The sequence below is a fragment of the Castellaniella denitrificans genome, from assembly GCF_027214045.1.
Taxonomy (GTDB): domain Bacteria; phylum Pseudomonadota; class Gammaproteobacteria; order Burkholderiales; family Burkholderiaceae_B; genus Castellaniella; species Castellaniella denitrificans_A.
The window spans coordinates 55,496-112,270 of sequence record NZ_JAPWHE010000009.1; the positions used below are offsets into that span (position 1 = coordinate 55,496).

Genomic DNA, 56,775 nt, shown 5'->3' on the forward strand with positions numbered 1-56,775 from the left:
CGGCCTGGGATGGCGGAGCCGAGGACGCCGGAGCCGGAGCCGGGGCACCGCCTTGCTGCTGCTCCAGGGCAAGTTGACGCAGTTGAGCGCAGATCCGTTCGTACACCTGCTGATCGGGCTTTTCCGAACCGCGATAGGCGGCGACTTGGTCGGTCAACACGTCCTTGGTCTCCAGAAAGAGGTCGATCATGTCCTGGCGCAAGGGCATTTCCCCATGACGGATCAGATCCAGCAGGTTTTCCAGCAAGTGCGTGGTCTTGGCCAACTCCTCGAAGCAACCGAAGGTGCCCGCCCCGCCCTTGATGGAATGCGCGGCGCGGAAGATGCCGTTGAGCACATCCGGATCCGGCTGTTCCAGATCGAGATTCAGCAACTGCTGCTCCATATTGGTCAGCAGTTCATCGGCCTCGTCGAAGAACGTATCGAAAAACTCACTCAGGTCCACGCCTGCACTCATGATCCATCCTCACCCTGGATTGCCGGACGCGCCGACCGGGGGAACCACCGGCGCACTGTTGGATTGCCCCGCTGAAGGGGATACGGTCGTCGCGCCCTGCCCTGGAACCGTACCCGCGGCGGGGGCGGAAACAGCGGGCGCCGGCGGGACGGCCGGCGCAGCGGGACTGGCCCCGGGAACCGGGGGCGGACTCGTCTGGGGCGCGGAACCGCCCCCCGCGCCGACACCTCCCCGCCCGGGAGCAGGTTGCCGGAGCAATTCCAGCCGTTCGCGGATTTTCATGCCCTCCTGGCCAGAGGCGTTCTGCTCGTCGATGCGCCGTTCGGCGCGACGATTCAGCACCAGGATGCTGATCCGGCGATTGACGGCCGCCAGGGGATCGTCCTTGACGAGATCAACGGTATCGCCCAGCCCGAGAATGCGCTTGATCTTGTTCTCGACCAAGCCGCCTGCGACCAGTTCGCGCCGCGCCGAGTTGGCGCGATCCGCCGACAGTTCCCAGTTGCTGTAATTCCGATCCCCGGTCGCGTAGCGCATCGCGTCGGTATGGCCGGAAATCGTGATCGGATTCGGCAGTTCGTTGATCAGCGGGGCGAGTTCCCGCAGGATGTCGCGCATGTACGTCTGCACCACCGCGCTGCCGGTGGTGAACATCGGCCGGTTCTGCTGGTCCAGAATCTGGATTCGCAAGCCGTCCGGCGTCATGTCCAGGAGCAGTTGGGGTCTGAATTGGCGCAGCACCGGATTGTGCTCAATCAGGTTATCGAGCTTCTGCTTCAGGTTTTCCAGGTTTTCCTGATCGATCAGGTCCTGCTGGGACTCCAGGTCGCCGTCGGGATTGGACGACGGCAAGGGATGCGGATTGGGGATCACGCTGGGGTCCCCGCCGGGGATCTGGGACTTGCTGTTGTCCATTTTTTCGCCGCCCGTGATCGCGGTCATCAACGGCATGCGGAAATATTCCGCGATGGACTGCAGATCCTTTTTCGGCACCAGCAGCAGCAGCCACATCACCAGAAAAAACGCCATCATCGCGGTCATGAAGTCCGCATAGGCGATCTTCCAGCTGCCCCCGTGATGGGATTCGCCGTATGCCCGCTTGCGACGGACGACGACGCGGCCGGTATCGTGTTTGGCCATGTCTTACGTCCCCTCGCGTCAGCGGCTGGCTGCCTGGTTCTTGGCCTGCCGCACATGAGCCTCGAGTTCGGAGAACGAGGGACGGACGGACGAGAACAAAACCTTGCGACCGAATTCGACGGCCAGCGGCGGCGGGTAACCATTCATGCTGGCCAGCAGGGTGACCTTGATGCATTCAAGCACCTTGATCGACGCCACCGACTGGCGCTCGACCGCCGAGGCGAACGGCGCGCAAAAGCCATAGGACAACAGGATGCCCAGGAAAGTCCCCACCATGGCCTTGGAAATCAGGTCGGCCAGAACAGCCGGCGGCTGATCGACGGCCGCCAGCGCCTTGACCACCCCCAGCACCGCGGCCACGATGCCGAAGGCGGGCAGCCCGTCGGCCACGGCGCGCACGGCGTTGACTGGAGAATGATGCTCGTTGTGCAACGCCTCGATCTCCTGGTCCATCAGCGTTTCGATCTCGAAGGAGTTCATGTTCCCGCTGATCATGATGCGCAGGTAATCCGTCAGGAATTCCATGATCTTGGCATCCTGCTGGACCAGCGGATACTGGGTGAAGATGGCGCTGGCCTTGGGATCCTCGATGTCGGACTCAATGGACATCAACCCATCTCGCCTGGCCTTGTTCAGCAGGACGTACAGCAGGGCCATCAGCTCCATGTAGAGCGATTTGCCATAAGGGTTGCGCTTGATCGCCTTGGGCACGGCTTCCAGCAACAGCTTGATCGAGGCGCCGTTGCTGGAAGCAATGTACGCGCCCAGCGCCGCGCCGCCGATGAGCGTGAATTCGAAGGGCTGATACAGGGCGCCCATGTGGCCGCCCATCGCGACGAAACTGACAAAAACCCCCGCCGCTACGATGAGGTACCCCAGGATGATAAACACGTGCGCACGCCTCGAGAATCAGAATACCGTGATCATCCCCTGTTTTCCTGCATTCAAAAGCACGGTTAAACAGGCCTTTTTGTCCACAAATCCCTAGTCTGCCCGACCGGGGGCTGTCGTCCTAGACCGATAGGCGCGCGGCCGATCGCCGTCGCGCGCGGGTCTTGCCTGCTCGCGGCGGCGGCTTGCAGATCGCGCAGACGAAACCGCACTCCGGGTCGTGTGCATGGGCCACGAACAGGCCCTGGCATTGCTGACAGCCGGACAATTGCACCAGTCCGCTTTCAAAGAACCTCACCAGCATCCAGGCGCGCGTGAAGCTGAGGACCGGCTCGTCCGACCCCTCTCCGGGCTGCAGCCCTACGGAGGACTGCTCAAGATACAGACGATAGGCCTCGACCAGGGCCTGCGACTTCTTCGCCGGAGTGAAGACGTCCATATAGCGGTAGATGTTGTAGAACAGGCTCGAGTGAATGTTCGGCAGCCAGGTCATGAACCAGTCCACAGAGAACGGCAGCATGCCCTTGGGCGGCGAAGCGCCCTTGACCTCGCGGTACAGGCGCGCCAGCCGGTCGTAGCTGAGGGAAGTCTCCGCCTGCAGCACCTGCAGACGGGCTCCCAGACGGATCATGTCCGTGGCGAGCAGGATATCATCGGCTTCCCTGGAAACGCTCTTGCTGGACATGGATCAAGCGGAGGCGATTTCCTGCCGGGCCATCAGGATGGTGGAGTGCGCCTGCTGCAACACCCCGCCCAGCACCTCATGCGTCAGGGAATTGAGCAGTTGGGCGTCGTTCAGCCTGAAGGCGCACAGTACGGAATTGGAACTGGCCAGCCGGACAATCTGGGCCGGCGACAGATTGAGGACGATTTCCGCGACATCGGCGTCGAAACCGAGCCGGAACATGCCAGCCGCCAGGTTTTCACGCAGCAGACGCTGGGCCAGCATCAAGTAGGACAGATTGACCTCACGGATGTCGTTCAACAGCGTGGCATCAAGAGTGGACATGGGATCCCTTTTTGGCTATTGCCGAATTCCGTCGATGGAATCCAGCGCATCACAGACAGGCCGGAGGCAATGCCTGCCCCAGAATCAATTGTCACAAATCATTGGTCACAACAATCAAATCCAGACATTGAAAATACATTTTCATGCACATTTGACATGAACGGTAGGAGTATATCCTCAACTGCCACCATTCTTGACGCTACTTAACATTTATCAAAAGAAATTTTTGTTTTTGAATGTAATTCATTCTAGGGATAACCATAAGTAGATTATGGCTTACCCCAAGAGGCGTTGTTCTGAAACCACATCAGCCTCAGCCTGCGACACGCTGAATCGTGACGCTCAGGCGTTACAGAATCAAGTCGGGACGCAACGGTACTGTTCGGCCAAGGCCAGAAAAGCGTCCAGATCGCCGTCAGAGCCTATTTCCTCGGCCAGGATGCGGGAGACCATCGGGGCGGCCTCGATCGCCCGCGCCGCATGCAAAAACAGCATCCGGTGGCGCCGGGCCAGGACATCCTCCACGGTGCGCGCATATTCTCGACGCGCGGCATGACGGACCATGGCTTCACTCAACCCCAGTCCCAGATCATTGCCGGCTCCCGGAAGCGCCTGAACGTCGACGGCCTCTGTGCCATAGACATGCAGTCCCGGCGGGTCCGTCAGGCGTGTGGCGGGCGCGTCCGGAGGCGGCGCCCCCAACAGCGGGAAGCGGGCCGTCCGGCAAGGCGGCAGGTCCGGCACCAGTCCGGCGTCCCTGCAATGGCGCAGGACATCCTCGGCCATGGAACGGTAGGTGGTCCACTTGCCTCCGGTCACGGTCACCAGTCCGGACGGACTGACCCGGACGGTGTGCTCGCGGCTGATGGCCTTGGTGCCGCCCTCGTCCTCGTGCGCGGGCCGCACCAGGGGACGCAACCCGACCCAGACGCTGAGCACGTCCTCGACCCTGGGAGCGCGCGCCAGCACATGGGCGGACTCGTTCAGGATGAAGGCGACCTCCTCGGGCAACGCCCGGGGTTCGCGGACCACGGCATCGCGCGGGGTATCGGTGGTCCCCAGAATCAGATGCCCCAGCCAGGGGACGGCGAACAGCACCCGGCCGTCCCGGGTGCGCGGGACCAGCAAGGCTTCGGTCGATGGCATGAAGGACCGATCGACCACCAGGTGTACCCCCTGACTGGGGGCCACCATGGGCGTGGTGTCCTGCCCCCGGGCCGCGTCGTCCAGGCGGCGCAGATCGTCGACCCACACCCCGGTGGCGTTGATGACGCAACGGGCCCGGACTGTGCCTTCGCGGCGTCCGCCGGTATCCAGGGCATCGCGCCAGCGCACGCCGCCGACACGGCCGTTTTCATGCAGCACATCGATGACGGGACAGTAATTCAGCACCAGTGCCCCCTGAACGGCCGCCGTGCGGGCCAGGGTCAGTCCCAACCGGGCATCGTCGAACTGCCCATCCCAATACTTGACGCCGCCGAACAGGCCGGCCGTCTGCAAGCCCGGCAGTTGGGCCGCCGTGCGGGCGCGCCCCAGCCATTCGGTGCGGCCCAGACTGGCCGAGCCTGCCAGGGCATCGTAGACTTTCAGACCGGTGCCGTAGAACGGCACTTCCCAGGGCCGATAGGCGGGCATGACAAACGCCAGCGGCTGAGCCAGGTGCGGCGCGTTGTTCAGCAGCGCCCGGCGTTCGTGCAGGGCTTCGCGCACCAGGCCGATGTTGCCCTGGGCCAGATAGCGGACCCCTCCGTGCACGAGCTTGGTTGCGCGCGACGAGGTGCCGCCAGCGAAATCGCAGGATTCCAGCAGCAGGACCGACAGCCCCCGCAAACGGGCATCCAGGGCGACGCCCAGGCCGCTGGCGCCGCCACCGATGACGATCAGATCGACCTCGGACAAGGCCTCGAGATCATGCAGCAATCGATCCCGATCCGTCGTGACGGGCGGCGGGGCAGCGGTCTGGGACATCTTTCACACTCCGATCAACGGGCGCGGCCTTCCTTCCAGGCCTGCAACAGGGAATCGTAGGACACGGTCTCCGGCTTCGGATTCTCATTGGCGAGTTTCTTCCACGGGGCGTGTTCATCGCTGAGCCACTTGGCCGGATCGCTCTTTTCATTGAGCTTGGGCGCGCAGCGCTTCATGCCGGCGCGCTGCAGCCGGGACATGACCTTGTCCATTTCATTGGCCAGGTTGTCCATGGCCTGCTGCGGCGTCTTTTCCCCGGCGATGGCCTGGGAAACGTTGCGCCACCACAGTTGCGCGAGCTTCGGATAATCGGGCACATTGGTGCCGGTCGGGGTCCAGGCCACCCGCGCCGGGCTGCGATAGAACTCGATCAGACCGCCGTACTTGCTGGCGTTCTTCGTGAAGTAATCACTGTGGATGTCGCTGTCGCGGATGAAAGTCAGGCCCTCGATGGATTTTTTCAGCGAGGTCGTCTTGGCGGTCACGAACTGGGCATACAGCCAGGCGGCGGCGACCTTGTCCGGATCATGGTCCTTGAAAAAGGTCCAGGAACCCACATCCTGGTAGCCGTTCTGCATGCCCTCCTTCCAGTAAGGGCCGTGCGGGGCCGGCGCCATGCGCCACTTGGGCGTGCCGTCCTCGTTGACCACCGGCAGGCCCTTCTTGGTCATGTCGGCCGTGAAGGCGGTGTACCAGAAAATCTGCTGGGCGATCTCACCCTGGGCAGGCACGGGGCCCGCTTCGGAGAAGGTCATGCCCAGCGCTTCCTTGGGCGCGTACTGCTTCATCCAGTCGATGTATTTGGTCAGTGCATAGACGGCGGCCGGCGAGTTGGTCGCCCCGCCGCGCGCCACGGAAGCGCCGACCGGCGTGCATTTGTCGTCGGCCACGCGGATGCCCCATTCGTCCACCGGCAGGCCGTTGGGGGTGCCCTTGTCGGCCGAGCCCGCCATCGACAGCCAGGCGTCGGTGAATCGCCAACCCAGGGACGGATCCTTCTTGCCATAGTCCATGTGACCATAGATGGGCTTGCCGTCCAGGGTCTTGATGTCCTCGGAGAAGAACTTGGCGATGTCCTCGTAGGCGGTCCAGGTGACCGGCACGCCCAGTTCGTAGCCGTACTTGGCCTTGAATTTTTCCTTCAGGTCAGGCCGGTTGAACAGGTCGTAGCGGAACCAGTACAGATTGGCGAACTGCTGGTCTGGCAACTGGTACATCTTGCCGTCCGGCGCGGTGGTGAAGGACGTGCCGATGAAGTCCTTCAGGTCCAGATCCGGATTGGTGTATTCCTTGCCGGCGCCATTCATGTAGTCGGTGAGCGACAGGACTTCGCCGTAGCGATAGTGCATGCCGATCAGGTCGGAATCGGAGATCCAGCCGTCATAGATGGATTTGCCCGACAGCATCGAGGTCTGCAGCTTCTCGACTACGTCGCCTTCCTGGATCAGATCGTGGTTGACCTTGATTCCGGTGATTTCCGCGAAGGCCTTGGCCAGGACTTTGGATTCGTATTCGTGGGTGGTGATGGTTTCGGACACCACGTTGATTTCATTGACCCCTTTGGCCTTGAGCTTGGCCGCGGCGTCGATGAACCATTGCATTTCGGCCATCTGCCGGTCCTTGCTCAGCGTGGACGGCTGGAATTCGTTGTCGACCCATTTCTGGGCCTCGGCGGTGCCGGCCCAGGCGGCCTGGCCCCCCAGGGCGCAAGCGACGGCCAGCGCCAAGGCGGTATGGCGGAATCTCATTATGTTCTCCTCTGTGTGCTCCCCTGCCCTGTCGACCGGTGCCGCCCGGGGAAATAGGCCGCACCGTCAATACATCCACGTCGCCGCTTGCAAGCGGCTCAACTCAAAACCGCGCCATCTCTCCACGTCGCCGCTTGCAAACGGCTCAACTCAAAACCGCGCCATCTCTCCACGTCGCCGCTTGCAAGCGGCTCAACTCAAAACCGCGCCATCTCTCCACGTCGCCGCTTGCAAGCGGCTCCGATTCGCCTGGCTGATGACAGTCCGCAGGGGACTGTCATCAGTCCAGGCTCATCCCTTCCTCATGATCAGTGTCAGGGTGGCCATGGACAGGATGAAGCTGATCCAGACTGAGGGTTCCTCGTCCAGGGCGAACCAGTCCATGAAGGTTTCGCCCAGGCCGAGGAAAGCCAGGTTGATGTAGGCGGCCACCAGCAGGCCGATGAACAGACGGTCGCCGCGCGTGGTCGCCATGGGCAAAAAGCCTTTGCGCAGCAGCGTGGGCGAGCGGATTTCCCAGACCGTCATGAAGGCCAGCATCAGCGCGATGCAGATGAAGAACACGGCGGTGGGCGTGGTCCAGACCATCCAGTCGAACATGGCGTATTCCTTTGAGTGCGGCCGTCTCAGACGCGTCCCATCGCGAAGCCCTTCGCGATGTAGTGACGCACGAACCAGATGACGATGGCGCCCGGCACGATAGTGAGCGTGCCGGCTGCCGCGAGGGTGGCCCAATCCATCCCCGAGGCCGAGACCGTTCGTGTCATGATCGCCACGATGGGCTTGGCGTCGACGCTGGTCAGCGTGCGTGCCAACAGCAGTTCCACCCAACTGAACATGAAGCAGAAGAAGGCCGCCACCCCCACGCCCGACTTGATCAGCGGCAGGAAGATCGTCAGGAAGAAACGTGGAAAGCTGTAGCCGTCTATATAAGCGGTCTCGTCGATTTCCCTGGGGATGCCGCTCATGAAGCCTTCCAGGATCCAGACCGCCAGCGGCACGTTGAACAGCAAGTGCGCCAGCGCCACGGCCCAGTGCGTGTCCATCAGCCCCAGGGTGGAGTAGAGCTGGAAGAACGGCAGCAGGAACACCGCGGGCGGTGTCATGCGGTTGGTCAGCAGCCAGAAGAACACATGCTTGTCGCCCAGGAATGAATAGCGCGAAAAGGCGTAGGCCGCCGGCAAGGCCACGGCGATCGCCATGATCATGTTCAGGCAGACGTAGATCAGGCTGTTGACGTAGCCCATGTACCAGGACGGATCGGTCAGGATCAGCCGGTAGTTGGCCAGCGTGAATTCGCGCGGAAAAAGGGAGAACTCGGCCAGAATGCCCTGGTTGGTCTTGAAGCTCATGACCACCATCCAGTAAATGGGGATCAGGGCGAACGCCAGGTACAGGATCAGGAAGATGGTGCGCTTGCGCGGCAGGAACGAGCGGTCAGTCATGAGCGGCTTCCGAATCCCGGGTGCCGACGCGCAGCATCCAGTTGTACAGGACGAAACAGAACATCAGGATGATGAGGAAATAGACCAGGGAAAAAGCGGCCGCCGGCCCCATGTCGAACTGACCGATGGCCTTCTGGGTCAGATACTGACTGAGGAACGTCGTGGAATTGCCCGGTCCGCCGCCCGTCAGCACGAAGGGTTCGGTGTAGATCATGAAGCTGTCCATGAAACGCAGCAGCACGGCAATCATCAGCACACCGCGCATCTTGGGCAACTGGATATAGCGGAACACGGCCCATTTGCTGGCGCCGTCGATGCTGGCGGCCTGATAGTAGGCCTCGGGAATGGACTGCAGGCCGGCGTAGGCCAGCAGCGCCACCAGCGGCGTCCAGTGCCAGATGTCCATCAGCAGCACGGTCAGCCAGGCGTGAAGGGGGTTGCCGACGTAGCTGTAGTCCAGCCCCAGGCGGGCCAGGGTCCAGCCGAAGAGGCCGATGTCGGTCCGGCCGAAGATCTGCCAGATCGTGCCCACCACATTCCAGGGGATCAGCAGCGACAGGGATACGATCACCAGGACGGCCGAGGCCCGCCAACTGCGCGCCGGCATGGACAGGGCCAGCGCCACCCCGAGAGGGATCTCGATGGCCAGTACAGCGCCGGAAAACAACAGTTGCCGCCACAGCGCTGCATGCAGGTCCTCGTCGCGCATGATGCTGGCGAACCACTCGGTGCCGACGAACACCGCATTGTCCGGCGAAATAATATCCTGTACCGAATAATTGACCACGGTCATCAGCGGGATGATGGCGGAGAACGCCACGCACAGGATGACAGGCAGGATCAGCCACCAGGCTTTCTGGTTGACGGGTTTGACGGTCGCACTCATCCCACGAGCTCCTCGTTGCGGTAATAGCGGGTATGGGGGCCGACCAGCGCCAGATGCACGACCTCGCCCTCGGCGGGCGGCTCGGCGTCGGCCGGCAAGTGGATCTTCACCTCCCGATCATCGACACGGACGCCCAGCAACTGGCTGGTGCCGATGTGCCGCACCTGGGTCACGGTGGCCGGCACGGTCCCCGCGTCATCACCGGACGCAAGACCCAGGTATTCGGGCCGGATGCCCAGGGTCAGCGGCCCGGCCGGCAAGGACAGAGCCTCCGGTTGGCCGAGGCGCCGCTCGCCCAGCCAGAGCGCGCCGTCGGCGCGCACGTCGACCGGCAACAGATTCATGCCGGGCGAGCCGATGAAATGCCCCACGAAGGTGTGGCGCGGCCGCTCGAAGAGGTCCGCCGGAGTGCCCTGCTGAACCACCCGGCCGCGCGCCATCACCAGGACCTGGTCGGCGAAAGTCATGGCCTCGACCTGGTCGTGGGTGACGTAGATCAGCGTCAGGCCCAGTTCATGATGGATCTGCTTGAGCTTGCGGCGCAGCGCCCATTTCAGATGGGGATCGATCACCGTCAGGGGCTCGTCGAACAGCACCGCCGAAACGTCCGGGCGCACCAGTCCCCGCCCCAGGGAGATCTTCTGCTTGGCGTCGGCCGCCAGATTGGCCGCGCGCTGATCGAGCTGGCCGGACAGATCGAGCATTTCCGCGATGCGCCCGACGCGTTCGCGGATCCGGTCGGCCGGCACCTTGCGGTTGCGCAGGGGAAAGGCCAGGTTTTCTCCGACCGTCATGGTGTCGTAGATGACGGGAAACTGGAACACCTGGGCAATGTTGCGTTCCTGGGGCGTGGCGCGGGTGCGGTCCACGCCATCGAAACGGATGGCGCCGTGCGATGGCGTGACCAGGCCCGAGATGATGTTGAGCATGGTGGTCTTGCCGCAGCCGGACGGCCCCAGCAAGGCATAGGCTCCGCCGTCTTCGAAAGTGATGTCCAGCGGCAGCAGCGCATAGTCGGCGTCGGAGCGGACGGTGTGCACGTAGCTGTGGGCCAGTTGAAGCTCGATGCGCGCCATATCAGGCCTCCCGCGCCCGGGGCGACCGCAGCAGGGATTCGTCCGGACCGAACACATAGGCCCGGCGGCTGGAAAAATGCAGGGTCACGGGATCTCCCAGGCTGTAATGCTGGACGCCCGGCATCTGGGCCACCAGATTCCCGACCGGCGTCTCGGCATGAACATAAGTGGCGGACCCGGAGATTTCAGCGAGCTGGACTCGCCCGGGAATTCTGCAGTCTGCGCCCATGTCGGTGAGCGACAGGTCGGCCGCGCGCAGGCCGACAGTCACGTCGCCATCGGGCACATCCTGGCCGGACGGGAGGCTCACGTCGGCCAGTGCCCGCAGGCTGACCGCCGCGCGGCCGGCGCGGGCCGCCAGGAAGTTCATGGGCGGATCGCTGAACGCGCGCGCCACCCGGATCGATGCGGGCCGCCGGAACACTTCCAGCGTCGGGCCGTACTGCAGCAGCTCGCCCTGATCCAGCACGGCCGTATAACCGCCGAGCAACAGCGCCTCGCCAGGCTCGGTCGTGGCGTAGACGACAGTGGAACGGCCCTGGTCGAACAGGGCGCCGAGTTCTTCACGCAATTCCTCGCGCAGCTTGTAGTCCAGGTTGACGAGCGGTTCGTCCAGCAGCATCAAAGGCGCGTCTTTGGCCAGGGCGCGCGCCAGGGCGACCCGCTGCTGCTGACCGCCGGACAGTTCGGACGGCAGGCGGTCCAGAAACTCTTCGATATGCAGCGCGCGGGCAATCTCGCGCACCCGGGGCATGAAGTCCGCCTCGCCGCGCAGCCGCAGCGGCGAGGCGATATTGGCGGCGACCGTCATGGACGGGTAATTGATGAACTGCTGGTACACCATGGCGACGTTACGGTGACGCACCGGAAGGCCGGTGACGTCGACGTCGTCGACCAGAACCCGGCCGGTGGTGGGCACGTCCAGACCGGCCATCAACCGCATCAGACTGGTCTTTCCCGCGCGGGTCACCCCCAGCAGGACCGTAACGGCGGATTCCCGCAGCGCCAGATCCAGAGGGTGAAGCCAGGTTTCGGCGCCGACTTTCTTGCCGACGCGAGCCAGCTTGAGCTGCATGGGCCCTTACTCCATAAGTTCCTTTTTGTGAATTATTGTTCGTTTTCACTCTTTTTTCTGTCCATATAAACCCTAAGATTCTTTCCTTTCCTTTCGCTGTACAGTGTGCCGGTCATGACGAAGGCCGATTCCATGCACCCCAACCCCCGCCAGATCAAGCTGCTCAACCGCCTGCAGAGCTCGGGCTCCTGCAGCCTGGAAACACTGGCCGGCGACCTGGACGTCACGGTCCAGACGGTTCGCCGCGACGTCCAGCGTCTCGCCGAAGCGAACCTGCTGGTCCGTTTCCACGGCGGGGTCCGGCTGCCCAACTCGACCATCGAGAACATCGCCTATCGCCAGCGCGCCCAGCTGCATGCCGCCGAAAAAGAACGCATCGCCCAGGCCATCGCGCGCGAAATTCCCAACGACTGCTCGCTGCTGATCAACATCGGCACCACCACGGAAGCGATCGCACGCGCGCTGTCCAGCCATACTGGGCTGCGGATCATCACCAACAACGTCAACGTGGCCTACACCCTGGGCCGGCAACCCGGCTGCGAGGTCATTCTGGCCGGAGGCAACGTGCGCGCCCGCGACCTGGGCATCGTGGGGGAAGCCACGGTGGAATTCATCCGCCAGTTCCGCGCCGACATCGCACTGATGGGCATATCCGGCATCGAGGCCGACGGAACGCTGCGCGACTACGACTTCCGCGAGGTCAAGGTGTCCCAGGCCATCATGCAGTCGGCCCGGGAGGTCTGGATGGCCGCGGATACCAGCAAATTCCACCGGCCGGCCATGGTCAGGCTGGGTGAACTGTCCCAGATCGGCCGCCTGTTCACCAACGCGCGCCCCCCGGAACCTTTCCCCGGCCTGCTCAAGGCCGCCGGCGTGGACTGCGTCATCGCCCCCTGAGGACATCCAGACATGACTTACCTGCTCGCCCTGGACCAGGGTACCTCCAGCACCCGCAGCATCGTCTTCGACAGCCAGGGCCGCATCGTGGGCCTGGCACAGCGGGAATTCGCCCAACACTATCCGCAGCCAGGCTGGGTCGAGCACGACCCGCTGGAAATCTGGCAGACACAACGCGACACGATCGGCGAGGCCATTCACCGGGCGGGCGTGGCCGCGCGCGACATCCGCGCCATCGGCATCACCAACCAGCGCGAGACCACCGTGGTCTGGGACCGCCGCACGGGGGAGCCCATCCACCGGGCCATCGTCTGGCAGGACCGCCGGGCCGAACCGACCTGCGCCGAACTGCGCGAACAAGGCCTGGAACCGGAGATACGAAAACGCACCGGCCTGCGCGTCGACGCCTATTTTTCCGCCACCAAACTGAAATGGATCCTGGACCATGTCCCCGGCGTGCGCGCCCGCGCCCAGGCCGGGGACCTGTTGTTCGGCACCGTCGACAGCTGGCTGATCTGGAAGCTGACCGGCGGCAGACACCACCTGACCGATGTCAGCAACGCGGCTCGCACCATGCTGATGGACGTGCACACCAACGCCTGGGATCCGGAGCTGCTCGACTGGCTGGACGTGCCGGCGCGCATGATGCCGGGCATCCTGCCTTCATCGGCCGATTTCGGCGCCACGGACCCGGATCTGCTGGGCCACGCCGTCCCGATCTGCGGCGTGGCTGGCGACCAGCAGAGCGCCTTGTTCGGCCAGGCATGCTTTCGCCCCGGCATGGCGAAGAACACCTATGGCACCGGTTGCTTCATGTTGATGCACACGGGCGACCGCTTCCAGATATCCGGCAACGGCCTGGTGACGACCAGCGCGGCACAACCCGACGCCCGCCCCGCTTACGCCTTGGAGGGTAGCGTGTTCGTGGGCGGCGCCGTGGTCCAGTGGCTGCGCGATGGCCTGCGCGCTTTCGTGCGCAGCAGCGACATCGAAGAGCTGGCCCGCAGCGTGCCGGACTCGGGCGGGGTGATGTTCGTGCCCGCCTTCACCGGCCTGGGCGCGCCCTGGTGGGATCCCGAGGCACGCGGTACCATCACCGGCCTGACGCGTGGCACCTCGATGGCCCATATCGCCCGGGCCGCCCTGGAAAGCATCGCCTACCAGAGCGCCGCCCTGCTGCAGGCCATGAGTCGCGACGCCCAGGCGGCCGGCGCGGCCCCGTTGCGGGAACTGCGTGTGGACGGCGGCGCCTGCGTCAATGATCTGCTGATGCAGTTCCAGGCGGACCTCCTGGGCATTCCCGTGCTGCGTCCCACCATGGTGGAAACCACGGCCTTGGGAGCGGCTTTCCTGGCCGGCCTGCAGGCGGGTGTCTACGCCGACCTCCGGGAGCTGGAATCGCTCTGGCGGGTCGAACGCCGCTTCGAGCCTGCCATGCCGCGCGACGAAGCGTCCGGACGGCTGGCTGAATGGGACCACGCGATCCGACAGGCCTGCGCGCGCTGAACCAGCTCGCCCGCAATCCCGATAAAATAAGGTCTTGCACCCGCCAGGTCGGGCGCATGCCCGGCGTCCGGCCGGGCCTCACATGCACAGGACCCCCATGCTGAAGAAACTGATCCTGGTCGTGGCGATCTTCCTCGTCATCCTGCTCGCCCTGAGCTTCGGGGAAACCGTCTTTCGCGAAGTCTTCGCCTGGATCTCGTCCCTGACGGGCGTGCTGATCCGCAACTTCGGCGACCTGTACCACGCCGCAGCGGGCTATCTGCACGCCCACACCGGCAAGGTCCTGCTGGCACTGGCCCTGACCGTTCCCGCCAGCCTGTGGATTCTGCGCTCGCGCGGCGAAACCCTGGGCCAGCCGGCCAGCCAGCGCAAGATCGCCATCGTGCTGGCGGTTTTCCTGGGCTGGCTCGGCGCGCACCGCTTTTACCTGGGCCAGATCGGCTGGGGACTGGGCCTGCTGATCCTCTGCTGGCTCTTCTTGCCCCTGGCCGTCGTGGTGGGGCTGATCGACGCGATCCGCTATCTCTTCATGGACGACGACACTTTCGCGACGACCCAACTGTCCCGGTAAGACTCACGCCCATGTCGGCCCCGCATTCCGGCTACCGCTTGCTGGACATTCCTTTCGGCGCCGGCCCGCTGGCCGACGAAGTCCTGCTGACCCCCGCCATCCAGGAACCGGTCGCCTGCCTCTGGCGGACGGCCCCGGGGCTGGTGGTGCCGCGCACCTATGCGGCCCGTCCGGAGTTCGCGGCGGTCCGGGCCGACTTCGCCGCCCGCGGGTGTCCCATCCACGTGCGGCAATCGGGCGGCGGCGTGGTGCCTCAGGGGCCGGGCATCTTGAACCTGAGCCTGGCGCAAGTGTTCGCCGGCCGTCCGCTCGATCACGCCGAAGCCCTCTACCGGCACCTGTGCGCACTGATCAGCGACGCGCTGGCCGTCTTCGGCATCGAAGCCCGGGCACAGCCGGTCGAGGGCTCGTTCTGCGACGGCAGGTACAATCTGGCCGTGCCGTCCCCGGACCGCAAGATCGCCGGTACCGCGCAGGTCTGGCGGCGCATCCCGGGACACGCGCCCGACCGCCACGTGGGGCTCGTACACGCCCTGATCCTGGCGCAAGGCGATCCCGCCGAACTGACGGCACGCGCCAACGCACTGGAAGCCGCGCTAGGATCCAGCCGCCGCTACGATGCGGACCGGATCACGACGCTGGACCGGCTGCTGCCGCCTGACGAGCACCCGGACTTTCCATCGGCCCTGGAAGCGCGGCTGCAAGAAACCCTGCGGGCCCGGTCGCCGTTGCCGACGACCGCACCGGCCCGACCGAGACCCGAACCATGAGCCCGACCCCGCTGGAAAACAAGACCGCCCGCTTGACCGTTCTGATCGATCCGAACAAGAAAAAAGCCTTCGAGCAGCTCTGCGCCCGTCAGGACCTGACGCCCTCGCAAGTGGTACGGCAACTGATCCGGGAATATCTGGCCCGCCACGACGTGGACTGGACTCCCAGCAAACCGCATCCCCGGTCGTAGCGCCGACGGATCAGGTCCGCGCCGAGGCCAGCGCCGCGGCGAGATCCGGCTGGAAATCGTTCGCACCCAGCCTGGACAAGGTGCCCATGCGACTCAGTTTGGCGCGGATCCGGGCTTCGGCGCCGCACAGGATCACGCGCACCCCACGGGCCTGCGCGGCCGAGATCTCGTCATCGAGCGCCTGCAGCGCCGTGGCGTCGGCGAAAGGCGACTGGTCCAGGCACAGGATCAGTACGGGCGCACGCGCATCCCGGAACGCGGCCCGCAAAGGCTCGACCGCGGCGAAGAACAATGGCCCCCGGACCCTCAGCGCACGGATTCGCGGCTCCTCTTCGCCGGAGGTTGCGTCCGGGATCTCCACCGGCGCCACGTCAACGCTGGACGCCATGCGGCGCAGAAAATGCAGGACGGACAGCACGATCCCGATGTTGACCGCCACGACGAGGTCGGCGAAGACCGTCAGCAGCAAGGTGAGACACAGAATGACGGCATCCGCGCGCGGCGCGTGCCGGACCAGACGCGCCACACGGTGCGCCTCGCTCATGTTCCAGGCGACCACGAACAGGATCGCGGCCAGCGTGGCCAGGGGAATGTTGCGCGCCAGCGGCGCGAACGCCAGCAGCACCAGCGCCAGCACCAGGGCGTGGACCACCCCGGCCAGCGGCGCGATGCCGCCGCTGCGGATGTTGGTGGCCGTCCGAGCGATGGCGCCCGTGGCCGCGATCCCGCCAAACAAGGGGCTGATCACATTGGCAAGGCCCTGACCGAACAGTTCGGCGTTCGAATCGTGCCGCGTCCCGGCCATGCCGTCGGCAACGACGGCCGACAGCAGCGATTCGATGGCCCCGAGCAACGCGATCGTGAACGCCGGGCCGATCAGCGGCACGATCCGGTCCAGCCCGCCCTCGGGCCAATGTGGCATCGGCAACCCGCGCGGCAATTCACCGAAAGTGCTGCCGATGGTGGCCAGTTGAGGGAACTGGGCGATCCCCTGCAGGATCGTCGCCACGACCAGGGCCAGCAGAGGGCCGGGGATCCGCCGCAGGAGGGACACCCGCCGGGGCAGCAGCACCAGCGCCAGCGAACCGAGACCGAAAGCGGTGGTCACCGGATCCAGCTCGGGCAGATGCCGCACCAGGAACCAGAGCTTTTCATGGAAGAAATGACCTGGCACGGCCGGCAGGCCGAAAAAGGCCTGCCACTGGCCAACCCAGATGATGATGCCGATGCCGGCCGTAAACCCCAGAATCACCGGCAGGGGAATGTACCGGATCACGCCGCCCAGGCGTGCCAGGCCGAAGGCGCACAGGATCAGACCCGCCATCAAGGTGGCGAGCTGCAGGCCCGCGACCCCGTGCTCCGCGACGATCCCCGACAGGATAACGATGAAGGCCCCCGTGGGGCCGGCGATCTGCACCCGGCTGCCGCCGAACAGGGACACCACCACGCCCGCCACGATGGCGGTGTACAGACCCTGTTCGGGCTTGACCCCGGAGGCGATCGCGAAGGCCATGGCAAGCGGCAACGCCACCACGCCGACAATCACCCCCGCCACGATATTCCCCGCCCAATGCCTGGGTGACCACAGCCCTGCTTTCCAGGCTTCCTGCGCAGCAAACATGATGTTCCGTCCGATGATCCGCATGTCCGAATCCGGCGCTCATGCCGCCCATGCGAAACATGACCGCATTCGATACACATTTAATTATAATGACATGCGCATACCCGGGTAGGCTTTGTGGGCGGGGACTGATGCTGCAATGCAACGCGCTAAAATGCCGGCTGCTCAATTTTCCCCTCCGGATTTCAAGTGAGAAAAATCGTCCGCGCCAAACTGCATGGTATTCGCGTCACCGGGGCCGACCTGGACTACCACGGCTCCATCACCCTGGACCCCGACCATTGCGAGGCCGCCGGCATCCTGCCCATGGAATTCGTGGACATCTGGAACAAGAATTCCGGCGCCCGCATCAGCACCTACGTGATCTACGGCGAGCGCGGATCACGTTGCTGCATTCTGAACGGCGCGGCGGCACGCACCTGCCAGCGCGGCGACGAGGTCATCATCGCCAACTCGGAATACATCCAGGCATCCGAACTGGAGCACATCAAGCCAGTGGTACTGACGTTCAACCCCGACAACAGTGTGCGCGAACACCTGGGCTATTCCGTCGGTCGCGACGATCAGGGCCGGCTCAGTTTCGAGATCGTGCGTTTCGATTAGGCTCAGGCCTGGCTTGCCCCCGGATCGGGGCAATCCTACAATCGAACCCGATACGCCTTTTATCGAGCCTCGCTAGGGGTGCCGCCACGGCGGCTGAGACAGTCCCTTCGAACCTGATTGAGATCATCCTCGCGCAGGAAAGCAGCTCGCTCCGGCGGCTGCCCGCCCGCCGCCCGCGTCTGCTTCCCGCCTTATTCCGACAGGCACGCCATGCAGACATCCGCTTCCCACCCTTTCCCCGCACCCGAACGCGTCTTCGGCTGGCGTGACCACACCGCCTTATGGTTCAGCCTGGGCGTGGGCCTGCTGGTCATGCAGGTCGGCGCCTATCTGGTGCCGGCGCTGGGCACACGCGACGCCCTGGCGGCCGTGATCGCCGGCTCGATCCTCGGGGCCGGGCTGCTGGCCTGGGTAGCCCGCCTGGGCTGCGACAGCGGCCTCTCCAGCGCCGGCCTGATCCACACTGTCTATGGCCGGCGATTCGCCCGCCTGCCCGTGCTGCTGAACATCGCGCAGCTGCTCGGCTGGGCGACCTTCGAACTGGTCGTGATGCGCGACGGCACCGCCGCCATCGCCCGCCAGGCCCTGGGCCTGGACGTGGGCCTGGCGCTGCCCACGCTGTTCTGGGGGCTGATCGTCCTGGCATTGCTGCGCGGCTCCATGATCACCCTGGTGCGGCGCATCGTCAGTCGTATCGGCCTGCCCCTGGTGGTCCTGTCGCTGATCTGGCTGACCGTCCAGTTCGCCCTCAAGCTGGACGGCGAAGGGCTGCGCGCCCTGTGGCTGCGCACCGGGGACGGCAGCATGAATGCCTTCCAGGCGCTGGATCTGGTGATCGCCATGCCGGTTTCCTGGTTGCCGCTGGTCGCGGACTACGCCCGGCATGGCCGCAGCGGCCGGGGCGCGCTTGCGGGCACCTGGCTGGGCTATACGGTCGCCAACATCTGGTGCTATGCGCTGGGCGTGCTGGTGATCACCGTCACCGGTCCGGATCTGGACATGGTGAGCGCCCTGCTGCTGGCGCAGGGCGGCCTGGTTGCCCTGGGCCTGATCCTGATCGACGAGCTGGACAACACCTACGGCGACCTGTATTCAGGTTCGGTATCCGCCCAGAGCCTGCGGGGCGACGTGAGCCTGACGACCTGGGGCACGCTGCTGGCCGCGGTCTCCATCGGGCTGGCGATGGTGCTGCCCATGCACACGCTGGAACCGTTCCTGCTGACGCTCAGCTCGGTCTTCGTGCCGTTGTTCGGCACCATCCTGGGACGCCTGGGGACGCAAACCGCCCGCCTCGCCGAGGCGCCTCGCGCCCTGCACTCCGCCCCGGCCCTGATCTGGGTGCTGGGGATCGGGGTCTACCACGCCCTGGCCCAATGGGCGCCGCAATACGGCAGCGCCCTGCCGACACTGCTGCTGACCTTCGCGCTGGGGGCGCTCAGCGCGCGCGCCGGCGCGAGGGCCGCTCAGGCCGCCTGAGTCGCGTCGGGAACGGCCGGGGGCCGGCCGCCTCGTGCCGTCCCCGGATTCCCCGGGACGCGCCGCGCCCTTATCATGGCAGGCATCGGAAACTTTCCAGGAGACAGAGCCATGAAAGACCCCTTCATGCAGGCGGCCATCGAGGAAGCCCGCCAGGGACTGGCCGAAGGCGGCATCCCCATCGGCTCGGTGATCGCCTATCGCGGCGAAATCATCGGCCGGGGCCACAACCAGCGGGTACAGAAAGGCAGTGCCATCCTCCATGGCGAGATGGACGCCCTCGAGAACGCAGGCCGGCGGACGGCCGACGTCTACCGCGAATCCACGCTCTACACCACGCTTTCGCCGTGCCCGATGTGCAGCGGCACGATCCTGCTGTACGGCATCCCGCGGGTGGTCATCGGCGAAAACCGGACATTCATGGGCGAAGAAGCGCTGCTGCGCGCGCGCGGCGTCGAGATCGAGGTCCTTCAGGATCCGGAATGCCTGGATCTGATGCGCCGTTTCATCGAAGCCAACCCGCGCCTCTGGAACGAGGACATCGGGGTCTGAACGCCACGGGCACAAGACCGGGCCGGCCCATGAAAAAAGCCCGCCTCTTCCGAGGCGGGCCGGGCCGGGGACCCGTTTCGGGCACCCCTTTGCAAGAAGATGAAGCGGCTTATGTCCGCTGCGCGGCCAGACCGGCATCGGAGGCGGGCAAGGCCGCCTTGCCGTCGAACAGGGCGGTGACGACTTGCCACATGACGCCCAGGCCGCCGACGATGAAGACCACGTCGCCGAACGTACGGGTCCAGCGCAGCGTCTGCAGGATGTCCTGCTGCATGAAGGTCTCGCTGCGCGCCCACCAGGTGCCCACGCTCACGCTGGCGTGGAACTGCATCAGGCCGATCGGCAGCAGGCTGAGCGTGATCATCATCACCAGGCCGATGTTCATGCACCAGAAGGCCGTATTCATCAGACCGTCGTTGAAGCGCATGTTCGGACGCACGTAGCGCAGCACGAACAGGGTGAAACCCAGGGCCAGGAAGCCGTACACACCGAACAGGGCCGCGTGCGCATGCACCGCCGTGGTGTTCAGACCCTGCACGTAGTAGAGTGCGATCGGCGGATTGACCATGAAGCCGAACACCCCGGCGCCGAGCATGTTCCAGAAGGCCACGGCGACGAAGAACTTCAACGGCCAGCGCAGGTTTTCCATCCACGGCGCGCGTTCCTTCAGGCGCCAGTTTTCCCAGGCTTCGTAGCCCAGCACGACCAGCGGCACGACTTCGAGGGCGCTGAACGAGGCACCGATGGCCATGATCGGCGTCGTGGTCCCGGAGAAGTACAGATGGTGCATGGTGCCCGGGGTGCCGCCCAGCATGAACAGCACAGCCGAACTCAGGCTGGCGATCGTGGCGCCGCGCTTGGACACCAGGCCCATGGTCGAGAAGATGAAGGCCAGCGCCGTGGTGGCGAACACTTCGAAGAAGCCCTCGACCCACAGGTGCACCACCCACCAGCGCCAGTACTCCATGATGGTGATGTTGGTCTTTTCGCCGTAGGCCAGACCGGCCCCGTAGAACAAGCCGATGCAGATCACCGAGGCGCTGAACAGGGCCAGCAGGTTCTTGTCGCCCTTTTGCTTGAGCGCCGGCACGATCCCGCGCAGCATCAGGAACAGCCAGAACACGACGCCCAGGAACTTGCCGATCTGCCACAAGCGGCCGAGTTCGACATACTCATAGCCCTGATGGCCCAGCCAGAAGCTCCATTCGGCCGGGATCAGATGAGCGATGGCGGCGAAATTGCCGGTGAACGAGCCCACGACCACCAGGATCAGCGCCCAGAACAGAACATCCACACCCAGCTTCTGATGTTTGGGATCCTTGCCGCCATTGAGGATCGGCACCAGGAACAGGCCCGCAGCCAGGAAACCGGTGGCGATCCAGAACAAGGCGGCCTGGATGTGCCAGGTGCGCACCAGGGAATACGGCAGCCATTTGGACATGTTGATGCCGTAGAAGGTCTGCCCTTCGACCGTGTAGTGCGCGGTGAAGCCGCCGATGAAAATCTGCGTGACGAACAGGGCCACGACCAGGAACAGATACTTGCCCAGGGCGCGCTGCGAGGCCGTCAGCGGGATCTGCAGGATCGGATCGCGGGCCGGCGCGGGGCCGTCGTCGTGCTCCTTGTGCGTGAACGCCCAGGCCCAGACCAGCAGGCCCACGCCCGCGATCAGGATGATCACGCTCATGATCGACCAGATCACGTTTTCCGCCGTCGGCACGTTGTCGATCAGCGGCTCATGCGGCCAGTTGTTGGTGTAGGTGGCGACGCTGTCGGGCCGGTCGGTCGAGGCGGCCCAGGCGGTCCAGAAGAAAAAGTCCGCCAGGCGGGCGCGGGCTTCCGGCGAAGGCAGCGTGCCTTCCTTCATGGCGAAATGCTTGCGCGATTCGTGCATGGAGGCATCGTCGCCGAACAGCTTGTCGTAGTAGACGGCCGTCTGCGCGATCGCCTGGGCACGCCGGTCGGACACCGTGACGACGCCCGTGGCGGCATCATAAGTGTTCTTCCGGTATTCGTCCTTCAGGCGGCGCTGCAGAGAAGCCTGCGCGTCCGCGTCCAATTGGTCGAACTTCATGCCGTACTGTTCCTGGGCGGCCAGATCCAGCCAGGCCGTCAGTTCACGGTGCAGCCAGTCGGCGGTCCAGTCCGGCGCCTGATAGGCGCCATGCCCCAGGATCGAGCCGACCGTCATGCCGCCCGCGGACTGCCAGGCGCTTTGTCCATCCAGGATCTGGGTCTCGGTGGTCACGACCTTGCCGGCGGCCGTGACCACCTGCGCCGGAATGGGAGGTGCGTTGTTATAGACTTCCTTGCCCATCCACCCAAGGATGGCAAAAGCCACCAAAAGAACGCCGATCAGCGTCCACCATAACTTCTTGTACTCACCCATTCTGCGCTCCTTCTGCAGCCACGAGAGGTTCCGGTTACGACGCCTGGATGGCGCCACTTGTTTTGCTTCACCCACTACCAAGCAATAAGCGTGCCAACTCCGCCACCTAGGGAAACTACTGATATAGATCAAAAACGGTATTTTTTACCCTATTCAAAAAGGTAAAAAATACCTTTTGATGGTATAAAACACCCTATGGAAAAGACGCTTCTCAACGATCTGACCGCCGATCTGCCCGATGGCGTGCGTCTGCAGCGCGCCGCCACGGCCATCCGCCAGGCCTTCGCCTGCGACGCCGTCGGCCTGCTGATGCTGGATGCCGCCGATACCCTGCACCTGGTCGCGGCCGCCGGACTGGCCCACGAGGCCTTGGGGCGGCGCTTCGTCGTCGCCCAGCATCCGCGCTTCGCCACCATCCTGTCGCGCCGCGAACCCACCTGGTTCGATCCGGAAAGCGTCCTGCCGGACCCCTACGATGGCCTGCTCGACGACCGCAAGGGCTCGCCCCTGCCGGTGCACGACTGCATGGGCATGACGCTCTACCGCCAGGACCGACCCTGGGGCATCATGACCCTGGATGCGCTCGCCACCGGCGCCTTCGACGAGGCCGCGCGCGCGCGGCTGATGCAGCTTGGCCTGATCCTGCAGGCCGCTGTGCGTGTCACCGAGCTGGAACGCGAGAACCGCCAGCTACGTCAACTGGGCAGCTCCCAGCAAGGACTGGAACGCATCGGCGAGGCCACCGAGATCCTGGGGCACAGCGAGGCCATCCAGTCGCTGCTCCACGAGCTGGACCTGGTAGCCGACTCGGACCTGCCCATCCTGCTGCTGGGCGAAACCGGCGTGGGCAAGGATCTGTTCGCGCGCCGTCTGCACCGGCACTCGCGCCGCAGCGAGCAACCCATGATCCAGGTGAACTGCGCGGCGCTGCCAGAATCCCTGGCCGAGAGCGAGCTGTTCGGCCACGTGAAAGGCGCCTTTTCTGGGGCGACGTCCGACCGCCCCGGACGCTTCGAGGCCGCCCAGGGCGGCACCCTGTTCCTGGACGAGGTGGGCGAATTGCCGCTCAGCCTGCAGGCCAAACTGCTGCGCGTACTGCAAAACGGAGAAATCCAGCGGCTCGGCACGGACCAGGTCATCAAGACGGATGTGCGCATCATCGCCGCCACCAACCGCGACCTGAAGGCGAATACCCAGGCGGGGCTGTTCCGCACCGACCTGTACCATCGCCTCTCGGTCTATCCCATTCCGATCCCCCCGCTGCGCGAGCGTGACCGGGATGTCCTGATCCTGGCCGGTCATTTCCTGGAATTCAGCCGCGCCCGCCTGGGACTGCGCGGCGTGCGCCTTTCCTACGAGGCAGAGCGCGCCCTGCGCCGCTACCCCTGGCCCGGCAACGTCCGCGAACTGGAGCACGTCATCAGCCGCGCCGCGCTGAAGATGCTCAGCCGCGGCGCCTCGCGCGACCAGGTGCTGACCATCGGCCCGGAGTTGCTGGACCTGGACATCGACCCGCCCGAGCCTTCGGCTGACGAACGTTCACGGGTCTCCACCGTCGATCCCGTCCCGCCGTCGTCCCCGCCCATCGAAACCATCCCGGCACTGCGCGACAGCGTCGAGATCTGCCAGCGTCGCGCCATCGGCGAGGCCCTGGCCGCCACACGCGGCAATTGGGCCCAGGCCGCGCGTGCGCTGGGACTCGACCCCAGCAATCTGCACAAGCTTGCCCGCCGCCTCGGCATGAAGCACGAACCCGGCTCCCTGCCCTGAATCCGCGCCGGCCCAGGCGCGTCGCCACCTCGCCGGAACTATTCCGCATCCCTGCGCCTCCAACTACAATCCCTTCGCCCGGCCGTTTCGGCGGGCGCCACCGATCGAACATCAAGGAACCGCACTCCCATGCAATGGCAAGACGTCCTGATCGAAAGCGGCCTGTGGCTCGCCAAGGCTTACGCGCTCACCCTGCTGATCGGCGCCGCCGTCGCCTGGGGCCTGACCCGCTTCACCCGCTGGGGGCGGCAGTTCCGGCGTCTGAGCGCCGGCTATTTCTCCCTGCGCCGCAGCTGGAAACCGCTGGCCGGCGTCGCCCTGATCCTGTTGCTGACGCTCGCGGCCGTGCGCCTGGACGTGCTGTTTTCCAATTGGTACAACACCATGTACAGCGCGCTTCAAGCGCTGGACGAGCCGGGTTTCTGGGCGGCCATGCTGCTGTTCTCGCTGCTGGCGGCCGTGCATGTCATCCGCTCCCTGTTCGACTTCTACGTCCAGCAGGCCTTTGTCGTGCATTGGCGCGAATGGCTCAACGAACAGTTGCTGGGCCGCTGGATGCAAAGGCAGGCCTACTACCGTTCGCAATCGCTCAGCCACCTGGCCGACAACCCGGACCAGCGGATCCAGCAAGACATCACCAACTTCGCCCAGAGTTCCATGACGCTGGCCGTGGGACTGATCAATGCGCTCGTATCGACCATCGCCTTCACCGTGATCCTGTGGAACCTGTCGGGCCCCATGACCGTGCTGGGCCACGAGATCCCCAGGGCCATGGTGTTTCTGGTCTTCATCTACGTGTTCCTGGCCACGCTGCTGGCGATCTGGATCGGCAAACCGCTGATCCGGCTGAACTTCCTGAACGAGAAACTGAACGCCGACTACCGCTACGCCCTGGTCCGCGTGCGTGAATATGCCGAAAGCATCGCCTTTTACCGGGGCGAACGTGTCGAGGGCCGGACGCTGCGTCACGGCTTCGCCCGGGTGATCGGCAACGCCTGGGACATCATCCACCGGTCCCTGAAATTCCTGGGTTTCAACTTCGTCGTGACCCAGACCGCCGTGGTCTTCCCCTTCATCCTGCAGGCGGCACGGTTCTTTTCCAAGCAGATCAGCCTGGGCGACCTGATCCAGACCGCCCAGGCATTCGGCCGCCTGCAGGACAATCTGTCCTTCTTCCGCAACATCTATGACAGCTTCGCCACTTACCGCGCCACGCTGGAGCGTCTGTCCGGATTCGACGACGCCATCGATGCTGCGCGGGCCATGGAGTTGCCGCATACCCATCAGGATGGCGGCCGCCTTGCGCTGCTGGGCGTGACCGTGAACCGTCCCGACGGCCATGCGCTGATCAAGGACCTGAACCTGGAAGTCGCCCCCGGGCAGCCCCTGCTGGTGCGCGGCCCATCGGGATCGGGCAAGACCACGCTGCTTCGCATGATCGCCGGCATCTGGCCACACGGCTCGGGCGAGATCATCCGCCCCGACACATCCGCCTTGTTCCTGGCCCAGAAGCCCTACCTGCCTCTGGGCACCCTGCGTCAGGCCCTGCATTATCCGCAGCCCGCCGACGCAGTCCCCGCCGGTCGGGACGAGGCCATCCTGGACCGCGTGCAACTGGGTCACCTGCGCGACAGGCTCGACGTCGAGGATGACTGGAGCCGCATCCTGTCCCTGGGAGAGCAACAGCGTCTGGCCTTCGGCCGCCTGCTGATCGCCCGGCCACAGGCCGCGTTCCTGGACGAGGCCACGTCCGCCATGGACGAAGGCCTGGAAGACGCCATGTACCGCCTGCTGCGCGAGCAGTTGCCCGATGCCCGGATCATCAGCGTGGGCCACCGCGGCACGCTGCGACGGCATCACGGCTGCGAACTGTCGCTGCAGGGAGAAAGCGGCGGCTGGACCCTGAGCCCGATCGAGTGACCCACAGGGGACCGCTGAACACGCCTGCAAGCCCCGGCGGGCGGCTCCGCCGGCATCCGGGTACGGTACACTCGCCCAGACCGCACCGGCCCACCGATTCCATCAGACATCATGAATTACTACCTTCCCATCAAGCACCTGCACGTCACGGCCGTCACCCTGAGCATCATCCTGTTCGTCATCCGGGCTTATTGGTCCGTGACCGGTTCGGCCCTGCTGCAACATCGCCTGGTGCGTATTCTGCCCCACGTGGTCGACACCGTGCTGCTGACCTGCGGGGTGATCCTGGCGGCCATGATCGGTCCCGAACAGCCCTGGATCCTGACCAAGATCGTCCTTCTGATCGCCTACATCGGCGTGGGCACGTACGCCATCAAGCGTGGCCGTACGCCCCGGACGCGGCTGATCGCCGCCCTGTGCGCCGTGGCGATCTTCGCCTACATCGTCGGCGTGGCCCTGAGCAAGAGTCCGGCATCCTGGTTCGCCTGATCCGCCGCTTGGCCGGCGGCGGCTTGCCGCGTTGATTGAACTCGCCATGATATAAATAAAATTTATACTCATCCGGGGTCCGGCCGCCATGCTCGGTCTCAGCATCCGACAGATCGAAGTCTTCGTCGCGGTCGCCACGCACGGGAGCGTGCGCCGGGCGGCCGATCAGCTTCACCTGACCCAACCCGCCGTCAGCATGGCCCTGGGCGAACTCGAACGCCAGTTGGGCGCCACCCTGTTCGACCGCGAACGGGGCCGCCTTCGCCTGAACGCCCAGGGGGCGGAACAGTTGCCCCTGGCCCGCGAGATCCTGGAACGCCTGGGCGACATGCAGCGTCGTCATCACGACTCCCGGGGGGCGCTGGAAGGCGAACTGCGCATCGGCGCCAGCAACACCGTCGGCAATTATCTGGTGGGGGAACTCCTGGGCCCGATCGTTGCCCAACATGCCATGGTGGCTTTGCATCTGACCGTGGACAACACCCGGGACATCACGCGCATGCTCCTCGACCATGCCATCGACATCGCCTGCGTCGAAGGCCCCGTGCATCATGCGCAGCTGGAAACCCGTCCCTGGCGCAACGACGCGCTGGTCGTCTGCGCGGCGCCGGCGCACCCCCTGGCGCAACGCGCGCGGCTGCAGCCCCGGGATTTCGCGGATGCCCGCTGGATCCTGCGCGAACGCGGTTCGGCCACCCGCAGCCTGACCGAACAGGCCATGAGCGCGCTGCCCCCGGGGCGCATCCTGCTGGAACTGGGTCAGATCGAGGCCATCAAGCAGGCCGTGATCGCCGGCCTGGGCATCGCCTGCCTGCCTTACGCCGCCACCCTGGACGCCGTGGCGACAGGCCGGCTGCGCGTGCTGCGCACTCCCTTCCTGCAACTGGACCGACGCCTGTCCATCGTGCTGCACCGCAGCCGCTATCGCGGCGCCCTGATCGAGGCCTTCCTGCAATCGCTAGGGCCCGCCCCCACTCACAAGGAGTCGCGAACCCATGCCCAAGACTGAATCACGCCCATCCGATGCCGCCGGCGCCTACGAAACCCGGGCCCTGGTGCTGCAAGGCGGCGGCGCCTTGGGCGCCTACCAGGCAGGCGTCTACGAAGGCCTGCACGAGGCGGGCATCGAACTGACCGACCTGGCCGGCATCTCCATCGGCGCGCTGAACGCCGCCATCATCGCCGGCAACCCGGCCGAACGGCGTGTCGAACGGCTTCACGCGTTCTGGAACACCATCTGCCAGCCCTACGTAGGCCCTGTGGCCAACCCCCTGTTCGAACATAGCCTGTTCCAGATCAACGACCTGGCGCGCCAATTCCTGGGCGCCGTGCACGCCGGCAGCGCCCTGATGGTGGGCCAGAAGGGCTTCTTTCATCCACGCTTCCCGCCCGCCGCCCTGTCCGCCGCCCTGGATCCCGCCTGCGTCGGCCACTACGACACGCGTCCGCTGAAGGACACGCTGGAATCCCTGTGCGATTTCGACCGCATCAATGACGGCGGGCTACACGTGTCGATCGGGGCCGTCAATGTGCGGACCGGCAATTTCGCCTATTTCGACAACCGCCGCACGCGCCTGCGGCCGGAGCATTTCATGGCCTCGGGCGCCCTGCCCCCGGCTTTTCCCGCCATCGAAATCGAAGGCGAATACTATTGGGACGGCGGTCTGGTGTCCAATACGCCCCTGTCGCAGATCCTGGAACAGAACCTGGCCCGGGACACGCTGGTGTTCCAGGTGGACCTGTGGTCGGCGCGCGGCCCGGTGCCCCGCAGCCTGAGCGAAGTCGGCGACCGGGTCCAGGACATCCGCTATTCCAGTCGCACCCGGCTGGTGACCGATCAGATGCAGGCTTACCGCAAGATGCAGCGCCTGCTGCGAGAGGTTCTGGACAAAGTGCCCGCCAATCTGCGCGACGGCGATCCGACCTGCAAGCAGGCCGCGGCGCTGTCCAGCGACAAACGCAGCAACATCATCCATCTGATCTACCGTGACAAACCCTACGAACAGCATTTCCGCGACTACCAGTTCGGCCTGACGACGATGCGTGAGCACTGGGCCATGGGCCTGCACGACATCCGCGGCACGCTGAATCACCCCAGGTACCTGGCCATGCCCGACAACGCGGCCGGCTTCGTCACCCACGATGTGCATCGCGATGAAATCGAAGAGAGCATGAAATGAATTCCCTGCGCGTCTACGGAATCCCCAATTGCGACACCGTCAGGAAAGCCCGCGCCTGGCTGGATGCGCGGCAGCGGCCCTACCTGTTCCACGACTTCAAGAAAGCCGGCGTGCCCGAGGCGAGGCTGGCGCAATGGATCGCCCAAACAGGTTGGGAACCGCTCGTCAACCGCCAGGGCGCGACCTGGCGCAAACTGCCACCCGAGGCGCAGGCGAGGATCCGGGACGCCGCCAGCGCCACCCGGTTGATGCTCGAACAGGCCAGCATCATCAAGCGCCCGGTGGTCGAATGGCCCGACGGCAGCGTGACCGTGGGGTTCAATGAGACGGTCTGGGCGGAAAAGCTGCCGTAAAGCCCTATGGCGCCGCGCCGGGCTGTGACGTCGCTTTGGGCCGGCGTCCCAGCACGATGGCCGAAATCGCCACCAGAACCGTACCCGCCACCTGAAATCCCGTGATCGGTTCCCCCAGGAACAGCCAGGCCAGAAACAGGATCGACACCGGTCCCAGCAGGCCCAACTGGGCCGTCAGCGGCGCGCCGATGCGCGCCACCGACCACATGATCATGAATGTCGGCAGTACCGTGTTCACCGTGGCGTGAATCAGCGACAGACCATAGACCGGCAGGCTCCGGTCCAGCCCGGCCAGGCCCTTGACCGCGAAAAAATGCACCATCGTCACTCCGGCCGACACCGTCATCGCATAGGCCGTCAGCCGGGTGGCCGTGACCCGTTCGATCAGTTCGCCCGAACCGATCAGGTACATGGAATAGGAAAACGCCGCGCCCAGCACACAGACTGCACCCAGGACGACGTCCTCGCCCGTGATCGACAGGTCGGCCCAGAATACCAACGCCACCCCGCCATAGGCCAGCGCCATGGCCAGCCACTGGCGCGCGGCGATCGGCTTGCGCAGGAACCAGGCCGAGAACAGCAGGACGAAGGTCGGCGACAGGAACAGGATCAGGCGTTCCAGTCCGGCTGAAATGTACTGCAGTCCCATGAAATCCAGGAAACTGGACAGGTAATAGCCAATGAAACCGAGCACCGCGATGCGCAGGCCGTCGCGCCGGTCCAGCCGCGCCAGCAAGCCCCTGCGCGCGCGGGACATCTGGACCAGCGCGATGCAGACGAAGAACGGCAACGCCAGCAGCATGCGAAACCCGATCACGTCCAACGCGTCCACCCCGTGCAGGTACAGCAGTTTGGCGACAATCGCCTTGGCCGAGAACAGCACGGCCCCGAGACCGGCAAGCACGAAACCAGTCCAGAACATGCCGCGGGAGGGCATCGCCATTTTATTTGCCTAGTCAGATATTGATGTGGTAGCATTTTAACATCATGCAATCCCCCGACATCCCAGACACCCCCCCGATCGGCCAGCCCTGCGGCCACTATGGCGGCAGCCCGATGGAATTGGGCGCGGACCGCAATATCGGCCTGTTGATCAAGCACGTCCACATCCTGCTGCACCGGGTCATCGATCTCAAGGCCATCCCGCTGGGCCTGACCGCCAACCAATGGCGCCCCCTGCTGCTCATCGAGCACAAGGGCGTCGATACGCCGGCCGAAATGGCGCGGGCGATGGGCGTGGACACCGGCGCCGTCACACGCACCCTGGACCGTCTGGAATCAAAAGGTTTCCTGAGGCGCGAACGCGTGCCCGAAGACCGCCGCGTCGTGAAGATCGTGCTCACGGATAGCGGCCGTGAAGTCGCCGCGCGCATCCTGCCCGCGATCGCTGAAACACTGAACATCCACCTGCAGGGTTTCTCCGAAGCCGAGATCGCCATGCTGTTCGCCCTGCTTAAACGCATGATCGTCAACGGCGAACAGCACCTGCTGCAACAAACCGCCGAACACGCTCCGGAGCCCTGACCCCACGCGCCAGCCATGAGTTTTCAACCATATATTTGCCTAGTCAGATACAGACCTTATCAATGATATTCAGTTTCCTGTCAGCATGAAACCTCTCATCCCCCTGCTGCTCGCCCTTTCACTTTCCGCCTGTGCGCCCATGGATCCGGGCGTGCCCGCCACCCGGGCGCTTGACGCCAAGACGCTGGGGCTGTCCGATACGACCCTCGCCTGGCCAGGCGACCATTGGTGGTCACGCTACCAAGACGACCAACTGAACGGCCTGATCGACCAGGCGCTGCGCGCCAACCCGTCCCTGGACGCCGCCGCCTCCCGCGTGCGCACGGCCCAGGCCGCCGCGCGCGGCGCGCGCGCCGTGCAGTGGCCACAGGTCAACGCCAACTATCACCTGACCCGGCAGCGCTACAGCGAAAACTACATCTACCCGCCCCCTCTGGGCGGCTCCTACCGGACCGACACCGGCCTGGGGCTGCAACTGGACTTCAATCTGGACCTGTGGGGCCGCCGGCGCGCACTGGCCGGCGCCGCCGGCCGGCGTGCGGCCGCCGCCGAAGCCAGCCGCCAGCAGGCCCGCGTCCTGCTGGTCTCGGCGGTTTCCCAGGCCTACTTCCAACTGCAGAACGCACAGGCCCAGGCCGAGGCCATCGGCCACATCGCCAGCAAGCTGCAGGAAGCCCTGGACATCACCCGCGACCGCTACAAGAACGGCCTGGGCACCCAGGTGGATGTGGATCAGGCCGACTCGGCGGTCTCTTCCGCCCGTGTGCAACTCAGCCAGGCGCGCAACAATGCCCAACTGCTGCATCACCAGCTCGCCGCCCTGCTGGGGCAATCGCCCGAACAACTGCCTCCCCTGGCGGCGCGTCCGGGCGCCGCGCTGCCACCGGACGTCCCGGGGCGCCTGCCGATGGCCCTGCTGGGCCGGCGCGCCGACATCACGGTCGCCCGCCTGCAGGCCGAAGCGGCCGGCGCCGAAGTTTCCGCCGCCAAGGCCGACTTCCTGCCCAACATCGACTTGTCGGCCACCTTCGGCTACCTGTCGCTGGGCCTGGACAAACTGGTCCGCGGCAGCAGCGAGAACTACAGCGCCGGCCCGGTGATCACCCTGCCGATCTTCAATGCCGGCGGCCTGAACGCCCGGCTGGAAGGACGCCGCGCCGAGCGCGACGAGGCCATCGCCCGCTACAACGAAACCGTTCTGGGCGCCCTGCGCGAAGTGGCCGACGCCCGCGACTCCATCCGGTCGCTGCATGAACAGATCCGTCATCAGGAGGCCAGCATGAAGGCCATCACTTCCGCCTACGACGTGGCCCTGAGCCGTTACAAGGCCGGCCTGGGCGATTTCGTCCAGGTGCTGCTGGCGCAGAGCGAAGCCCTGAAGCAGACCGTGCAGACCACCGACCTGCATGCCCGCGCCTACATCCTGGACGTGCAACTGGCGACCGCCTTGGGAGGCGGCTATGTCCAGGACGACGACGCGCCGAGCGCCGCCGCGCATTCGAACCAACCGTGAACTTTCCTTCGACCGCATCATGACCGCATCCAGCCCCAGCACCTCACCCGCCCGCACCCGCCTGATGCTCTGGGCCACCGGCATCTTCGTCCTGGCCGCCCTGCTCTACGGCGTATGGTGGCTGCTCTTCGCCGCCCATTACGAATCCACGGACGATGCCTACGTCCACGGCAATCTGGTGCAGATCAGCGCCCAGATTCCCGGCACCGTGGTCGCCATCGGCGCGGAGGAAACCCAGACCGTCGATCAAGGCGCCCGCCTGGTCGGCCTCGACGGCAGCGACACGGACATCGCGCTGGCCCAGGCCGAAGCCGCCCTGGCACAGACCGTGCGCCACACCCAGACCCTGTTCGTGCAGAACGACACCCTGGCGGCCGACGTCTCCGTGGGCGAGGCCAACGTCGCTCAGGCGGAAACCCTGCTCAGCAAGGCGCGCAATGACCTGCAGCGGCGCAATGCGCTGCGCGGCACCGGCGGCGTCAGCGGCGAAGAACTGCTGCACGCCCAGGTCGCCGTGAAATCCGCCGAAGCCGGCCTGGCCCAGGCACGCGCCGGCCTGGCCGCCGCACGCGCCAAACTGGCCACCAACCAGTCCCTGACCCGGGGGAGCACCGTCGCCACGCATCCCGACGTCCTGCAGGCCGCCGACCAGGTGCGCCAGGCCTGGCTGGCCAGCGTGCGCACCCGTGTCCTGGCTCCGGTGGGCGGCATGGTCGCCCAGCGATCCGTCCAGTTGGGGCAGCGGATTCAGCCGGGCTCGCCGCTGATGACCATCGTGCCGCTGGACAGCCTGTGGGTGGAGGCCAACTTCAAAGAAAATCAGCTCGACGCCATGCGGCCCGGCCAGAAGGCCACACTGACTTCCGACTTGTACGGCGGCAAAGTCACCTATCACGGCACGGTCGTCGGCATCGCCGCCGGCAGCGGCAGCGCCTTCGCGCTGCTGCCGGCGCAAAACGCCAGCGGCAACTGGATCAAAGTCATCCAGCGAGTGCCCGTGCGCATCCGCCTGGACCCGAAAGAGCTCCAGGAACACCCTCTGCGCGTGGGCCTGTCCATGACGGTCGAGGTCGACCTGTCCTCCTCGCCCGAGACGGACCAAAAGCAGCCGGACGAAAAAGCGCGGACGGGCGCGCCCGCCCTGAGCACCCCGGTCTACGATCATGATCCGTCCGAGGTCGACGCCCGCATCCACCAGATCATCCAGGACAACATCGGTTCATGAGCACCACGCCCGCTTCCCTGGAAGACGCAACCGGCAAGGAGCCGGAAGCCGCGTCCACCGCCCCGGCCCAGCCACCCGCCGGAGGCTACCCGCCCCTGGAAGGCAGCGCCCGCGCCTTCGGCACCATCGCCCTGTCGGCCGCCGTTTTCATGAACGTGCTGGACTCGTCGATCGCCAACGTCTCCATCCCCACCATCGCCGGCGATCTGGGGGTCAGCGCCACTCAGGGCACCTGGGTGATCACCTCGTTCGCCGTGGCCAACGCCATCACTGTGCCGCTGACCGGCTGGCTGACGCAGCGCTTCGGACAAGTGCGCCTGTTCGTGCTGTCGGTGCTGCTGTTCGTTCTCAGTTCCTGGTTATGCGGCTTCGCCTGGTCGCTGGAATCCCTGGTGTTCTTCCGCGTGGTGCAAGGCGCCGTGGCCGGGCCGATGATCCCCCTGTCACAATCCCTGATGCTGGCCAGCTACCCGAGGGCCAAGGCGGGGATGGCCCTGGCGCTCTGGTCCATGACGATCCTGGTCGGTCCCATCGCCGGGCCGCTGCTGGGCGGCTGGATCTCGGACAACTATTCCTGGTCCTGGATCTTCTACATCAACGTGCCGATCGGCCTGCTCGCCGGATGGGCTTCGTGGCAAGTCTACAAGGCGCGCGACTCGCGCCGCGTCAACCTGCCCATCGATCGCATGGGCCTGTTCCTGCTGGTCGTCTGGGTGGGCGCCCTGCAACTCATTCTGGACAAGGGCAAGGAGCTCGAGTGGTTCGCCAGCCCGCTGATCTGCGTGCTGGCCGTGGTCACGGTCGTCGCCTTCGTCTATTTCGTGATCTGGGAACTGACCGCCGCGCATCCGGTGGTGGACCTGACCCTGTTCGCACAGCGCAACTTCACCTCCGGCACCATCGCGCTGTCGGTCGCCTACGGCGTGTTCTTCGGCACCGTCGTGCTGCTGCCCCTGTGGCTGCAGAACACCATGGGCTATACGGCCACCTGGGCGGGCGTGGCCTCGGCGCCGGTGGGCATCCTGGCCATCATCCTGTCCCCGGTGGTGGGCAAGCTGCTGGCCCGTCACGACCCGCGTCCGATCGCCACCATCGCGTTCCTGATCTTCGCCCTGATCAGCTATATGCGCGCCCAGTTCAACACTAGCGTGGATCTGTATGCCGTGATGCTGCCCACCTTCATCCAGGGAGCGGCCATGGCGACGTTCTTCATCCCGCTGACGACGATCTCCTTGTCGGGGCTGAGCCCCGACCGGATCCCCGCGGCCGCCGGCCTGTCGAACTTCTTCCGCCTCGTGTGCGGCGCCTTCGGGACTTCGATCACCACCACGATCTGGGACAATCGCGCCACGCTGCACCACAGCCGCCTGACGGAAGTCGCCCGCCCCGGCGAACCGGCCTTCGATCACATCATGGGCGGCCTGCAGGGCCTGGGCGTGAATCCGCAGCAAGGCGCAGGCATGCTGGACCGGGTGATCAACCAGCAGGCCTATACGATGTCGGCCACCGACATCTTCTACGCTTCGGCGCTGATCTTCCTGGTCCTGATCGGCCTCATCTGGCTGGCCCGGCCGAAGTCGGCGGCCCACGGCGGATCGGGTGCGGCGGCTGGCGCGCATTGAACTTTGCGCACGCATCAAAATTTATGCTATAGTTTCGCTTCTTCGCAGTTCCCCGATAGCTCAGTCGGTAGAGCGACGGACTGTTAATCCGCAGGTCCCAGGTTCGAGCCCTGGTCGGGGAGCCACAGAATACCGAGCAGCATCAAGCACTTAACGCCACCCTTTCGGGTGGCGTTTTTGCTTTTCGCCGTCTGGCCGTCAACCAAGTGCCAACGCAGGATTGAACGCTCAACGGATTGGGTGTTCCGGCCGTGTCCTAATGGTCCGGCGCATGATGCACGTGCCGCTTGGCGTTATGGCTCGGGCTTTGCCTGCCTTCGTACGGGCGAACTGAATCAGCCTTTGCCGAATCCGCTGCAGCCTCAGATGCCAGGCCTCCTCCATCGGGCTTCAGCGGGGAGGCAAATCCGCGAGACCAGATCGACATGTGAATTTGTTGATTGCCTCAACTCGACCAGTAGAGGCGCGATTTGCGCCGTGGCCAGATAGGACAGCGCGTTTTCCTCAAGGTCACTCCAGCGCCTGCTCGCTGCGTTCGGTAGGCTGCGGGATCTGTTGTACTTTAAGCAAATAGCCCCTGCGAAAACTGGGTTGATACAGTCAGATTTACTCCGACGGGGGAGGTGCGGACAGCAATCCGCCTGCCCAGCCATTCGCAGGAATCCATGATCGGAAATAATTGTTTACACATTGATTGAGGGTTTGACCTTCATGGGATGAATAAGGGTGAAATAGCGGTCCAATAAAAGCATTTCACTGATGTTTTGTTTCAATACCATGGATTTCTTACGTTTAACTTAAGGATAGAGGTGGTCCAGTGCGGTTGAACCTCCCCATTACAAACCAAGAGCATCCCTTCCCCAGCGGCGCCACCTTGGTTTCGGTCACGGACAAGAAAGGGCGAATCCTCTACTGCAACGAGGGATTCATCAAAGTCAGCGGCTTCGAACCCGAAGAACTACTGGGCCAACCTCATAACCTCATCCGCCATCCCGATGTGCCGGAAGAGGCCTTCCGCGATCTATGGGACACCATCCGGCAGGGAAAAATGTGGTCCGCCACTCTGAAAAACCGGCGCAAGGATGGTTCTCATTATTGGGTTACCGCCAATGTCACGCCTTTGCTTGATAACGGCATCCCGGTGAGCTATATGTCCGTGCGAACAGAGGCCTCGCGCGAGCAGATCGACATCGCGGACGCCCTGTTTGCACGCATGCGGCAGGAGCGTGAAAACGGCCGTGTCGTCACAACATTTCGTGAAGGCCAGATCATCACGAGGTCTTGGTGGGGACGGCTCGGCAAATCTGCGCTCCGGCCCGATCTGTCCGCATCCTTGCTTCTATTGATGTGTATGCAGGGCCTGACGACTGGGCTTGCGATGTGGCTCGCCGGGACCGGCTCGATACCATTCTGGGCGGGCATTCTGGCGTCAACGATTGTGCTGGGAATCACCGCCCTCATGATGCAGTCCCGAACAGTCTCGCCCGTGAAGGCGCTGATCGACGCGACAAACCAGATCGCTGCCTGCGACCTGACTCAAACAGTCATGAGTACACGCAATGATCTGTATGGGCAACTGCACAGGGCTTTAGGGCAGGTCAGCGTCAACCTGAAATCGGTTGTTCGCGATGCGCGAGACCAGAACACTCAGACCGTCACGATGGTCAGCCGAATGTCCGCCGGCACCGCCGAACTGGCTCGCCGCACGGAGAACCAGGCGGAGAATCTTGCACAAACCGCAACCGCTCTGGAGCAAATCACCTCCGTTGCACGCACAACCACCGAGGCGGCTACGGGCGCATCGAACACATCCGCCACCGCCGTTACAACAACCGACAAGGGGGCGAAGTCACTTGATGAGCTGAGACTCACCATGGAATCCATTCACCAAGCATCGGATCGTATCGGGGACATCACCAGGACGATCGACGCCATTGCATTCCAAACCAATATCCTGTCGTTGAATGCCACGATCGAAGCCGCCAGAGCGGGGACGGCTGGCAAAGGGTTCGCCGTCGTCGCGTCAGAAGTCAGGGCGCTCGCTCAGCGAACCGCCCGCGCAGCCGCTGAAATTACAGCGCTGATTGATGATACCCGGCTCCGGATCAAGGACGGGCACGAAAAGACCGAATCGACGCTCGCGATCATGCAAGAGACAGTTTGCAAAATCAGGGACGTTCACCATGAGATGAAAACAATCGAAAAATCCATGTCTGAACAGCTTACTGGCATTTCACAGATCAGCGCAGCGGTACACGAAATCGATCAAAGCACTCAGGAGAATGCTCGCTTCTCCAGCGCCATGGCAGCCACTGTTCATGAGATTCAGGCTGTCGCGCAACGAGCCATCGAAACAGTCGGCGTATTTCGGATAGACACCCGCGCAAGACAAAGCGGGAATACACAGGAGTTGCAAAGAAAAGGATAGCGGCTGGGTCATGGGGGCTTTACTTCGCCAGGAGCCTCACCGGCCCCGCCATCGGTCCATCTGCCGCCGGTCGCGTTTGGTGGGCCGGCCCTCCTCGAACTCCCGGGCGGGCTCGGGCGCCAGACGGCGCAGTTCAGCCGCGTGTTCCCGGGCCGTCACGCTTTCCGCGGTTTCCTCGTACAACAGCGCGGCCTGAGGCGCAGGCCCGCGCACCAGGCTGAGAGCACGCACCCGGACCTGCAACGGCGGCTGGCCCGGACGGCGCACTTCAACCAAATCATCGGCGGCGATCTCACGGGCCGGCTTGGCCGCCTGGCCGCCGACCAACACCCGGCCAGCGCCGATCTCGTGCGCCGCCAGGCTGCGTGTCTTGTAAAAACGGGCGGCCCACAGCCACTTGTCCAGACGCATCCGGTCCATTTCCTGTTCTCCTTCCGGTCGGCCTCCCCCTGCCGGTTTGTCCGCCGTCCTGCCGGAGATTATCGTCGATTCGTGACGAGCCCTCGCGAAGAAGCGCCGGCGTTCAACCCGCCGTCAGCCTCGTAATCACCTGCATCCGGTCCGGACGGATCGTTCGACGGAAACCCGCGCCGCGCCTGATTCCGCGCTTCCCCAGACGGCCTGCGGCGAAACACGGCATTACAAAAGGCGGAAATGGCGGGACGAACTTCCCCCCCCGCCGGATGCTCTGAGCATCAGGTGGTCCGCCACCGGCCCGGGCACAAGGGTGCCTGGGCGTTCTCTGGAGTTGATGTCATGACGACACGTTCCCGCATTGCCTTCCTGCTTGCCTGCTCGGCCGCCGCCCTCGGACTCACCACGGCATCCGCCTTTGCCGCCAACACACCCGCCGGCCAACCCGCCGCGCAATCCGCCCCGCAGCATGCCGGCAAGAAAATGGCCACCCATCGCGCCAAAGCGACGACGAGCCATCAGAAGAGCGTGAAGGCGCACCGCGCCAAGGCACCCAAAACCCCGGCTTGAGCCCCCACCTCCCCGGACGCGACAGTCTCGCACGCGTCCGGGCTCTCTTCGACGCCTCGCGGCCACCACGCCCGAGGCGTTTCCCGTTTTTCACACTCCCGCGCGGGGACTTCCGATACACTGGGTTTCTTTTCCGCTTTCCGTCCCGCCCCTCCCCCCGCATGCACCCACACCGACACGCCCTGCACAACGAACTGCACGCCCGTCCTTCGATGTATTTCGACGCGCCGGCCCAGGTCTTTCACCTGGCTTTCCTCGACGAAAACGAGGCGGCGGAAACCATCGTCCGCTCACTGTGCGACCGTCATGTGGCGCTGGCCGACCCCACTCTGCCCCAGGGCGAATTCCCGGTGGGCGGCGCGCGGCTAAAATGGGAGCGGCACACTGAATTCCTGACCTTGACCCTGGTGATGCCCGGCACGCAGGCCACGCCGTGGGCCGCCCTGCCCCCTGTACTGGCCGAGGTCGCCGAAACCCACAGCGCCCTGCTGATCAACGCCGATCAGGTCTGCGTGGAATCCGAGGCCACATGGCGCGGATCGATCGACGATTATGGCTTCAAGGACCCGGTCGGCTCCAGCCTGGACGACGACAAGGCCACCGTCTGGAGCGATCTGCGGCTGAACGGCAACGGGCTGAACCGCATGCTGGTGCTCAACCGGCAGTTCGACGGCCGGCGGCTGGGCCGCATGGTGCGCCGCCTGCTGGAAGTCGAAACCTACCGACTGATGGCGTCCCTGACCTTGCCGGTCGCCCGCGCCCTGGGCGCTGAACTGCGCCAGTATGAACAGGAACTGGCCACCCTGTCCGACGCCAACGCCCGCGCCGAAGCCCAGGACATCAAGGCACTGCTGGAACATATCACCCGCCTGTCCGCCCGGATCACCCAGACCAGCGCCCGCACACGGCTGCGCTTCAGCGCCACCGAAGCCTATGCCCAACTGGTGTTCGAACGCATCGCGGAACTGCACGAAAGCCGCACCGGCGACTGCCAGCAACTGGGCACCTTCATCGCTCAGCGCTTCCGCCCCACGGTGCGCTACTGCGCCTCCACCGACCAGCGCCTCGGCCGCATCGGCAGCGCCGTATCCCACCTGAGCAATCTGCTCCAGGCCCGCGTCCAGGTCGAAATGGAGGAGCAGAACAGCCAGATCCTGCAAAGCCTGAGCACCCGCGCCGAAACCCAGATCAAGATCCAGAAAGCAGTGGAAGGTCTGTCCATCATCGCCATCAGCTATTATCTGTTCAGCCTGTTCAAGCTGCTGTATCAGGGCATCCTCACGCTGGGCTTCGAACTGCAGCCCCGCACGGCGCTGCTGGCCGGCACACCGCTGGCGGCGCTGATCATCGGCGCGATCGCCTACCGCATCCGCAACGCCAGGCGCCATTGACACCGCATTCTCCCCGACACCACGGCCCGACGACCATGCCCACTTTGCACTTCCGCAGCTTCCTGCTGCTGCTGACCGCCGTCTCGATCGCCTTTATCAGCATTCTGCTGCCTTTCTATGCGGCGATCTTCTGGGGCGGCGTACTCGCGGTGATCTTCAGCCCCCTGCATCGGCGCCTGCTGCGCATCCTGGGCGGACGCAGCCCCAGCCTGGCAGCTTTCCTGACACTGCTGTGCATCACCCTGATCGTGATCCTGCCGATGCTGTTCATCGCCGCCTCCCTCGCCAACGAGGTCGCCGGGCTGTACACCCGCATCAATTCCGGCCAGTTGAACCTGGGCGGCTACTACGAGCAGATCGTCGGCGCCCTGCCGCCTTCCGTGCATGGCTGGCTGAATTCCTTCGGCCTGGGCGACCTGCTCAGCATCCGCGAAAAACTCTCGACCGGCGCGCTGCAGGCCAGTCAGTTCCTGGCAAAGCAGGCGGTCAGCGTCGGACAGAACACCTTCCAGTTCGTGGTCGGCCTGGGTGTCATGCTGTATCTGCTGTTTTTCCTGCTGCGCGACGGAGCGGACATCGTGCCCCGCCTGAAACGCCTGATCCCGCTGGAGGACTCGCACCGCCACGGCCTGTTCCAGAAATTCGCCACCGTGGTGCGGGCCACGGTCAAGGGCAATATCGTCATCGCCGCCGCCCAGGGTTTGCTGGGCGGCCTGATGTTCACCTTCCTGGGCATCCAGGGATCACTCTTCTGGGGGGTGATGATGGCCTTCCTGTCCCTCCTGCCCGCCGTGGGCGCCTCGCTGATCTGGGTGCCGGTCGCGATCTACTTCTTGGTCACCGGCGCCCTGTGGCAGGGCATCGTCCTGATCCTGTTCGGCGTACTGGTCATCGGGCTGCTGGACAATCTCCTGCGTCCCATCCTGGTGGGCAAGGACACCAAACTGCCCGACTACGTGGTGCTGATTTCCACCCTGGGCGGCCTGTCGGTATTCGGCCTGAACGGCTTCGTCATCGGTCCGCTGTTCGCCGCACTGTGCATGGCCAGTTGGGACCTGTTCCCCGACGCGATCGCCCTGCACCAGCAGGGGCTCCGCGAGATCAAGCCCACAGGATCGTCAGATTCACCGCCAGCGCCGCCACCCAGATGAGCGAGCGCACCGTGCCACGCCCCAGGATATAGGCCAGCACGTACAACACCCGCAAAGCCACCCAGGCGCCCATCAAGCTCGCCAGCCGGTCCGGCTGCGAGCCGGCGTACAAGGCATACAACACCGCCGCGTAGAAAAACGGCAGCCCTTCGAACAGGTTCGCCTGTGCCGCATTGGCACGCGCCCGCCAGCCCTGCTGGGCAGCCAGCCAGGGGCGTGGATCCTCATTGTCGAACCGGCGCCCTCCGGCCTTGGCCGCCAGGGCCGCCCCAAAAGGCAGCACCGCTGCCGCCACCATCAATCCCTGGACCCAACTCATCCCGACCTCGCTCAAAATGGGCATTCGACATTCGACGGTATTATGCCGACACATCGCACCGGCGTGTTGCCATGCAGCCTCTTCCAATCCGAAGAAAAATTCATGTACAATGCTTGGCTTTGGTGATGGGCATGAACGTGCTTTGTCACCGAATCGGCGGAATGCCAGCGCGTTCGCCATCGCCGGCTTAGCTCAGTTGGTAGAGCAGCTCATTCGTAATGAGAAGGTCGGGGGTTCGACTCCTCTAGCCGGCACCAGGCATATCAATCAAAGCGCCAGCCCATTCGGGCTGGCGCTTTGATTTTTACGGCCCGCGCGACGCTACAAGGCTTCGCGCATGGCGCGCTTGTTCAACTTGCCCACGCTGGTGCGCGGCAGGCTGTCCACGAACCGGACCCGGTCGGGCACGGCGAAACGCGACAGGACGCCCGCATCGACCGCCGCCTGGACATGCGCACGGATGGCCGACTCATCGGCAGTCTGGCCGGGTTTGAGCACGACCAGGGGCAGTGGCCGCTCGCCCCAGCGGGCGTCGGAAGCCGCCACCACGGCAACCTCCGTGACGGCCGGATGGCGGGAAATCACATCCTCCAACGCCAGCGACGACACCCATTCTCCGCCCGTCTTGATGACGTCCTTGAGACGATCGGTGACGGTCAGCATGCCTCGCGCGTCCAGTGTCCCGATATCGCCCGTATGCAGCCAGCCGCCCCGCCAAAGGGCCTCGGACGCTTCCGGCTTGCCGAGATAGCCCTGGGTCAGCCACGGCGCGCGCACCACGATCTCGCCCACGCTGACGCCATCGCCCGGCACATCGCGCAGATCGTCATCCACCACACGCAGTTGCACCAGCGGCAGCGCGTAGCCGGTGCGCGTGCGGTCGCGCAACTGCGCTTCCGGGTCCGCGTCCCCGCCCCGTAGCTGGGCCAGCGTCAGGATCGGGCAAGTCTCGGACATGCCGTAACCGGTGAACACGTCGATCCCCCGGTCCAGCGCGGCCCGGGCCAGGCCCTGCGGGAGCGCCGAACCGCCGATGATGAGCTTGCAGGCCGACAGATCGGTTTCGGCGGCGTCGGGATGGTTCAACAGCATGTGCAGGATGGTGGGCACGCAATGCGAGAAAGTCACGCCTTCGTCGCGGATCAGCCGCAGCAGGACTTCCGGTGCATAGCGCCCCGGATAGATCTGCCGCAGGCCCAGCAAAGTGGCCACATAGGGCAACCCCCAGGCGTGCACATGGAACATGGGGGTCATCGGCATGTAGACGTCGTCGCGATGCAGGCGGCCCTGCGCCACCGGGCTGCCCAAGGCGGAGGAAGCCGCCAGGGTGTGCAGGACCAGTTGGCGATGGCTGAAATGCACGCCCTTGGGCTCTCCCGTGGTGCCCGTCGTATAAAAGGTCGTCGCCCGTGTCCCCTCGTCCAGGTCGGGAAAATCGAACGCCGGCCGCGCGCGGGCCAGCAATGCCTCGTATTCGCCATCCGGCCCGAAACGCCCGCCATCGTGCGCGTCGGTCAGCGACACGACCCGTCGGACCGCCCGCAGGCGGTCGCGGATCGCGGTCAGGAGCGGTACGAAATCGTCGTGAATCAGCAGGACCCCGGCCTCGGCGTCGTTCAGGGTATAGGCGATCTGATCCGGCGACAGGCGTACATTCACTGTCTGCAGCACGGCGCCCATCATGGGCACGGCAAAGAACGCCTCCAGATAGCGATGGCTGTCCCAGTCCATGACGGCCACGGTGTCGCCGGGTCGCACGCCCAGTTCGGCCAGCGCCTGCGCCAGTTGCGCCACCCGGTCGAAAAAGTCGGGATATCCGAAACGGCGTCCCTGATAGACGATCTCGCGGTCACTGGCGGTCGCCCGCGACGAAAGAAAAATCTGCTTGACCAACAAGGGATAGCCGTAAGCCGAGGAAGACGCCAGAGATTCCACTACCATGACTCATGTCTCCTGTTCGATGAAAAACGTTCTTTTCTTATACTCCGGCCCAGCGTTTGAAATCCGCTAACATGAAACGCGTCAAACAGGACACCAGGCATGTCGACCGAATCCTTCGTCCCCGTGATCGAATCCCTGCTGGATACCGATCTGTACAAGTTCACGATGTGGCAGGCCATGCTGCACCGCCACCCGGAGGCGCGGGCCGAGTATCGCTTCATCAACCGTGAACGACCTGAACACCCGCTGGCGGAACTGGCGCCGGAAATCGAGCGGCAACTCGACCATCTTTGCACACTGCGCTTTCTGCCGGAAGAGCTCGACTACCTGCGCGGACTGCGCTACATCAAATCCGATTTCGTCGATTTCCTGTCGCTGTTCCATTTCCAGCGCCACTTCATCCAGGTCTCGACCCAGGACGGGACGCTGCAGATCGTGGCGCGCGGCCCCCAGGTCCACGTCATGGCCTTCGAGATCTTCGTCCTGGCCATCGTCAACGAAATTTATTTCCGCCGTCATCAGACCCCGGACGTGCTGGCGGAAGGCCGCCGCCGGCTGAGGGACAAGATCGCCCTGCTGCGGGCATTCGACCGCGAACCGGCGCGTCGCTTTCCGCTGCTGATCTCGGATTTCGGCCTGCGCCGGCGATTTTCCCGCGCCTGGCAGGCCGAGGTCGTGAGCACGCTGCGACAAGCAGCGCCGCGCCATCTCACCGGCACCTCGAACGTCGCCCTGGCGCGCGCACTCGATCTGGTGCCGGTGGGCACCATGGCGCATGAATACCTGCAGTCCTACCAGGCCTTCGGCAAAGTGCGGCTGCGCGATTTCCAGCGGGCCGCCCTGGAGGACTGGGTCCAGGAATACCGGGGCGATCTGGGGATCGCTCTGACCGACGTGGTGGGCATGGATGCATTCCTGGCGGATTTCGACCTCTACTTCGCCAAACTGTTCGACGGGCTGCGCCACGATTCCGGCGATCCGTTCGTCTGGGGCGAACGGGCGATCGCTCACTACCGGACCCTGCGCATCGACCCGGCCGGCAAGCGTTTCGTGTTTTCGGACGGGCTGGACCTGCCACGCGCGCTGGAGCTGTACCGCCACTTCGCCGACCGGGTGCAACCGGCCTTCGGCATCGGCACCAATCTCACCAACGACCTGGGGCCCAGGCCGTTGAACATCGTCATGAAGTTGTTCGAGTGCAACGGCATGCCGACCGCCAAACTGCCCGACAGCCCCGGCAAGGTCCATTGCACCGACGAAACTTTCCTGGCCTACCTGCGCCAGGTATTCGGCCGCGCTGGCTGAAGGCCCCCCAGGGGGCGCTTTCTGCCTCGGGGCGGGGCCGACGGCAAAAAGACCTGAACTACGCCGTGCCGCCCACGGTCAGCCCATCGATGCGCAGCGTCGGCATGCCCACGCCGACGGGCACGCTCTGGCCTTCCTTGCCGCAGGTGCCTACGCCGGAATCCAGGGCCAGATCGTCGCCGATCATGGCGATGCGGCCCATGGCCTCGGGACCGCTGCCGATCAGCGTGGCGCCCTTGACGGGATGGGTGACACGACCGTTCTCGATCAGATAGGCCTCGGACGCCGAGAATACGAATTTGCCGCTGGTGATATCCACCTGGCCGCCGCCGAAATTGACGGCATACAGACCACGGTCCACCGAGGCGATGATGTCTTTGGGATCGTCGCGGCCGGCCAGCATGTAGGTGTTGGTCATGCGCGGCATGGGCAGATGCGCGTAGGATTCGCGCCGCCCGTTGCCGGTGGGGGCCTGCTTCATCAGACGGGCATTCATGGAGTCCTGCATGTAGCCGCGCAGGATCCCATCCTCGATCAGGACGTTGCGCTGGGTCGGGTGCCCCTCGTCGTCCACGTTCAGCGAACCGCGCCGGTCCGCCAGGGTGCCATCGTCCACCACCGTGACGCCGCGCGAGGCCACGCGTTCGCCGATGCGGCCGGAGAACACGCTGGAGCCCTTGCGGTTGAAGTCGCCTTCCAGGCCGTGTCCCACAGCCTCGTGCAGCAGGATGCCGGGCCAGCCGGAACCCAGCACCACCGTCATCTGGCCGGCCGGCGCAGGCCGGGCTTCGAGATTGACACGGGCCTCGTGCACCGCGCGGTCCACATAGCCGCGCAGGATCTCGTCGGTGAAATAGGCCAGGCCGGTGCGCCCGCCCCCTCCGCCATGACCCATTTCCCGCCGCCCCTTGCGTTCGGCGATGACAGTCAAGGACAGTCGCACCAGGGGGCGCACATCGGCCACCAGCCGACCGTCACTGCCGGCCACCATGATGACGTCGTATTCTGCCGCCAGGCCGGCCATGACCTGGATGATTTCCGGATCGGCGGCGCGGGCCATGCGTTCGACCCGTTCCAGCAGGGCCACCTTGTCCGGAGCAGTCAGAGAGTCCACGGGATTGACGGCCGCATACAGATGATGCGGGGACTCGGTACCGCCGTCGACACGTCGCCTGCCCGCGCCCTGACGCGCAATGGTGCGCACCGCCCGCGCCGAGGACATCAGGGCTTCCGGCGAAAGACTGTCGGAATAGGCGAACGCGGTTTTCTCGCCACTGATGGCCCGCACCCCCACGCCCTGGTCGATGGAGAAACTGCCCGTCTTGACGATGCCTTCCTCGAGGCTCCAGCCTTCGGAGCAACTGTATTGAAAATACAGGTCGGCATAATCGACCCGATGGCTGTGAATATCGGACAGCGCCCGCGCCAGATGGGATTCGTCAAGCCCCCATGGTTCCAGCAACAGCGTCCGGGCGGTATTCAGGGCATCCAGGCCCGGTTCAACAAGTTTCATCTGACACCATTCATCAATCGATCGTCATGCCGCGCAGACGCGCGGCCTGTATGCTTTGCATTCAAAGGACCCGATGACGCAACGCGGGCAATGATTCCCGCACCGCCTCCAGACGATCCGCGTCCAGCGTTCCGGCGGCAACGCCAGGGCCTTCGGGCAGACAATCCAGGATCTCGCCCCAGGGATCGATCAGCATCGAATGGCCCCAGGTGCGCCGGCCGTTGGCATGCGCGCCGCCCTGGGCGCTGGCCAGCACATAGCACTGGTTTTCGATGGCCCGCGCGCGCAGCAGCACTTCCCAGTGTACCGAACCCGTGGTCCAGGTAAAAGCGGCCGGCAGCACCATCAGTCGCACGTCGCCCTGGGCACGGAAGAACTCGGGAAACCGCAGGTCGTAGCAAATACCCAGGGCCGTGCGCCCGAACGGCGTATCGAACACCCGGGGCGCTTCATCCCCGGGACGAATGGCGCGGGATTCATCATAGGATTCCTGCCCGCGCTGGAAACTGAACAGGTGAATCTTGTCATAGCGGGCGCATATCCGGCCCAGTGGATCGTAAACCAGACACGTGTTATAGACACGGTCCGCGTCCGGACTGCGCAAAGGCAGCGTGCCGCCGACCAGCCAGATGCCGTGGCGCCGCGCCTGATCCGCGAGAAACGCCTGGACCGGTCCGTTACCCGCCGTTTCAGCCAACGGCAATTTATCGGTATCGCGACGCCCCATGAAACAAAAATATTCAGGTAGCGCCACCAGCGATGCGCCACCGGAAACTGCATTTTCAATGCCCCGCGCCGCCTGTTCGAGATTATCCGACAGCGCCAAGCCGGATACCATCTGCACTGCCGCGACCCGCATCGAACGGGCTTGATCGTTCATGAATGCTCCGATTATCGGATGAATGCCGCCGCATGGTCACAGTTCGAAATGACGGATATTGCGCACATTCATTGAAATAAGATTAAAATCAACGGCCGTATTCAAAATCAAATCATTTTTGAATACGGCCATCATATCGATCGACCTCGAACGGAGCCATGAATGACCCGTACCAGCTATAACACCGAAAAATCCCGCCTCGAAAAAGAAATGGCCAAGCTCCAGAAAAAGATCCAGACGCTGCAGGCCAAGGAACGCAAGCCCAAGATCGCCGAAATCGTGCGTTCGATGCGCCAATACGATATCAGCCCCGAAGAAATCGCCGCGGCCTTCAACCGCAAATCGACCGTCCGCACCCCTTCGGCCACCGCCCAGCGTAAAACCGGCACCGCATCCAAACGCGTGATCGCACCGAAATACCGTCATCCCGAAACCCAGGCCACCTGGACTGGCCGCGGCAAGGCGCCGCGCTGGATCACCGACGCAGAAGCCGCCGGCACCCCGCGCGACACGTTCCTGATCGCATCCTGATCCGCCTGCGCGGATTCATTTCACAGGATACCGCACCTCGACGACCTGGCCATTCCGGCCGGGAAAACGATCAAACAGGGCGCGTGCCAGATATGGCATGGCCGCGCCCAGTTGATCCTGGCGACTGGATGCCACCGCCGTGGCGCGGTAGACCTCGCGTCCTTGTTGCGACCGATCGTCGATCCGCACCGACAAGGTCAGACGATACACGTCGACCGCGACGTTCTGGATCGCCGGCCCCATCCCCCAGGCCCAGCGGGGATGATGAAAGCCGGCATATGGCCCGTAAAATCCCGGATACATATAGGGATCGACGAATTCCTGGCGCCACTCGCGTTCGAGCGGGCTGCCATATTCCATGTGCACCGTGAAACGGGCGGCGCCGGCCGATCGGGCTTCCACCAGACCGGTCGGACCCAATGCGGCGCGCACCGAGTCGGCATAGGTCTGGAACTGAAGATTATTGCGCTGCGATTCGTCCGCCTCGATCCAGTAGGTCGCCCCCTGGGCATTCTCCGGCCACTGCTGATACCGCGTGACCTGGGCTGAAAACACCGACGCGCATCCACCCAGCATCAGCGCCAGGCACAAGCCGTAAAACCAACGCCCCCATCCGCGCCCCATCGCCGCCGTTTCCATACCGCCCTTCATCGCATGCACCATCCCGATTCCGGGAGCCCGCCTCATCCGGGCCCATCCTGCCTCAATGATAGGCGCAGCCGCGTTTCGCGAACAGCCGGCCGTTGCACTCCGATACAGCCCGGCCAGGGTCGGCATGAATCACCGGGCCGACTACAATGGGGGTGCACGAAACGTTTTTCGGAAACAGCCCCATGCGCACGGATACCGCCCCCACGATTTTCCGCCAGGACTACGCCCCCTACCCTTATCGGCTGCCCCAGGTCCGGCTGGAATTCGATCTGGCGGCGGATTCCACCCAGGTCCGTTCCGAACTGCGCTTCGAACCCGCCCCCGACACTGCACCGGGCACGCCGCTGGTGCTGCAGGGCGAGGATCTGGAACTGGTCGAAGTCCGCCTTGACGGCCGGCCGCTGAGCGCCGACGAATATCGGCTGGACGACGGCATACTCAGCCTGATTCCACCAGGGCACGGCAAGCCCTTCACCATCGGTATCGTCAGCCTGTGCCGCCCCGCCGAGAACACAACGCTGATGGGTCTCTACGTCTCGGGCGACAAGCTCTTCACCCAATGCGAGGCGCAAGGCTTCCGCCGCATCACCTGGTTCCCGGACCGGCCCGACGTGATGGCACGCTTCGAAGTCCTGCTGCGCGCCGATCCGGCCGCCTACCCGCAACTGCTGTCCAACGGCAACCTGATCGAACAGGCCGGCCTGCCGGACGGCCGCCACCAGGCCCTGTGGCGCGACCCCCATCCGAAGCCCTGCTACCTGTTCGCCCTGGTGGCCGGCGATTTCGACTGCATCGAGCGCACCGAAACCACCCGCAGCGGCCGCGAGGTGCTGTTGCAGGTCTACAGCGACAAGGGCTACCGGGAACAGACGCGCTGGGCGCTCGACTGCCTGGCGAACGCCCTGCGCTGGGACGAACGGCGTTTCGGCCTGGAGCTCGATCTGGACCGCTTCATGGTGGTCGCGGCGCGTGACTTCAACATGGGCGCGATGGAAAACAAAGGCCTGAACATCTTCAACGCCGCCTATGTGCTGGCCGATCCCGCCACCGCCACGGACGCCGCCTATCGCGGCATCGAGGCCGTGATAGGCCACGAATACTTCCACAACTGGACCGGCAACCGCGTGACCTGCCGCGACTGGTTCCAGCTCTCCTTGAAGGAAGGCCTGACGGTCTTTCGCGACCAGGAATTTTCCGCCGACATGCTGGCCGAAGGCCTGCCCCCCGCCGAGGCCGCCAGTGCCCGGGCCGTCAAGCGCATCGACGATGTGCACACCCTGCGGCTGGCGCAATTCCCGGAAGACGCCGGCCCCATGGCGCACCCCATCCGGCCGGACAGCTATCAGGAAATCGGCAATTTCTACACCGCCACGGTCTACGAAAAAGGCGCGGAAGTCATCCGCATGCAGCACACTCTGCTGGGTGAGGCGGGCTTTCGCGCGGGCATGGACGAATACTTCCGCCGGCATGACGGCCGGGCGGTCACCTGCGACGATTTCGTCGATGCCATGGAATCCGTCTATGCGCAACAGCACCCGGGCCAGGATTTCTCCGTCTTCCGGCGATGGTACGCCCAGGCCGGCACGCCGCGCGTGCGGGTGCGTTCGACCTACGATCCCGCCACCCGCGCCTGCCGCATCACGCTGGAACAGCACTGCGCGCCGGCGGGCCTGGAGGCCCGGCAATCCCCGCCGCCCGAAAAGCCCCCCCTGCACATTCCCGTCTCCATCGGCCTGATCGACGCGGAAGGCACCCCCATGCCCATTCCATGGGAAGGCGAACCCCGGGACACCATCGTCCTGGAACTGCGTGAAGCCAGCCGGACCTGGACTCTGGCGGACATCCCGCGTGCGCCCGTGCTGTCGCTCCTGCGGGGCTTCTCCGCGCCCGTCATCCTGGAAACCGACCGCTCGGAGGCCGATCTGGCCCTGCTGGCGCGCCGCGATCCGGACCCCTTCGCCCGCTGGGACGCCGTCCAGGAAACCGCCCATCGCCACCTGCAAGCCCGCATCGAGGCCGACCGCGACGGCGGCCCGGGGCCGGCGCCGGGTATGCTGCTGGACATCTGGCGCGCCGCGCTGGAAAACGAACAACTGTCGCCCGCCTATCGTGCGCGGCTGCTGGCATTGCCGGCCGTGCGCGAGGTCATCGACCGAGGCGAGCCCATGGATCCCCGGGCGGCCGTGGCGGCCTGGACCCATATCCGGAAAACCCTGGGCGCGCGGCTGGCCGATCCCTGGAGAGCCACCTATGACGACCTGGCCGACGACGGCGGCCCCTACTCGCCGGACCCGGTCGCGTCCGGTCGCCGCGCCCTGCGCAATCTGGCCCTGGACAATCTGCTGGCCGGACAGGCGCCGGACGCCGTCGAGCTGGCCCTGGCGCAATACCGCCAGGCGCGCAACATGACCGAAAGCCTGGGCGCGCTCACCGCTCTGCTGCAGCACGCCCCGCAGGCCGCCGCGGACCCGCTGGCCGACTTCCACGCGCGCTGGCGCGACAATCCGCTGGTGCTGGACCGGTGGTTCGGCGCCCAGGCCAGCGCGCCGGGCTGCACCGTGGCCGCCGTGCGCGCCCTGATGGCCCTGCCGGATTTCTCGTTGCGCAACCCCAACCGCGCACGCGCGGTCGTATTCCGCTTCTGCCTGGACAACCCCGGCAATCTGCACACTCCGGAAGGCTATGACTTCTGGGCCGAACAGGTGCTGGCGCTCGACGCCCTGAACCCGGAAGTCGCCGCGCGGCTGTCGCGCGCCTTCGACAACTGGGCGCGCCACGAACCCGTCGCCCGCGCCGGCATGCAGGCCGCCCTGCGCCGCGTGCTGGACGCGCCGGACCTGTCGCGCAACGTCCGCGAGATCGTCTCGAAAGCACTTGCCGCCTAGCATGCCTTTTTGGCCCGCGATGCGTGCTGACTTGGAGAGGTCCTCATGGCCCTCCACGTCAGGCGGGTCCGGGCGGCATGCGAGCCCCGAGATGGACGCCGACGGGTACGGCCCGCGCCAAGCGGCGCTACATTCACTGATTCCATTTTTTCCAAGGAACTGCCTTGAAATACAAGACCTTGACCCAGTATCTGGTCGAACAACAGCGCGAACACAAGGCCGTCTCGGCCGAAGTACGCCTGCTGATCGAAACCGTGTCGCGCGCCTGCAAGGCGATCAGCCACGCCGTCAGCAAGGGGGCGCTGGGCGGCGTGCTCGGCAGTCTGGGCACGGAGAACGTCCAGGGCGAAGTGCAGAAAAAACTCGATGTGCTGTCCAACGAAATCCTGCTGGAAGCCAATGAATGGGGCGGCAACCTCGCGGCCATGGCCTCCGAGGAAATGCAGACCATCCACCGCATCCCGAACCACTACCCCAAGGGCCAGAACCTGCTGCTGTTCGACCCCCTGGACGGCTCGTCGAACATCGACGTGAACGTGTCCATCGGCACGATCTTCTCCGTGCTGCAGGCGCCCGCCGAGGCCGCCGGACGGGAAATCTCCGAAGCAGACTTCCTGCAGCCGGGCACCCGCCAGGTCGCCGCCGGCTATGCCATCTACGGCCCGCAGACCATGCTGGTCCTGACCGTGGGCGCAGGCGTCATGGGCTTCACGCTGGATCGCGAAATGGGCTCCTGGCTGCTGACGCACGAAAACATCCGCCTGCCGGAACAGACGGCGGAATTCGCCATCAACATGTCCAACTTGCGGCACTGGGAAGCGCCCGTGCGCCGTTACATCGACGAATGCCTGCAGGGCGAGACCGGCCCCCTGGGCAAGAACTACAACATGCGCTGGATCGCGTCCATGGTGGCCGATGTGCACCGCATCCTGACGCGCGGCGGGGTATTCATGTACCCGCGCGACGCACGCGCCTCCGGCCGCAAGGGCAAGCTGCGCCTGATGTACGAGGCCAACCCCATGAGTTTCCTGGTCGAGCAGGCGGGCGGGCGCGCCATCGACGGCGCCGGCCGCATCCTCGACATCCAGCCCGACGCCCTGCACCAGCGCGTCGGCGTCATCCTGGGTTCACGCGAGGAAGTCGAACGCCTGCAACGCTACCACCAGGAAGCCTGATCAATCCAGGGTCAGCACCGTCGCGCCCGTCGTGCCGCGCGCATTCAGCGCTTCGTGCGCCCGCGCGGCGTCCGCCAGGGCGAAGCGCTGGCCGATGACGATGTCCAGCTTGCCGGCCGTCACCAGTTCGAACAGTTCGTCGGCGGCGGCCTGCATGGCCTGGGCGGTGGGCACGTGAGTGGCCAGCGTCGGCCGGGTGACGTACAGCGAACCCTTGGCCGCCAGCACGCCCAGGTTCACGCCCTCGACCGGCCCGGACGCGTTGCCGAAGCTGACCATCAGCCCCCGCGGCTGCAGACAGTCCAGCGAGATTTCCCAGGTGCTCTTGCCCACGCCGTCATAGACCACCGGGACCTTGCGGCCCTCGGTCAGTTCCTTGACACGCGCGACGATGTCTTCCCGGCTGGAGTCGATCACCTCCCAGGCGCCGTGGCGGCGCGCCAGCGCCGCCTTTTCCGGGGTGGACGCGGTGCCGATCAGGCGCACGCCCAGCGCCCTGGCCCACTGGCAGGCGATCAACCCGACGCCGCCCGCGGCGGCATGGAACAGGATCGTCTCGTTACCCTGCAGCCGGTAGGTCTGACGGAACAGGTACTGCACCGTCAGGCCCTTGAGCATCAGCGCGGCGGCCTGCTCGAAGCCCACGCTGTCGGGAATCCGGACAACCCGATCGGCCGGCACGTTGCGCAGGTCCGCGTAGGCGCCGATGGGGCTTTGCCCGTAGGCCACGCGATCGCCCGCGCGCAGATGGCGGACATCCGCCCCCGCCGACTCGACCACGCCGGAGGCCTCGAACCCCAGGCCGTGCGGCAGCGGATGCGCGTACAGCCCCGTGCGACAATAGATGTCGATGAAATTCAGGCCGACCGCCTTCTGGCGGATGCGGACTTCGTGCGGTGCGGGAGGCGGGACGTCGGCCTCTTCCAGCCGCATCAGTTCCGGACCGCCATGCCCATGCACACGGATCACCCGGGCCTTTTCCACTTTTTCCACGATGGACTCCTATGGCCCCGCCGGGCCGGACAGTTCGACATCGGATCAGACTAGCATGAATTCCCGCCAGGCCACGACGGCCATCCACATCACCGCCGTCCTGTTCGGGCTGACCGGCATCTTCGGAGAACTGATCCGGGCCGGCGCCATCCTCATCACGGCGGGCCGCGCCACGTTCGCCACCGCGACCTTGCTGCTGTTCATGGCCCGCGCCGGCCACCGGCCCACGCGGCCCGGCCGCCGCGCCCTGCCCGTGCTGCTGGCGGCCGGCGTCCTGCTCGCGATCCACTGGACGACGTTTTTCGTCGCTGTGAAAATCGGCGGCATCGCCATCGCCACCCTGGGCTTCGCAAGCTTCCCCGCCTTCATCACCCTGTTCGAGGGATTCCTTTTCCGGGAACGCACCCGGGCCTCCGAATGGGCCGTGGTCATCCTGGTGAGCGCCGGTCTGGCGCTGGTCACGCCGTCCTTCGATTTCGGCGACCAGGCCACCATCGGTCTGGGCTGGGCAGTGGCCTCGGGGCTGTCATTCGCCCTGTTCACCCTGGCCAACCGCAAGGCCGTCGGCCTGATGCCGGCCCGCGAACTGGCCTGCTGGGAGAACGGCGTCGTCGCCCTGCTGACCCTGCCCTGGTGTCTCACGGAATTCGCGGACCTGCGGATTCTCGACTGGGTCTGGCTGCTGATGCTCGGGGTATTTTGCACCGCCCTGTCCCACGCCCTGCTGGTCGCCAGCCTGGCCCGGCTGAAGGCCCGCACCGCGGGCATCGTGATCGCCCTCGAGCCGGTCTACGCCATCCTGTTCGCGGCCATCCTGTTCGCGCAGTACCCCCCGGCGCGCGCGCTGGCCGGAGGCGCCCTCATCATCGGGGCGATCGTCTGGTCGGGCCTGCGGCGCGCCGCCGCAGACTGATTCGGCCCGAGGCGTTAAAATCTAAGGTTCGTTGAACGCATCCTCTTGAACTCGACACATCATGGCCGGACACAGCAAATGGGCAAACATCCAGCACCGCAAAGGGCGTCAGGACGCCAAGCGCGGCAAGCTCTGGACGAAGATCATCCGTGAAATCACCGTGGCCGCCCGCGCCGGCGGTCCCGACCCCGATGCCAACCCCGCCCTGCGTCTGGCCTGGGACAAGGCCACGTCCGCCAACATGCCCAAGGACAACATCCTGCGCGCCATCCAGCGCGGAGCCGGTACCGAGGATGGCGCCAACTACGAGGATATCCGCTACGAGGGCTACGGCATCGGCGGCGCCGCCCTGATCATCGACTGCATGACCGACAACCGCCAGCGCACCGTATCCGAGGTCCGTCATACGCTGTCCAAGCACGGCGGCAACCTAGGCCAGGACGGCAGCGTGGTCTTCATGTTCAAGCATTGCGGCCAGTTCATCTTCGCTCCGGGCACCTCTGAAGAACACGTCATGGACGTCGCCCTGGACAATGGCGCCGACGACGTCCAGACCGACGAGGAAGGCGTGATCGAGGTCACCTGCGAACCCGGCGACTACGCCACCCTGAAACAGGCCTTCGACGCCGCCGGCCTGCAGGCCGAGATCCACGGCGTGGTCATGAAAGCCCTGTCCAAGGTCCAGCTCGCCGGCGAGGACGCCGAGCGGATGCAAAAGATCATCGACCTCCTGGAAGACCTGGACGACGTCCAGGAAGTCTTCACCACCGCCGTCCTGGACGAGACCGAATGAAACTGCTCGTCATCGGCTCCGGCGGCCGTGAACACGCGCTGGCCTGGCGGCTGTCGCAGTCGCCCCGGGTGCACAAGGTCTACGTGGCGCCGGGCAACGGCGGCACCGACCGCGCCCCCACGCTGGAAAACCTCCCGCTCCAGGACACCGGCGCCCTGATCGAATTCGTCCGCCGGGAAAAGATCGCCTTCACCGTCGTCGGCCCCGAAGCACCGCTGGCCGCCGGCATCGTGGATGCCTTCCGCGCCGCCGGGCTGCGCATCTTCGGCCCCACGCGGGCCGCCGCGCAGCTGGAAAGCTCGAAGGACTACGCCAAGGCCTTCATGGTGCGCCACGACATCCCGACCGCCGCGTACGCCACCTTCACCGACGCCGCCGAGGCCCGCGCCTACATCCGCGCCCAGGGCGCGCCCATCGTCGTCAAGGCCGACGGCCTGGCCGCCGGCAAAGGGGTGGTCGTGGCCCAGAAACTGGACGAGGCCCTGGCCGCCGTCGACCACATGCTGGGTGAAAACGGCGCTTTCGGCGCGGCCGGCGCCCGCGTAGTCGTCGAGGAATTCCTCGACGGCGAGGAAGCCAGCTTCATCGTCATGTGCGACGGCCAGCACGTCCTGCCCCTGGCCACCAGCCAGGACCACAAGCGACTGCTGGACGGCGACACAGGCCCCAACACCGGCGGCATGGGCGCCTATTCGCCCGCCCCCCTCGTCACGCCCGCCCTGCACAACCGGGTCATGCGTGAAATCATCCAGCCCGCGGTTCAGGGCATGGCGCGCGACGGCATCCCCTACACCGGCTTTCTGTACGCCGGCCTGATGATCGGCCCCGGCCCCGACGCCAGCCGCAGCCTGAAGGTCCTGGAGTTCAACTGCCGTCTGGGCGACCCGGAAACCCAGCCCATCATGCTGCGCGTGAAAAGCGACTTTTCCGAGACCCTCGAACACGCCCTGGACGGTACGCTGGACCAGGCCGAGATCGATTGGGACAGGCGCACCGCCGTGGGCGTGGTGCTGGCTGCGGCCGGCTATCCGGACGCCCCCCGCAAGGGCGACCCGATCACCGCGCTGGCGCCGGACACCGCCGACTGCGTCACCTTCCACGCCGGCACCGTGACCGACAACGGCACGCTGCGCACCAGCGGCGGGCGAGTCCTGTGCGTGACCGCGCTGGCCGACTCCATCCGCCGCGCCCAACAGGCCGCCTACGACGCCGTCAACCAGACCCAGTTCGAAGGCCGCCAGTTCCGCCGCGACATCGGCTGGCGCGCGCTGGCCGCCGGCAAGCGGCACGACTGACCCTCAGTGCGAGCAGACTCCGACATGCATGTCCCCGTTTCCCTGGTCCACGACACGTTTGCCGATCTCCAGGACCGCATCGTCCGGTCCCTTGAAGACCTCGAAGGCTCCGCCTTCGGCCGCGACCCCTGGACACGTCCGGAAGGCGGTGGCGGCCTGGCCCGCTATTGCGAAAATGGCGCAGTCTTCGAGCGGGCCGGCGTGCTGTTCAGCCACGTGCGCGGCGATACGCTGCCTCCTTCGGCCAGCGCCCACAGGCCCGAGCTGGCCGGGCGCGGCTGGGAAGCCATGGGCGTGTCCATGGTGCTGCATCCGCGCAACCCGCATGTGCCGACCACGCACATGAACGTGCGCCTGTTCGTGGCGCACGGCAAGGGCGGCGACACCGACGTCTTCTGGTTCGGCGGCGGTCTGGACCTGACCCCCTACTATCCGGTGGAAGCCGACGCGCGTCACTTTCACCAGGTGTGCCACGACGCGGTCGCTCCGTTCGGGGACGACAAGTACCCCCGCTACAAGGCCTGGTGCGACGACTACTTCCTGCTGCGCCACCGGGGCGAGACCCGCGGCGTCGGCGGCCTGTTCTTCGACGACCTGAACACACCGGATTTCGATACCTGCTTCGCCCTGACCCGGGCCGTGGGCAACTGCTTCATTCCGGCCTATGCGCCCATCGTCCAGGCACGCCGCGACACGCCCTATGGTGAACGCGAACGCGCCTTCCAGGCCTACCGGCGCGGCCGTTACGTCGAATTCAACC

51 protein-coding genes, 2 tRNA genes, 1 pseudogene and 1 riboswitch (2 of these 55 only partly in view) are annotated in these 56,775 nt (G+C 65.2%); of the genes and pseudogenes, 32 read left to right on the forward strand and 22 right to left on the reverse strand.

The window, feature by feature from the left end:
• The 12 genes and pseudogenes from cheA to O4H32_RS12005 all read right to left on the reverse strand — a co-directional run.
• A protein-coding gene (gene cheA, locus O4H32_RS11950; RefSeq protein ID WP_269359452.1) for a chemotaxis protein CheA crosses the window boundary here: on the reverse strand, positions 1–457 show its start. The gene continues 1,592 nt to the left of window position 1, outside the view; the window shows 457 of its 2,049 coding nt (coding positions 1–457); it begins with the start codon at positions 455–457; the stop codon falls past the left edge of the window.
• Between the two features lie 285 nt (positions 458–742).
• Positions 743–1,597: pseudogene (gene motB, locus O4H32_RS11955) on the reverse strand (flagellar motor protein MotB); the annotation flags it as partial.
• An 18-nt stretch (positions 1,598–1,615) separates the two neighbouring features.
• On the reverse strand, positions 1,616–2,488 hold the full coding sequence (gene motA / locus O4H32_RS11960; RefSeq protein WP_269359454.1) for a flagellar motor stator protein MotA: 873 nt from the start codon (positions 2,486–2,488) through the stop codon (positions 1,616–1,618).
• A gap of 121 nt (positions 2,489–2,609) precedes the next feature.
• Positions 2,610–3,173 (reverse strand): flagellar transcriptional regulator FlhC, encoded by a 564-nt coding sequence (gene flhC, locus O4H32_RS11965; RefSeq protein WP_269359456.1) that lies wholly within the window; start codon positions 3,171–3,173, stop codon positions 2,610–2,612.
• Positions 3,174–3,176: 3 nt separating this feature from the next.
• Entirely contained in the window at positions 3,177–3,497 is a 321-nt protein-coding gene (gene flhD / locus O4H32_RS11970; protein WP_269359458.1) for a flagellar transcriptional regulator FlhD, read from the reverse strand.
• 357 nt (positions 3,498–3,854) lie between these two features.
• On the reverse strand, positions 3,855–5,465 hold the full coding sequence (locus O4H32_RS11975) for a glycerol-3-phosphate dehydrogenase/oxidase (protein WP_269359459.1): 1,611 nt from the start codon (positions 5,463–5,465) through the stop codon (positions 3,855–3,857).
• A 14-nt stretch (positions 5,466–5,479) separates the two neighbouring features.
• Entirely contained in the window at positions 5,480–7,213 is a 1,734-nt protein-coding gene (locus O4H32_RS11980) for an ABC transporter substrate-binding protein (protein WP_269359461.1), read from the reverse strand.
• A 291-nt stretch (positions 7,214–7,504) separates the two neighbouring features.
• Positions 7,505–7,813, reverse strand: a complete 309-nt coding sequence (locus O4H32_RS11985) for a DUF2160 domain-containing protein (RefSeq protein ID WP_269359463.1) — start codon at positions 7,811–7,813, stop codon at positions 7,505–7,507.
• 26 nt (positions 7,814–7,839) lie between these two features.
• Positions 7,840–8,658, reverse strand: coding sequence for a carbohydrate ABC transporter permease (locus tag O4H32_RS11990; protein ID WP_269359465.1), 819 nt, complete (start codon positions 8,656–8,658; stop codon positions 7,840–7,842).
• Positions 8,651–9,544, reverse strand: coding sequence for a carbohydrate ABC transporter permease (locus O4H32_RS11995; protein ID WP_269359467.1), 894 nt, complete (start codon positions 9,542–9,544; stop codon positions 8,651–8,653). The genes O4H32_RS11990 and O4H32_RS11995 overlap by 8 nt, the downstream gene beginning before the upstream one ends.
• Positions 9,541–10,620: an ABC transporter ATP-binding protein gene (locus tag O4H32_RS12000; protein ID WP_269359469.1), complete on the reverse strand. Its 1,080-nt coding sequence runs from the start codon at positions 10,618–10,620 to the stop codon at positions 9,541–9,543. The genes O4H32_RS11995 and O4H32_RS12000 overlap by 4 nt, the downstream gene beginning before the upstream one ends.
• A gap of 1 nt (position 10,621) precedes the next feature.
• Positions 10,622–11,695: an ABC transporter ATP-binding protein gene (locus tag O4H32_RS12005; RefSeq protein WP_269359471.1), complete on the reverse strand. Its 1,074-nt coding sequence runs from the start codon at positions 11,693–11,695 to the stop codon at positions 10,622–10,624.
• A gap of 132 nt (positions 11,696–11,827) precedes the next feature.
• Here O4H32_RS12005 and O4H32_RS12010 point away from each other — a divergent pair, with 132 nt between their 5' ends.
• The 5 genes from O4H32_RS12010 (at position 11,828) to O4H32_RS12030 (ending at position 15,630) form a co-directional block, all read left to right on the forward strand.
• Positions 11,828–12,592 (forward strand): DeoR/GlpR family DNA-binding transcription regulator, encoded by a 765-nt coding sequence (locus O4H32_RS12010; RefSeq protein WP_269359559.1) that lies wholly within the window; start codon positions 11,828–11,830, stop codon positions 12,590–12,592.
• Between the two features lie 12 nt (positions 12,593–12,604).
• Positions 12,605–14,098, forward strand: coding sequence for a glycerol kinase GlpK (gene glpK, locus O4H32_RS12015; RefSeq protein ID WP_269359473.1), 1,494 nt, complete (start codon positions 12,605–12,607; stop codon positions 14,096–14,098).
• 97 nt (positions 14,099–14,195) lie between these two features.
• The gene (locus tag O4H32_RS12020; RefSeq protein ID WP_269359475.1) at positions 14,196–14,669 is read left to right on the forward strand and encodes a TM2 domain-containing protein; all 474 of its coding nucleotides are present in this window, start codon (positions 14,196–14,198) and stop codon (positions 14,667–14,669) included.
• An 11-nt stretch (positions 14,670–14,680) separates the two neighbouring features.
• Complete coding sequence (locus tag O4H32_RS12025) at positions 14,681–15,439, forward strand: lipoyl protein ligase domain-containing protein (protein ID WP_269359477.1); 759 nt, start codon at positions 14,681–14,683, stop codon at positions 15,437–15,439.
• 11 nt (positions 15,440–15,450) lie between these two features.
• On the forward strand, positions 15,451–15,630 hold the full coding sequence (locus O4H32_RS12030; protein ID WP_269359561.1) for a ribbon-helix-helix protein, CopG family: 180 nt from the start codon (positions 15,451–15,453) through the stop codon (positions 15,628–15,630).
• A 10-nt stretch (positions 15,631–15,640) separates the two neighbouring features.
• Here O4H32_RS12030 and O4H32_RS12035 read toward each other — a convergent pair whose 3' ends face one another.
• Positions 15,641–17,251 (reverse strand): SulP family inorganic anion transporter, encoded by a 1,611-nt coding sequence (locus O4H32_RS12035; RefSeq protein WP_269359479.1) that lies wholly within the window; start codon positions 17,249–17,251, stop codon positions 15,641–15,643.
• 189 nt (positions 17,252–17,440) lie between these two features.
• Between O4H32_RS12035 and panD the strand changes: the two genes are divergently transcribed.
• From panD to O4H32_RS12050, 3 genes are all read left to right on the forward strand, one after another.
• On the forward strand, positions 17,441–17,854 hold the full coding sequence (gene panD / locus O4H32_RS12040; protein ID WP_269359480.1) for an aspartate 1-decarboxylase: 414 nt from the start codon (positions 17,441–17,443) through the stop codon (positions 17,852–17,854).
• Positions 17,855–17,918: 64 nt separating this feature from the next.
• Positions 17,919–18,011: riboswitch (TPP riboswitch) on the forward strand.
• A 53-nt stretch (positions 18,012–18,064) separates the two neighbouring features.
• The gene (locus O4H32_RS12045) at positions 18,065–19,330 is read left to right on the forward strand and encodes a purine-cytosine permease family protein (RefSeq protein ID WP_269359481.1); all 1,266 of its coding nucleotides are present in this window, start codon (positions 18,065–18,067) and stop codon (positions 19,328–19,330) included.
• Between the two features lie 111 nt (positions 19,331–19,441).
• Positions 19,442–19,882, forward strand: a complete 441-nt coding sequence (locus O4H32_RS12050) for a nucleoside deaminase (protein ID WP_269359483.1) — start codon at positions 19,442–19,444, stop codon at positions 19,880–19,882.
• A 109-nt stretch (positions 19,883–19,991) separates the two neighbouring features.
• On the opposite strand, the gene O4H32_RS12055 is transcribed toward O4H32_RS12050, so the two are convergent.
• The gene (locus O4H32_RS12055; RefSeq protein ID WP_269359485.1) at positions 19,992–22,271 is read right to left on the reverse strand and encodes a nitric-oxide reductase large subunit; all 2,280 of its coding nucleotides are present in this window, start codon (positions 22,269–22,271) and stop codon (positions 19,992–19,994) included.
• 195 nt (positions 22,272–22,466) lie between these two features.
• Here O4H32_RS12055 and norR point away from each other — a divergent pair, with 195 nt between their 5' ends.
• From norR to O4H32_RS12085, 6 genes are all read left to right on the forward strand, one after another.
• Positions 22,467–24,041, forward strand: a complete 1,575-nt coding sequence (gene norR / locus O4H32_RS12060) for a nitric oxide reductase transcriptional regulator NorR (RefSeq protein ID WP_269359487.1) — start codon at positions 22,467–22,469, stop codon at positions 24,039–24,041.
• A gap of 129 nt (positions 24,042–24,170) precedes the next feature.
• A complete protein-coding gene (locus O4H32_RS12065; protein ID WP_269359489.1) occupies positions 24,171–25,961 on the forward strand; it encodes an ABC transporter ATP-binding protein/permease in 1,791 nt (596 codons plus the stop codon).
• Between the two features lie 111 nt (positions 25,962–26,072).
• Complete coding sequence (locus tag O4H32_RS12070; protein WP_269359491.1) at positions 26,073–26,450, forward strand: SirB2 family protein; 378 nt, start codon at positions 26,073–26,075, stop codon at positions 26,448–26,450.
• 88 nt (positions 26,451–26,538) lie between these two features.
• Positions 26,539–27,459 carry a LysR substrate-binding domain-containing protein gene (locus O4H32_RS12075; RefSeq protein WP_269359493.1) on the forward strand — a complete coding sequence of 307 codons (921 nt, stop codon included), beginning with the start codon at positions 26,539–26,541 and terminating at the stop codon, positions 27,457–27,459.
• On the forward strand, positions 27,446–28,630 hold the full coding sequence (locus tag O4H32_RS12080) for a patatin-like phospholipase family protein (protein ID WP_269359495.1): 1,185 nt from the start codon (positions 27,446–27,448) through the stop codon (positions 28,628–28,630). The genes O4H32_RS12075 and O4H32_RS12080 overlap by 14 nt, the downstream gene beginning before the upstream one ends.
• On the forward strand, positions 28,627–28,983 hold the full coding sequence (locus O4H32_RS12085) for an ArsC family reductase (protein ID WP_269359497.1): 357 nt from the start codon (positions 28,627–28,629) through the stop codon (positions 28,981–28,983). Before O4H32_RS12080 ends, O4H32_RS12085 begins: the two co-directional genes overlap by 4 nt.
• A 4-nt stretch (positions 28,984–28,987) precedes the next feature.
• Here O4H32_RS12085 and O4H32_RS12090 read toward each other — a convergent pair whose 3' ends face one another.
• A complete protein-coding gene (locus O4H32_RS12090) occupies positions 28,988–29,926 on the reverse strand; it encodes a DMT family transporter (RefSeq protein ID WP_407932654.1) in 939 nt (312 codons plus the stop codon).
• 44 nt (positions 29,927–29,970) lie between these two features.
• Between O4H32_RS12090 and O4H32_RS12095 the strand changes: the two genes are divergently transcribed.
• From O4H32_RS12095 to O4H32_RS12120, 6 genes are all read left to right on the forward strand, one after another.
• On the forward strand, positions 29,971–30,507 hold the full coding sequence (locus O4H32_RS12095; RefSeq protein ID WP_269359499.1) for a MarR family winged helix-turn-helix transcriptional regulator: 537 nt from the start codon (positions 29,971–29,973) through the stop codon (positions 30,505–30,507).
• An 85-nt stretch (positions 30,508–30,592) separates the two neighbouring features.
• Positions 30,593–32,020 (forward strand): efflux transporter outer membrane subunit, encoded by a 1,428-nt coding sequence (locus O4H32_RS12100; protein WP_269359500.1) that lies wholly within the window; start codon positions 30,593–30,595, stop codon positions 32,018–32,020.
• A gap of 19 nt (positions 32,021–32,039) precedes the next feature.
• On the forward strand, positions 32,040–33,245 hold the full coding sequence (locus O4H32_RS12105; protein WP_269359501.1) for an HlyD/EmrA/EmrK family protein: 1,206 nt from the start codon (positions 32,040–32,042) through the stop codon (positions 33,243–33,245).
• Complete coding sequence (locus O4H32_RS12110) at positions 33,242–34,867, forward strand: DHA2 family efflux MFS transporter permease subunit (RefSeq protein ID WP_269359503.1); 1,626 nt, start codon at positions 33,242–33,244, stop codon at positions 34,865–34,867. The genes O4H32_RS12105 and O4H32_RS12110 overlap by 4 nt, the downstream gene beginning before the upstream one ends.
• Before the next feature lie 49 nt (positions 34,868–34,916).
• Positions 34,917–34,992, forward strand: a tRNA-Asn gene (locus tag O4H32_RS12115).
• Between the two features lie 692 nt (positions 34,993–35,684).
• Positions 35,685–37,295, forward strand: coding sequence for a methyl-accepting chemotaxis protein (locus tag O4H32_RS12120; protein ID WP_269359505.1), 1,611 nt, complete (start codon positions 35,685–35,687; stop codon positions 37,293–37,295).
• Positions 37,296–37,331: 36 nt separating this feature from the next.
• Here O4H32_RS12120 and O4H32_RS12125 read toward each other — a convergent pair whose 3' ends face one another.
• Positions 37,332–37,715 (reverse strand): RNA-binding S4 domain-containing protein, encoded by a 384-nt coding sequence (locus O4H32_RS12125; RefSeq protein WP_269359507.1) that lies wholly within the window; start codon positions 37,713–37,715, stop codon positions 37,332–37,334.
• 336 nt (positions 37,716–38,051) lie between these two features.
• Between O4H32_RS12125 and O4H32_RS12130 the strand changes: the two genes are divergently transcribed.
• The 3 genes from O4H32_RS12130 (at position 38,052) to O4H32_RS12140 (ending at position 40,821) form a co-directional block, all read left to right on the forward strand.
• On the forward strand, positions 38,052–38,279 hold the full coding sequence (locus O4H32_RS12130; protein ID WP_269359509.1) for a hypothetical protein: 228 nt from the start codon (positions 38,052–38,054) through the stop codon (positions 38,277–38,279).
• Positions 38,280–38,440: 161 nt separating this feature from the next.
• Positions 38,441–39,670: a DUF3422 domain-containing protein gene (locus tag O4H32_RS12135; RefSeq protein WP_269359511.1), complete on the forward strand. Its 1,230-nt coding sequence runs from the start codon at positions 38,441–38,443 to the stop codon at positions 39,668–39,670.
• 35 nt (positions 39,671–39,705) lie between these two features.
• The gene (locus O4H32_RS12140) at positions 39,706–40,821 is read left to right on the forward strand and encodes an AI-2E family transporter (RefSeq protein ID WP_269359513.1); all 1,116 of its coding nucleotides are present in this window, start codon (positions 39,706–39,708) and stop codon (positions 40,819–40,821) included.
• Here the strand turns inward: O4H32_RS12140 and O4H32_RS12145 are convergent.
• Entirely contained in the window at positions 40,772–41,140 is a 369-nt protein-coding gene (locus O4H32_RS12145) for an MAPEG family protein (RefSeq protein WP_407932655.1), read from the reverse strand. The two genes, O4H32_RS12140 and O4H32_RS12145, sit on opposite strands and share 50 nt — an antisense overlap.
• 181 nt (positions 41,141–41,321) lie before the next feature.
• Here O4H32_RS12145 and O4H32_RS12150 point away from each other — a divergent pair.
• Positions 41,322–41,397 (forward strand) — tRNA-Thr (locus tag O4H32_RS12150).
• 64 nt (positions 41,398–41,461) lie between these two features.
• On the opposite strand, the gene O4H32_RS12155 is transcribed toward O4H32_RS12150, so the two are convergent.
• Positions 41,462–43,081 carry a fatty acid--CoA ligase gene (locus O4H32_RS12155; protein ID WP_269359517.1) on the reverse strand — a complete coding sequence of 540 codons (1,620 nt, stop codon included), beginning with the start codon at positions 43,079–43,081 and terminating at the stop codon, positions 41,462–41,464.
• 99 nt (positions 43,082–43,180) lie between these two features.
• On the opposite strand from O4H32_RS12155, the gene pncB reads away from it, so the two are divergent.
• A complete protein-coding gene (gene pncB, locus O4H32_RS12160) occupies positions 43,181–44,386 on the forward strand; it encodes a nicotinate phosphoribosyltransferase (protein WP_269359519.1) in 1,206 nt (401 codons plus the stop codon).
• 58 nt (positions 44,387–44,444) lie between these two features.
• Here pncB and tldD read toward each other — a convergent pair whose 3' ends face one another.
• Both tldD and O4H32_RS12170 read right to left on the reverse strand, forming a co-directional pair.
• The gene (gene tldD / locus O4H32_RS12165; protein WP_269359521.1) at positions 44,445–45,899 is read right to left on the reverse strand and encodes a metalloprotease TldD; all 1,455 of its coding nucleotides are present in this window, start codon (positions 45,897–45,899) and stop codon (positions 44,445–44,447) included.
• 61 nt (positions 45,900–45,960) lie between these two features.
• Positions 45,961–46,779 carry a carbon-nitrogen hydrolase family protein gene (locus tag O4H32_RS12170; protein ID WP_269359524.1) on the reverse strand — a complete coding sequence of 273 codons (819 nt, stop codon included), beginning with the start codon at positions 46,777–46,779 and terminating at the stop codon, positions 45,961–45,963.
• A gap of 162 nt (positions 46,780–46,941) precedes the next feature.
• Here O4H32_RS12170 and O4H32_RS12175 point away from each other — a divergent pair, with 162 nt between their 5' ends.
• The gene (locus tag O4H32_RS12175; RefSeq protein ID WP_269359526.1) at positions 46,942–47,310 is read left to right on the forward strand and encodes an H-NS histone family protein; all 369 of its coding nucleotides are present in this window, start codon (positions 46,942–46,944) and stop codon (positions 47,308–47,310) included.
• Between the two features lie 15 nt (positions 47,311–47,325).
• Here O4H32_RS12175 and O4H32_RS12180 read toward each other — a convergent pair whose 3' ends face one another.
• Positions 47,326–48,087, reverse strand: coding sequence for a DUF4136 domain-containing protein (locus O4H32_RS12180; RefSeq protein WP_269359528.1), 762 nt, complete (start codon positions 48,085–48,087; stop codon positions 47,326–47,328).
• Between the two features lie 56 nt (positions 48,088–48,143).
• Here O4H32_RS12180 and pepN point away from each other — a divergent pair, with 56 nt between their 5' ends.
• Both pepN and O4H32_RS12190 read left to right on the forward strand, forming a co-directional pair.
• A complete protein-coding gene (pepN, locus tag O4H32_RS12185) occupies positions 48,144–50,846 on the forward strand; it encodes an aminopeptidase N (protein WP_269359530.1) in 2,703 nt (900 codons plus the stop codon).
• 164 nt (positions 50,847–51,010) lie between these two features.
• Entirely contained in the window at positions 51,011–52,021 is a 1,011-nt protein-coding gene (locus O4H32_RS12190; protein WP_269359532.1) for a class 1 fructose-bisphosphatase, read from the forward strand.
• Here the strand turns inward: O4H32_RS12190 and O4H32_RS12195 are convergent, their stop codons facing one another.
• Complete coding sequence (locus tag O4H32_RS12195; protein WP_269359565.1) at positions 52,022–53,017, reverse strand: quinone oxidoreductase family protein; 996 nt, start codon at positions 53,015–53,017, stop codon at positions 52,022–52,024.
• A 52-nt stretch (positions 53,018–53,069) separates the two neighbouring features.
• Between O4H32_RS12195 and O4H32_RS12200 the strand changes: the two genes are divergently transcribed.
• The 4 genes from O4H32_RS12200 to hemF form a co-directional block, all read left to right on the forward strand.
• Positions 53,070–53,927, forward strand: coding sequence for a DMT family transporter (locus tag O4H32_RS12200; RefSeq protein ID WP_269359534.1), 858 nt, complete (start codon positions 53,070–53,072; stop codon positions 53,925–53,927).
• Positions 53,928–53,988: 61 nt separating this feature from the next.
• Positions 53,989–54,720, forward strand: coding sequence for a YebC/PmpR family DNA-binding transcriptional regulator (locus O4H32_RS12205; RefSeq protein WP_269359536.1), 732 nt, complete (start codon positions 53,989–53,991; stop codon positions 54,718–54,720).
• Positions 54,717–56,015 carry a phosphoribosylamine--glycine ligase gene (purD, locus tag O4H32_RS12210; RefSeq protein ID WP_269359538.1) on the forward strand — a complete coding sequence of 433 codons (1,299 nt, stop codon included), beginning with the start codon at positions 54,717–54,719 and terminating at the stop codon, positions 56,013–56,015. Before O4H32_RS12205 ends, purD begins: the two co-directional genes overlap by 4 nt.
• 24 nt (positions 56,016–56,039) lie before the next feature.
• Positions 56,040–56,775 carry the 5' portion of an oxygen-dependent coproporphyrinogen oxidase gene (gene hemF / locus O4H32_RS12215; protein ID WP_269359540.1) on the forward strand. It continues 167 nt past the right edge of the window, so the window shows 736 of its 903 coding nt (coding positions 1–736); it begins with the start codon at positions 56,040–56,042; its stop codon lies off the right edge, out of view.

What these genes read in the sequence shown, in the direction of transcription:
- flhC (WP_269359456.1), bottom strand. Translation starts at nt 3,173, where the DNA reads ATGTCCAGCAAGAGCGTTTCCAGGGAAGCCGATGATATCCTGCTCGCC.
- flhD (WP_269359458.1), bottom strand. Translation starts at nt 3,497, where the DNA reads ATGTCCACTCTTGATGCCACGCTGTTGAACGACATCCGTGAGGTCAAT.
- O4H32_RS11975 (WP_269359459.1), bottom strand. Translation starts at nt 5,465, where the DNA reads ATGTCCCAGACCGCTGCCCCGCCGCCCGTCACGACGGATCGGGATCGA.
- O4H32_RS11980 (WP_269359461.1), bottom strand. Translation starts at nt 7,213, where the DNA reads ATGAGATTCCGCCATACCGCCTTGGCGCTGGCCGTCGCTTGCGCCCTG.
- O4H32_RS11985 (WP_269359463.1), bottom strand. Translation starts at nt 7,813, where the DNA reads ATGTTCGACTGGATGGTCTGGACCACGCCCACCGCCGTGTTCTTCATC.
- O4H32_RS11990 (WP_269359465.1), bottom strand. Translation starts at nt 8,658, where the DNA reads ATGACTGACCGCTCGTTCCTGCCGCGCAAGCGCACCATCTTCCTGATC.
- O4H32_RS11995 (WP_269359467.1), bottom strand. Translation starts at nt 9,544, where the DNA reads ATGAGTGCGACCGTCAAACCCGTCAACCAGAAAGCCTGGTGGCTGATC.
- O4H32_RS12000 (WP_269359469.1), bottom strand. Translation starts at nt 10,620, where the DNA reads ATGGCGCGCATCGAGCTTCAACTGGCCCACAGCTACGTGCACACCGTC.
- O4H32_RS12005 (WP_269359471.1), bottom strand. Translation starts at nt 11,695, where the DNA reads ATGCAGCTCAAGCTGGCTCGCGTCGGCAAGAAAGTCGGCGCCGAAACC.
- O4H32_RS12010 (WP_269359559.1), top strand. Translation starts at nt 11,828, where the DNA reads ATGCACCCCAACCCCCGCCAGATCAAGCTGCTCAACCGCCTGCAGAGC.
- glpK (WP_269359473.1), top strand. Translation starts at nt 12,605, where the DNA reads ATGACTTACCTGCTCGCCCTGGACCAGGGTACCTCCAGCACCCGCAGC.
- O4H32_RS12020 (WP_269359475.1), top strand. Translation starts at nt 14,196, where the DNA reads ATGCTGAAGAAACTGATCCTGGTCGTGGCGATCTTCCTCGTCATCCTG.
- O4H32_RS12025 (WP_269359477.1), top strand. Translation starts at nt 14,681, where the DNA reads ATGTCGGCCCCGCATTCCGGCTACCGCTTGCTGGACATTCCTTTCGGC.
- O4H32_RS12035 (WP_269359479.1), bottom strand. Translation starts at nt 17,251, where the DNA reads ATGTTTGCTGCGCAGGAAGCCTGGAAAGCAGGGCTGTGGTCACCCAGG.
- O4H32_RS12045 (WP_269359481.1), top strand. Translation starts at nt 18,065, where the DNA reads ATGCAGACATCCGCTTCCCACCCTTTCCCCGCACCCGAACGCGTCTTC.
- O4H32_RS12050 (WP_269359483.1), top strand. Translation starts at nt 19,442, where the DNA reads ATGAAAGACCCCTTCATGCAGGCGGCCATCGAGGAAGCCCGCCAGGGA.
- O4H32_RS12055 (WP_269359485.1), bottom strand. Translation starts at nt 22,271, where the DNA reads ATGGGTGAGTACAAGAAGTTATGGTGGACGCTGATCGGCGTTCTTTTG.
- norR (WP_269359487.1), top strand. Translation starts at nt 22,467, where the DNA reads ATGGAAAAGACGCTTCTCAACGATCTGACCGCCGATCTGCCCGATGGC.
- O4H32_RS12065 (WP_269359489.1), top strand. Translation starts at nt 24,171, where the DNA reads ATGCAATGGCAAGACGTCCTGATCGAAAGCGGCCTGTGGCTCGCCAAG.
- O4H32_RS12070 (WP_269359491.1), top strand. Translation starts at nt 26,073, where the DNA reads ATGAATTACTACCTTCCCATCAAGCACCTGCACGTCACGGCCGTCACC.
- O4H32_RS12075 (WP_269359493.1), top strand. Translation starts at nt 26,539, where the DNA reads ATGCTCGGTCTCAGCATCCGACAGATCGAAGTCTTCGTCGCGGTCGCC.
- O4H32_RS12080 (WP_269359495.1), top strand. Translation starts at nt 27,446, where the DNA reads ATGCCCAAGACTGAATCACGCCCATCCGATGCCGCCGGCGCCTACGAA.
- O4H32_RS12085 (WP_269359497.1), top strand. Translation starts at nt 28,627, where the DNA reads ATGAATTCCCTGCGCGTCTACGGAATCCCCAATTGCGACACCGTCAGG.
- O4H32_RS12090 (WP_407932654.1), bottom strand. Translation starts at nt 29,926, where the DNA reads ATGGCGATGCCCTCCCGCGGCATGTTCTGGACTGGTTTCGTGCTTGCC.
- O4H32_RS12095 (WP_269359499.1), top strand. Translation starts at nt 29,971, where the DNA reads ATGCAATCCCCCGACATCCCAGACACCCCCCCGATCGGCCAGCCCTGC.
- O4H32_RS12100 (WP_269359500.1), top strand. Translation starts at nt 30,593, where the DNA reads ATGAAACCTCTCATCCCCCTGCTGCTCGCCCTTTCACTTTCCGCCTGT.
- O4H32_RS12105 (WP_269359501.1), top strand. Translation starts at nt 32,040, where the DNA reads ATGACCGCATCCAGCCCCAGCACCTCACCCGCCCGCACCCGCCTGATG.
- O4H32_RS12110 (WP_269359503.1), top strand. Translation starts at nt 33,242, where the DNA reads ATGAGCACCACGCCCGCTTCCCTGGAAGACGCAACCGGCAAGGAGCCG.
- O4H32_RS12125 (WP_269359507.1), bottom strand. Translation starts at nt 37,715, where the DNA reads ATGGACCGGATGCGTCTGGACAAGTGGCTGTGGGCCGCCCGTTTTTAC.
- O4H32_RS12130 (WP_269359509.1), top strand. Translation starts at nt 38,052, where the DNA reads ATGACGACACGTTCCCGCATTGCCTTCCTGCTTGCCTGCTCGGCCGCC.
- O4H32_RS12135 (WP_269359511.1), top strand. Translation starts at nt 38,441, where the DNA reads ATGCACCCACACCGACACGCCCTGCACAACGAACTGCACGCCCGTCCT.
- O4H32_RS12140 (WP_269359513.1), top strand. Translation starts at nt 39,706, where the DNA reads ATGCCCACTTTGCACTTCCGCAGCTTCCTGCTGCTGCTGACCGCCGTC.
- O4H32_RS12145 (WP_407932655.1), bottom strand. Translation starts at nt 41,140, where the DNA reads ATGAGTTGGGTCCAGGGATTGATGGTGGCGGCAGCGGTGCTGCCTTTT.
- O4H32_RS12155 (WP_269359517.1), bottom strand. Translation starts at nt 43,081, where the DNA reads ATGGTAGTGGAATCTCTGGCGTCTTCCTCGGCTTACGGCTATCCCTTG.
- pncB (WP_269359519.1), top strand. Translation starts at nt 43,181, where the DNA reads ATGTCGACCGAATCCTTCGTCCCCGTGATCGAATCCCTGCTGGATACC.
- tldD (WP_269359521.1), bottom strand. Translation starts at nt 45,899, where the DNA reads ATGAAACTTGTTGAACCGGGCCTGGATGCCCTGAATACCGCCCGGACG.
- O4H32_RS12170 (WP_269359524.1), bottom strand. Translation starts at nt 46,779, where the DNA reads ATGAACGATCAAGCCCGTTCGATGCGGGTCGCGGCAGTGCAGATGGTA.
- O4H32_RS12175 (WP_269359526.1), top strand. Translation starts at nt 46,942, where the DNA reads ATGACCCGTACCAGCTATAACACCGAAAAATCCCGCCTCGAAAAAGAA.
- O4H32_RS12180 (WP_269359528.1), bottom strand. Translation starts at nt 48,087, where the DNA reads ATGCCGACCCTGGCCGGGCTGTATCGGAGTGCAACGGCCGGCTGTTCG.
- pepN (WP_269359530.1), top strand. Translation starts at nt 48,144, where the DNA reads ATGCGCACGGATACCGCCCCCACGATTTTCCGCCAGGACTACGCCCCC.
- O4H32_RS12200 (WP_269359534.1), top strand. Translation starts at nt 53,070, where the DNA reads ATGAATTCCCGCCAGGCCACGACGGCCATCCACATCACCGCCGTCCTG.
- O4H32_RS12205 (WP_269359536.1), top strand. Translation starts at nt 53,989, where the DNA reads ATGGCCGGACACAGCAAATGGGCAAACATCCAGCACCGCAAAGGGCGT.
- purD (WP_269359538.1), top strand. Translation starts at nt 54,717, where the DNA reads ATGAAACTGCTCGTCATCGGCTCCGGCGGCCGTGAACACGCGCTGGCC.